Origin of the sequence: Rothia sp. HMSC064F07 (assembly GCF_001837265.1) — a bacterium.
Lineage (GTDB): Bacteria > Actinomycetota > Actinomycetes > Actinomycetales > Micrococcaceae > Rothia > Rothia mucilaginosa.
On sequence record NZ_KV831926.1, the window covers coordinates 858,266 to 915,936 of the forward strand.

The 57,671-nt window shown below is 61.5% G+C and carries 39 protein-coding genes and 5 tRNA genes; 34 read left to right on the plus strand and 10 right to left on the minus strand.

Annotation, left to right across the window (positions count from 1 at the left end; translation table 11 throughout):
• Positions 1-93 precede the first annotated feature (93 nt).
• From HMPREF2712_RS05960 to HMPREF2712_RS08940, 25 genes are all read left to right on the plus strand, one after another.
• The gene (locus HMPREF2712_RS05960) at positions 94-1,149 is read left to right on the plus strand and encodes a 3-isopropylmalate dehydrogenase (RefSeq protein WP_005507402.1); all 1,056 of its coding nucleotides are present in this window, start codon (positions 94-96) and stop codon (positions 1,147-1,149) included.
• 354 nt (positions 1,150-1,503) lie between these two features.
• Positions 1,504-2,601 carry a branched-chain amino acid aminotransferase gene (locus tag HMPREF2712_RS05965; RefSeq protein WP_070629414.1) on the plus strand — a complete coding sequence of 366 codons (1,098 nt, stop codon included), beginning with the start codon at positions 1,504-1,506 and terminating at the stop codon, positions 2,599-2,601.
• Positions 2,602-2,852: 251 nt separating this feature from the next.
• Positions 2,853-3,605 carry a fumarylacetoacetate hydrolase family protein gene (locus HMPREF2712_RS05970; protein ID WP_070819508.1) on the plus strand — a complete coding sequence of 251 codons (753 nt, stop codon included), beginning with the start codon at positions 2,853-2,855 and terminating at the stop codon, positions 3,603-3,605.
• Positions 3,606-3,662: 57 nt separating this feature from the next.
• A complete protein-coding gene (gene gltX, locus HMPREF2712_RS05975) occupies positions 3,663-5,174 on the plus strand; it encodes a glutamate--tRNA ligase (protein ID WP_070819509.1) in 1,512 nt (503 codons plus the stop codon).
• A 2-nt stretch (positions 5,175-5,176) separates the two neighbouring features.
• Positions 5,177-5,593 (plus strand): hypothetical protein, encoded by a 417-nt coding sequence (locus tag HMPREF2712_RS05980; protein WP_049354594.1) that lies wholly within the window; start codon positions 5,177-5,179, stop codon positions 5,591-5,593.
• Between the two features lie 263 nt (positions 5,594-5,856).
• Positions 5,857-5,932: transfer RNA gene (locus tag HMPREF2712_RS05985), tRNA-Gly, on the plus strand.
• 555 nt (positions 5,933-6,487) lie between these two features.
• Positions 6,488-6,559, plus strand: a tRNA-Gln gene (locus tag HMPREF2712_RS05990).
• A gap of 22 nt (positions 6,560-6,581) precedes the next feature.
• Positions 6,582-6,657 (plus strand) — tRNA-Glu (locus HMPREF2712_RS05995).
• A gap of 311 nt (positions 6,658-6,968) precedes the next feature.
• Positions 6,969-7,043: transfer RNA gene (locus tag HMPREF2712_RS06000), tRNA-Val, on the plus strand.
• Between the two features lie 108 nt (positions 7,044-7,151).
• On the plus strand, positions 7,152-8,000 hold the full coding sequence (locus HMPREF2712_RS06005; protein ID WP_070615061.1) for a PD-(D/E)XK nuclease family protein: 849 nt from the start codon (positions 7,152-7,154) through the stop codon (positions 7,998-8,000).
• 310 nt (positions 8,001-8,310) lie between these two features.
• Positions 8,311-8,916 carry a peptide deformylase gene (gene def / locus HMPREF2712_RS06010; RefSeq protein ID WP_070506019.1) on the plus strand — a complete coding sequence of 202 codons (606 nt, stop codon included), beginning with the start codon at positions 8,311-8,313 and terminating at the stop codon, positions 8,914-8,916.
• Between the two features lie 6 nt (positions 8,917-8,922).
• Positions 8,923-9,891, plus strand: a complete 969-nt coding sequence (gene fmt, locus HMPREF2712_RS06015; protein WP_070629416.1) for a methionyl-tRNA formyltransferase — start codon at positions 8,923-8,925, stop codon at positions 9,889-9,891.
• Positions 9,888-11,879 (plus strand): RsmB/NOP family class I SAM-dependent RNA methyltransferase, encoded by a 1,992-nt coding sequence (locus HMPREF2712_RS06020; RefSeq protein WP_070629417.1) that lies wholly within the window; start codon positions 9,888-9,890, stop codon positions 11,877-11,879. The genes fmt and HMPREF2712_RS06020 overlap by 4 nt, the downstream gene beginning before the upstream one ends.
• Before the next feature lie 54 nt (positions 11,880-11,933).
• Positions 11,934-12,635, plus strand: coding sequence for a ribulose-phosphate 3-epimerase (gene rpe / locus HMPREF2712_RS06025; RefSeq protein ID WP_070629418.1), 702 nt, complete (start codon positions 11,934-11,936; stop codon positions 12,633-12,635).
• A gap of 353 nt (positions 12,636-12,988) precedes the next feature.
• Positions 12,989-14,062 (plus strand): ABC transporter substrate-binding protein, encoded by a 1,074-nt coding sequence (locus HMPREF2712_RS06030; RefSeq protein WP_012903302.1) that lies wholly within the window; start codon positions 12,989-12,991, stop codon positions 14,060-14,062.
• A gap of 126 nt (positions 14,063-14,188) precedes the next feature.
• Positions 14,189-16,222, plus strand: a complete 2,034-nt coding sequence (locus HMPREF2712_RS06035; RefSeq protein ID WP_070614924.1) for a peptidase — start codon at positions 14,189-14,191, stop codon at positions 16,220-16,222.
• Between the two features lie 178 nt (positions 16,223-16,400).
• Complete coding sequence (locus tag HMPREF2712_RS06040) at positions 16,401-17,438, plus strand: plasmid partitioning protein (protein WP_070614922.1); 1,038 nt, start codon at positions 16,401-16,403, stop codon at positions 17,436-17,438.
• A 140-nt stretch (positions 17,439-17,578) separates the two neighbouring features.
• Positions 17,579-18,646 carry a FecCD family ABC transporter permease gene (locus tag HMPREF2712_RS06045; RefSeq protein ID WP_080974469.1) on the plus strand — a complete coding sequence of 356 codons (1,068 nt, stop codon included), beginning with the start codon at positions 17,579-17,581 and terminating at the stop codon, positions 18,644-18,646.
• Positions 18,646-19,752: a FecCD family ABC transporter permease gene (locus tag HMPREF2712_RS06050; protein ID WP_070614920.1), complete on the plus strand. Its 1,107-nt coding sequence runs from the start codon at positions 18,646-18,648 to the stop codon at positions 19,750-19,752. Before HMPREF2712_RS06045 ends, HMPREF2712_RS06050 begins: the two co-directional genes overlap by 1 nt.
• Positions 19,752-20,594 carry an ABC transporter ATP-binding protein gene (locus tag HMPREF2712_RS06055; protein ID WP_070614918.1) on the plus strand — a complete coding sequence of 281 codons (843 nt, stop codon included), beginning with the start codon at positions 19,752-19,754 and terminating at the stop codon, positions 20,592-20,594. The genes HMPREF2712_RS06050 and HMPREF2712_RS06055 overlap by 1 nt, the downstream gene beginning before the upstream one ends.
• Positions 20,595-21,098: 504 nt before the next feature.
• A complete protein-coding gene (locus tag HMPREF2712_RS06060; RefSeq protein ID WP_070614916.1) occupies positions 21,099-22,487 on the plus strand; it encodes an enterochelin esterase domain-containing protein in 1,389 nt (462 codons plus the stop codon).
• Between the two features lie 267 nt (positions 22,488-22,754).
• Positions 22,755-24,455 (plus strand): (2,3-dihydroxybenzoyl)adenylate synthase, encoded by a 1,701-nt coding sequence (locus tag HMPREF2712_RS06065; protein WP_070614914.1) that lies wholly within the window; start codon positions 22,755-22,757, stop codon positions 24,453-24,455.
• A gap of 38 nt (positions 24,456-24,493) precedes the next feature.
• Entirely contained in the window at positions 24,494-24,721 is a 228-nt protein-coding gene (locus HMPREF2712_RS06070; protein WP_005507422.1) for a phosphopantetheine-binding protein, read from the plus strand.
• Positions 24,722-24,977: 256 nt separating this feature from the next.
• The gene (locus HMPREF2712_RS06075) at positions 24,978-29,300 is read left to right on the plus strand and encodes a non-ribosomal peptide synthetase (RefSeq protein ID WP_210398929.1); all 4,323 of its coding nucleotides are present in this window, start codon (positions 24,978-24,980) and stop codon (positions 29,298-29,300) included.
• Between the two features lie 680 nt (positions 29,301-29,980).
• A complete protein-coding gene (locus tag HMPREF2712_RS08940) occupies positions 29,981-30,847 on the plus strand; it encodes a hypothetical protein (RefSeq protein WP_070615994.1) in 867 nt (288 codons plus the stop codon).
• An 83-nt stretch (positions 30,848-30,930) separates the two neighbouring features.
• On the opposite strand, the gene aceE is transcribed toward HMPREF2712_RS08940, so the two are convergent.
• Entirely contained in the window at positions 30,931-33,663 is a 2,733-nt protein-coding gene (aceE, locus tag HMPREF2712_RS06080) for a pyruvate dehydrogenase (acetyl-transferring), homodimeric type (protein ID WP_070615992.1), read from the minus strand.
• Positions 33,664-34,144: 481 nt separating this feature from the next.
• On the opposite strand from aceE, the gene HMPREF2712_RS06085 reads away from it, so the two are divergent.
• Together HMPREF2712_RS06085 and gndA are read left to right on the plus strand one after the other, a co-directional pair.
• Positions 34,145-34,220: transfer RNA gene (locus HMPREF2712_RS06085), tRNA-Val, on the plus strand.
• 153 nt (positions 34,221-34,373) lie between these two features.
• Positions 34,374-35,846 (plus strand): NADP-dependent phosphogluconate dehydrogenase, encoded by a 1,473-nt coding sequence (gndA, locus tag HMPREF2712_RS06090; RefSeq protein WP_049352776.1) that lies wholly within the window; start codon positions 34,374-34,376, stop codon positions 35,844-35,846.
• A 233-nt stretch (positions 35,847-36,079) separates the two neighbouring features.
• Here gndA and epsC read toward each other — a convergent pair whose 3' ends face one another.
• The 7 genes from epsC to HMPREF2712_RS06125 all read right to left on the minus strand — a co-directional run bounded on the left by epsC (position 36,080) and on the right by HMPREF2712_RS06125 (position 43,755).
• A complete protein-coding gene (gene epsC, locus HMPREF2712_RS06095; protein ID WP_070629419.1) occupies positions 36,080-36,664 on the minus strand; it encodes a serine O-acetyltransferase EpsC in 585 nt (194 codons plus the stop codon).
• A 357-nt stretch (positions 36,665-37,021) separates the two neighbouring features.
• Complete coding sequence (cysK, locus tag HMPREF2712_RS06100) at positions 37,022-37,957, minus strand: cysteine synthase A (protein WP_049327751.1); 936 nt, start codon at positions 37,955-37,957, stop codon at positions 37,022-37,024.
• Positions 37,958-38,358: 401 nt separating this feature from the next.
• Positions 38,359-39,135 carry a DUF6318 family protein gene (locus HMPREF2712_RS06105; RefSeq protein WP_070819510.1) on the minus strand — a complete coding sequence of 259 codons (777 nt, stop codon included), beginning with the start codon at positions 39,133-39,135 and terminating at the stop codon, positions 38,359-38,361.
• 113 nt (positions 39,136-39,248) lie between these two features.
• Positions 39,249-40,238 carry a DUF6318 family protein gene (locus HMPREF2712_RS06110; RefSeq protein ID WP_070819511.1) on the minus strand — a complete coding sequence of 330 codons (990 nt, stop codon included), beginning with the start codon at positions 40,236-40,238 and terminating at the stop codon, positions 39,249-39,251.
• Between the two features lie 106 nt (positions 40,239-40,344).
• A complete protein-coding gene (locus tag HMPREF2712_RS06115; RefSeq protein WP_070819512.1) occupies positions 40,345-41,187 on the minus strand; it encodes a DUF6318 family protein in 843 nt (280 codons plus the stop codon).
• Positions 41,188-41,471: 284 nt separating this feature from the next.
• Positions 41,472-42,665 (minus strand): DUF6318 family protein, encoded by a 1,194-nt coding sequence (locus HMPREF2712_RS06120; protein WP_049362992.1) that lies wholly within the window; start codon positions 42,663-42,665, stop codon positions 41,472-41,474.
• A 268-nt stretch (positions 42,666-42,933) separates the two neighbouring features.
• On the minus strand, positions 42,934-43,755 hold the full coding sequence (locus HMPREF2712_RS06125; protein ID WP_246828682.1) for a DUF6318 family protein: 822 nt from the start codon (positions 43,753-43,755) through the stop codon (positions 42,934-42,936).
• Positions 43,756-44,395: 640 nt separating this feature from the next.
• Here HMPREF2712_RS06125 and HMPREF2712_RS06130 point away from each other — a divergent pair.
• Both HMPREF2712_RS06130 and HMPREF2712_RS06135 read left to right on the plus strand, forming a co-directional pair.
• A complete protein-coding gene (locus HMPREF2712_RS06130; RefSeq protein WP_070819514.1) occupies positions 44,396-46,345 on the plus strand; it encodes a dynamin family protein in 1,950 nt (649 codons plus the stop codon).
• 47 nt (positions 46,346-46,392) lie between these two features.
• The gene (locus HMPREF2712_RS06135; protein WP_070819515.1) at positions 46,393-48,273 is read left to right on the plus strand and encodes a GTPase; all 1,881 of its coding nucleotides are present in this window, start codon (positions 46,393-46,395) and stop codon (positions 48,271-48,273) included.
• A 112-nt stretch (positions 48,274-48,385) separates the two neighbouring features.
• Here HMPREF2712_RS06135 and HMPREF2712_RS06140 read toward each other — a convergent pair whose 3' ends face one another.
• Positions 48,386-49,282, minus strand: a complete 897-nt coding sequence (locus HMPREF2712_RS06140) for an IclR family transcriptional regulator (RefSeq protein ID WP_005507443.1) — start codon at positions 49,280-49,282, stop codon at positions 48,386-48,388.
• 410 nt (positions 49,283-49,692) lie between these two features.
• On the opposite strand from HMPREF2712_RS06140, the gene leuC reads away from it, so the two are divergent.
• Together leuC and leuD are read left to right on the plus strand one after the other, a co-directional pair.
• Complete coding sequence (leuC, locus tag HMPREF2712_RS06145; protein ID WP_070629427.1) at positions 49,693-51,135, plus strand: 3-isopropylmalate dehydratase large subunit; 1,443 nt, start codon at positions 49,693-49,695, stop codon at positions 51,133-51,135.
• 26 nt (positions 51,136-51,161) lie between these two features.
• Positions 51,162-51,755, plus strand: a complete 594-nt coding sequence (gene leuD / locus HMPREF2712_RS06150) for a 3-isopropylmalate dehydratase small subunit (RefSeq protein ID WP_005505627.1) — start codon at positions 51,162-51,164, stop codon at positions 51,753-51,755.
• 146 nt (positions 51,756-51,901) lie between these two features.
• Here leuD and HMPREF2712_RS06155 read toward each other — a convergent pair whose 3' ends face one another.
• Positions 51,902-53,353 carry a transcriptional initiation protein Tat gene (locus HMPREF2712_RS06155; protein WP_070629428.1) on the minus strand — a complete coding sequence of 484 codons (1,452 nt, stop codon included), beginning with the start codon at positions 53,351-53,353 and terminating at the stop codon, positions 51,902-51,904.
• Positions 53,354-54,045: 692 nt separating this feature from the next.
• Here HMPREF2712_RS06155 and murA point away from each other — a divergent pair.
• The 3 genes from murA (at position 54,046) to HMPREF2712_RS06170 (ending at position 57,566) form a co-directional block, all read left to right on the plus strand.
• Positions 54,046-55,479, plus strand: coding sequence for a UDP-N-acetylglucosamine 1-carboxyvinyltransferase (gene murA, locus HMPREF2712_RS06160; RefSeq protein ID WP_005505632.1), 1,434 nt, complete (start codon positions 54,046-54,048; stop codon positions 55,477-55,479).
• On the plus strand, positions 55,479-56,336 hold the full coding sequence (locus tag HMPREF2712_RS06165) for a lysophospholipid acyltransferase family protein (protein ID WP_005507450.1): 858 nt from the start codon (positions 55,479-55,481) through the stop codon (positions 56,334-56,336). The genes murA and HMPREF2712_RS06165 overlap by 1 nt, the downstream gene beginning before the upstream one ends.
• Positions 56,337-56,447: 111 nt before the next feature.
• Positions 56,448-57,566, plus strand: a complete 1,119-nt coding sequence (locus HMPREF2712_RS06170; RefSeq protein ID WP_049359353.1) for an NAD(P)H-dependent glycerol-3-phosphate dehydrogenase — start codon at positions 56,448-56,450, stop codon at positions 57,564-57,566.
• Positions 57,567-57,671: the final 105 nt, after the last annotated feature.

Genomic DNA, 57,671 nt, shown 5'->3' on the forward strand with positions numbered 1-57,671 from the left:
GGGGGGGGGTAGCCCAGAGCCCGTCTAGCCCAGAGTCTGAGAACCCGTCCGCACACTCTACCGCCCACCCGCTGCGCGTATTACGGTAGAGGCATGACTGAAGCACGTAGCATCGACCTCGCCGTCATCCCCGGCGACGGCATCGGCCCCGAAATCATTACCGAAGCCCAGCGCATCCTCACCCGCGCCTGCGAGCTCGAAAACATCACCGTAACCCCCACCCACTACAAGCTCGGCGCCGAGCACTGGCTGGAAACCGGTGAAACCCTGCCCGACTCCACCATGGACGCCCTCAAGCAGCACGACGCGATCCTCTTCGGCGCCATCGGTGCAGACCCGCGCAGCGGCAAGATTCCCTCCGGCCTCATCGAACGCGAAATGCTCCTGAAGCTGCGCTTCGCCTTCGACCACTACATCAACCTGCGCCCCTCCCGCCTGTACCCCGGCGCAGTTTCCCCGCTTGCCAACCCCGGCAACATCGACTTCGTCGTCGTGCGTGAAGGCACCGAAGGCCCCTACATCGGCAACGGCGGCGTGATTCGCCAGGGCACCCCGCACGAAATCGCCACCGAAGTCTCCCTCAACACCGCGCACGGCGTGGAGCGCCTGGTACGCTACGCCTTCGAGCTGGCGTCCACCCGCCGCAAGAAGGTCACCCTCGTGCACAAGACCAACGTGCTCACCCACGCAGGTCGCCTCTACAATCGCTACTTCACCGAAATCGCGGCTGAATTCCCCGAGGTTGAGACCGACTACCTGCACATTGACGCGACCACCATCTTCATGGTCACCGACCCCGCCCGCTTCGACGTGATCGTCACCGACAACCTCTTCGGCGACATCATCACCGACCTCGCAGGTGCAGTGACCGGCGGTATCGGCTACGCGGCAAGCGGCAACATCAATGCCGTCGGCGAGTTCCCCTCCATGTTCGAGCCCGTTCACGGCTCCGCACCGGACATCGCCCGCCAGAACAAGGCAAACCCCACCGCCGCAATCCTCGCTGGTGCCATGCTGCTGCGCCACCTCGGCCACGATGCAGCCGCAGCCCGCATTGAGGACGCCGTCGAAGCAGATATGCGCGAAAACGGCGCCACCGTGCGCGGAACCGATCAGGTTGGCGCGGACGTGCTCGCACGCCTCGGTTAATACTTGCCCGGCTAAAACTGGCTCGGCTAAAACGTGAACTACGCTAGTGAAGCCCGGAAGGAACACACCTTCCGGGCTTCACCTGTTCACATCCTGAATGGGAGAAAAGGTGCGCATGCGGCAAACGCATCTTTCCGGTACTCTAAACAGGTCAGGCACACCCGCCCGGCACCTCGGCGGTGGACACCATCCACCACTAGCTTTGATGCATCCAACTAGCACAGACCGCTAGATGCACCATCTGCCCCGCACGACAACGCGCCCGGCGGCACACACCGGTCCCTCGCCCCGCCGCGAGAACCGCCACTCAAAGAACGCCCACAGAGGCAACTAGACGAAGAGGAACGCAGAACGATGGCAACCGAATTCAGCCACGAAGCAAACCAGTCACCCGCCACCGCCGAACGCCGCGCCGAAATCCTCGCAAACCCCGGCTTCGGTGACTACTTCAGTGACCACATGGTCACCATCGACTGGGAAGGCGACTACAAGACCGGCGGCACCTGGTACGACGCACGAGTTCACCCCTACGGCCCGCTCGTCCTCGACCCCGCAGCATCCGTGTTCCACTACGGCCAGGAAATCTTCGAAGGCATCAAGGGCTACCGCCACGCCGACGGTTCCGTATGGACCTTCCGCCCCGAAAAGAACGCGGCACGTTTCGCGAACTCCGCACGCCGCCTTTCCCTGCCCGAACTGCCCGCCGAGACCTTCATCGAATCCCTGCGCGAACTCGTGAAGATGGACGAGCAGTGGGTACCCACCGGCGACGGTGAGGCCTTCTACTTCCGCCCCTTCATGATCGCAACCGAGGCATTCCTCGGCGTTCGCCCCGCACGCCACGTGCAGTACCACGTGATCGGCTCGCCCGCAGGTAACTACTTCGGCACCCCCGAACCCGTGGACATTTGGCTCTCCACCACCTACGCCCGCGCAGGCGAAGGCGGCACCGGCGCGGCAAAGTGCGGCGGTAACTACGCAGCATCCATGATTGCCCAGACCGAGGGTGAAAAGCACGGTTGCAAGCAGGTCATCTTCAAGGACCCGCACCGCGGCGACGCCATCGAAGAGCTCGGCGGTATGAACGTGTTCTTCATCTTCGGCAAGGAAAACAAGATTGTCACCCCCGAACTGACCGGCACCATCCTGGAGGGCGTGACCCGCTCCTCGCTGATTCAGCTGGCTAAGGACCGCGGTATGACCGTCGAAGAGCGCGCAATCACCCTCAACGAGTGGCGTGAAGGCGTGGCAAACGGCGACATCACCGAAATCTTCGCCTGCGGCACCGCAGCAGTGGTCGCACCCATCGGCAAGCTCAAGGCAGAAGACTTCGAGATTCCGGCACCCACCGAGCACTTCGGCGAAATTTCCAAGAGCCTGCGCGAAGAGCTCGTCGGTATTCAGCTCGGCACCGTTGAGGACCGCCACGGCTGGATGACCCGCCTCATCTAAAACGTGAATCTAACGTGACCAGCGAAATCCCCGCAGGATGCGCCCGCACCCGGAACGCGCACCCGCGGGGATTCGCTGTGCCCGGTCAGTGCTGTGCTCAGCGAATATTGCGCGCGGCGTTGATAATACGAGGACAGGGGAGGGGAGGCGCACCCCGCCGAACCTAATAGTGTTGAACCCCGCCGGGCTAAAACCTGCCTTGCCAATTCCGCCCGCCGCCCCCGCCCTCGAAGGCTGGTACCCTAGAAAGTATGCGTATTGCACGATTTACCGTAAATAATGAGCTCCACTTCGGGCTGGTAGAAGGCGACGCAGGCGAAGAAACCCTGCGCGTACTCGCCGGCGACCCCTTCTACTCGGGCATCGAACCGACCGGCACCACCTACCCCATCGACCAGGTGCGCCTGCTCGCCCCGATTATTCCCCGCTCCAAGGTGATTGGAGCGATCGCAAACTGGGCTGGAACCGAGGCACCTGCCTCCCCGCAGTTCTTCCTCAAGCCCAACACCACCGTCATCGGCCCCGGCGACCCCGTGACCCTGCCCGAGTACTCCGAAGCCGTCAGCCCCGAGGGTGAGCTTGCCGTCATCGTCGGCCGTATCGCCAAGTCCGTGCCGCTCGAGCGCGTGCACGAGGTCATCTTCGGCTACACCGTAGCCAACGACCTCACCGCCCGCGACCTGCTCGAAGACCGCCAGTGGACCCGCGCCAAGGGCTTCGACGGCTCCACCCCGCTCGGCCCCTGGATCGAAACCGACCTGGACACCGACTCGCTGAACATCACCACCTGGGTCGACGGCGACGTCGTGCAGGAGGGCAACACCTCCGAAATGCACTACTCCGTAGCCGAACAGGTTGCCGCAGCCTCCGAAATCTTCACCCTGCTGCCCGGCGACGTACTGCTCACCGGCACCCCCGCCGGCATCAGCGTACTGCGCGACGGCAACGAAGTAGAGGTCGAAGTCGAAGGCATCGGCTCCCTCGTCACCCGCGTGCGCGACTAAACAGCCCGCACCCAAAAACGTAACGTACATCCTGAAACACACCGTCAAGGAGACATCATGACCGAATACCACGGTCCCGTACTCAACAGCCCCGCAGACACCCGCGTCCGCTTCTGCCCCTCGCCCACCGGCACCCCGCACGTGGGCATGGTCCGCACCGCCCTCTTCAACTGGGCGTACGCACGCCACACCGGCGGCAAGCTGATCTTCCGCATCGAAGACACCGACGCGGCACGCGACTCCGAAGAGTCGTTCAACCAGGTGCTCGAATCCCTGCACTGGCTCGGCATCAACTGGGACGAAGGCGTTGGCGTCGGTGGTCCCCACGAGCCCTACCGCCAGTCCGAGCGTAAGACCGCAGGCATCTACAACGAGATCTTCGAAAAGCTCGTTGAAGGCGGCTACGTGTACGAAGACTTCTCCACCCCCGACGAGGTGAAGGAACGCCGCAAGGCAGCCGGTCAGGACCCGCAGCTCGGCTACGACAACTACGACCGCAACCTCACCGAAGAGCAGAAGGAAGCCTACCGCGCCGAGGGCCGTAAGCCCGTGTGGCGTCTGCGTATGCCCGACGAGGACATCACCTTCAACGACCTCGTTCGCGGTGAAATCACCTTCAAGGCCGGTACCGTGCCCGACTACGTGGTCGTCCGCTCCAACGGCGACCCGCTGTACCCCTTCGTGAACCCCGTCGACGACGCACTCATGGGCGTCACCCACGTGCTGCGCGGTGAGGACCTGCTCTCCTCCACCCCGCGCCAGATTGCGCTCTACCGCGCGCTCATCGACACCGGCGTGACCAGCTTCATCCCCGAATTTGGTCACCTGCCCTACGTCATGGGCCAGGGCAACAAGAAGCTCTCCAAGCGCGACCCCGAGTCGAACCTCTTCCTGCTGCGCGACTCCGGCTTCATCAAGGAAGGCCTGCTGAACTACCTGTCCCTGCTGGGCTGGTCCCTCTCCGCAGATCAGGACGTCTTCACCATCGATGAGCTCGTCGAGCACTTCGACGTACACGACGTTGTCGCCAACCCCGCACGCTTCGACGTGAAGAAGGCAGAGTCCATTAACGGCGACCACATCCGTGCGCTCGACCCCAAGGACTTCCGCGACCGTCTCATCCCGTACCTGCAGGCTGCAGGCGTACTCGGCGAGACCCTCACCGAGCGTGAAGAGCAGGTCCTCACCGAAGCTGCACCCCTCGTCCAGGAGCGCATGCAGCTGCTCGGTGAAGCACCCGGCCTGCTCGCATTCCTCTTCAAGGCTGATGAAGAAATCAGCACCGCAGACGACGCACGCAAGCAGCTCAAGGAATCCGCACCGCAGGTCCTCGCCGCCGCAATCGAAGCTCTGGAGCCCCTCGAGGACTTCACCGCCGCCAACATTGAGGCAGCCCTGCGCGCCGCAATCGTCGACGGCCTGGAAATCAAGCCGCGCCTCGCATTCGGCCCCGTGCGCATCGCAGTGTCCGGTGAGCGCATCTCCCCGCCCTTGTTTGAATCCATGGAAATCCTGGGCAAGGAATCCTCCCTCGCACGCCTGCGCAAGCTTGCCGCTGAACTGAGCTAGCTATGAATCAATCGATTATGGGGAAGGCGCTGCTCAAGGGCACCCTCATGGCGCTCACCAACGCCTGCATTATCTGGCTGTTCGCCTACATTGCCGGCTTTGACCGCTCCGTATGGATGGTCGTCATCATTATTGCCGGCGCGGCGCTCGCCTACGTGACCGCATTCCTGGAGGCACGCGCCATGCAGAACGCGGCTCGTGGCGGCGACGTGAGCACCTCGTCGTCTGTTGTTGATTCTTCGGATTCTTCTGACTCTTCGGACGAAGAAGACGACTTCGTGGACCCGGGCCCCGACCCGGACGCGGGCGACTTCGACGCCGGAAGCTCCAGCAGTTCGGACTACAGTAGCTACAGCAGCTCCGACTACTCTGGTGGCGGCGATTCCGGTGGAGGCGACTCTGGCGGTAGCAGCGACTAAGCTCTAGAGAATCCCCTTATCCAACGGGAATCAGACGACCGAAAGGTCTGAAGGAACCCGGAGGATAAGGGGATTTTTCATAAATTTAAGAATATTTTTTGTGATGGATATTTCCTGTAAAACTACTAGTCAGTATGTTTTATGTGGGTGAATCTGGTTCCATTTTGGGGAGTGTGGCAAGAATTTGGTTTGCGCACCCCGGCAAAGGCTCGTATAGTAGTACTTGTTGTTGCGACGAACTGAAAAGTTCAAAGCGAAAACATGCGGTTGTAGCTCAGTTGGTAGAGCACCACCTTGCCAAGGTGGATGTCGCGAGTTCAAGTCTCGTCAACCGCTCCACTAAGGCCCCGAGGTTCGCCTCGGGGCTTTTTCGTTGTCTCTGGGTTTTATTGTCTCCGGGTTTTTGCTGTCTCCGGGGGTATCGTCTCCGGGTTTTTAGTTTTTGGAGGCGTGGGGTAGGGGGAGTCTTTTTCGAGGTGGTTGCTTGGGTGGGTTGGCCGTCAGGGCGCTTGGGTTATCTGGTTATCTGGCTGCCGGGCTATCTGACGACCTGACTGCCCGGTCACCTGACTGCTGGGAGGCAGCGCAGGAAAAAGTCTTCAAAAAATTTCGGACACAAAGCGTCAGGGGAGGAGGCAAAACTGTTCTCTGAGCCCCCTTGAAGACGCTTTGAAGGGTGAAAATCGGCCCCAGAACCCTCTTTTTGAAGAAATTTAAAAAACTTTTTAACCTCAAAAACCCCGGAAACACGCGGAAGTAGCGGGCATAAAACCGTGAATGTGAGGCGGCTCTCCAGATTTCGGCTTGCACGCCTCCAGAAAGACCCGTATAGTTATTACTCGTTCCGGTGAAAAGCCGAAAGGCGAAAAACGGAACGGTAACTCAATAGAGTAATGGGATATGGTGTAATTGGCAACACGAAGGTTTCTGGTTCCTTTGTTCTAGGTTCGAGTCCTGGTATCCCAGCTAACCTCCTCACGGAGGTTGCGGCCCCATCGTATAGCGGCCTAGTACTCCGCCCTCTCACGGCGGCAACACCGGTTCAAATCCGGTTGGGGTCACCACTAGGAAAAAGCCTGGTTTCTTCGGAAGCCAGGCTTTTTTGTTTATCCAGTGAAACCGGACTGAGATTCGGTAATGACTTAGCGACTTCAGCCATGGTTAAAAGCTATCCCTGAAGACGCTAACCTAGCCCCAAAGTCCGTAACTCATGACCAGAGTCCATAAGTCATTACTGAACCTGCAGTCACCTCTGGTGGGATGATCTTTTAGATTCCATGGTGCCGCCGTGAACTCACCGGGAAGGGGACGGGAAGAAAAAAGGGAGCGCAAAATTTGACCTTCACGCCAAGCCTCGGTATAGTCTTATCCGTAAGCGTGATTGGCGCAGTGGTAGCGCGCTTCGTTCACACCGAAGAGGTCACTGGTTCGAACCCAGTATCACGCACCAATAACCCCCGTTTCAAGGAACGGGGGTTTTATTATGCCCACCGGTATTTGTGCCCACAAGCAGTACAAACCCAGCCGCGGACACAACCACCCGAGAATGAGGTACCCCGTGACAACACCCGAACTCGCCGCAGCCACCGACTACGGACGCATGTACGCGCGCGTCCGCGGAGGAGAACTCCTCGTCCCCTCCATCACCACCGTCATCGGGCAGCACGCCAACGACCTCAGCGGCTGGCACGGGTACATGGCCGCCAAAGCCGCCCTCGAAGACCAGCGCGCCTACCGCGCCACCGGATCCCACGGCCTCAAATTCGCCATCATCCGCGACGCAGCCAGCGCCTCCGAACGATACCGCGACGCAGCCGCCGCCCGAGGCGACCGCGTCCACAACTACGCCGAAGCCGTCGCCCTACGCGCCATGGGCCGCGAACACAACCTCGACGAAAGCCGCGAACAGCTCATCATCAACGGCGAACAAGCCTACGCCGACCGCTTCGACGAATGGTGGGAAGCCTTCAAGCCCCGCCCCCTCGCCGCCGAAGTCACCATCTGGAACGACACCGTCGGCTACGCGGGAACCCTCGACCTCGTCGCAGAAATCGCAGGCCGAACCTGCATCATCGACTACAAAACCAAAGGCACCGACAAACGCGGCCGCGTCAAAGCACTCGACGAAAAAGTCGTCATGCAGCTCGTCGCCGGACTCAAAGCCGAAGAATCCATCGTCGACCCCGACGAAGGCACCTGGGAACCCTGGAAATACGGTGACGCGCCCGTCCTCATGGGCGTAGCCCTCGGCGAAACGCAGGTGCTGCCGCAGCAGGCAAACCCCGCCGTGCTCGAACGTAACTGGTACAAGTTCTGCGCCCTGCGCCGCGTCTGGGAATTCGACCGCCAGGTCCAAGAATTTGAAGACCCTGCGCTCATGCCCGTAGTACCCCCGCCCGCGGCATAGGGGAGTAGCGGGCATAGGGGAGAGGATCAAACCCCCGAGGAGATGAGCGCTGGGAGGTGAAGCTCAGCCCTCACCCTACCGCCTCCACCCCCAGCGCCTCGATTCGTTCTAGATTCGCGCTACTGAATCGGCGACAATAGAACAATAGGCAGAACGGCGCACCTGCTGTGAAGAATGCGCCCGCTGTGAAGAACCCGCTACTGAGAAAACCGCCAGCGCAGTTTCACCCGCGAGGTTCTACCAGCGCAGTTCTGCCGCCATATTGAAATCCGTAAGCACATTCCCGGCACACCGCCGGCAAAGGAGGACCATGACCATCCTGAGCATCCGCACCGTAGGCGACCCGGTGCTGCGCAGCGTCTGCGACCCCATCACCGTCTTCGACGACGACCTGGCACGACTCATCGACGACATGCTAGAAACCATGTACGACGTGGGCGGCGTGGGCCTTGCCGGCCCGCAGGTTGGTATCTCCAAACAGATCTTCACCTTCGGCGGCATTGACGACCGCGAAGGCTACATCATCAACCCCGTGCTCGAAGTCGGCGAAGAAGACCAGGAAGGCGGCGAAGGCTGCCTGTCCGTGCCCGGTCAGAAGTCCGCGACCCCGCGCAAGAACTGGGCGCGCGTGACCGGCGTGGACCGCCACGGCGAACCCCTCGTGCTGGAGGGTGAGGGCCTGTTCGCGCGCATGCTGCAGCACGAGACCGACCACCTGCACGGCAAGCTGTTCATCGACCGCCTCGTGGGTGAAGACCGCCAGCGTGTGATGCGTGCCCTGCGCGCCGCAGACTACAACACTGTCGCCGCGAAGACCGTGACCGAGCGTGCAACCCGCGTGGGCGGCGCCTTCGGCGGCGGTGGCGCGTTCGGTGCAGGTTCTGCTGGTTCCTCCTTCGGTAGCTTCGGAAAGTAGGCTCACATGCTCAACATTATTTACGCAGGCACCCCCGACGTTGCCGTGCCCCCGCTCGACTACCTGGCGAACTCCGATAAGGTGCGCGTGGTCGGCGTGCTCACCCGCGAAGACGCCCCCGTGGGCCGCAAGCGCGTGCTCACCCCCTCCCCGGTCGCGCAGCGCGCCGAAGAGCTCGGCCTGCCCATCGTGAAGGCAAACCGCTGGAACGACGAAGCCGCCGCAGCCATCGCTGAGCTGAACGCTGACGCAGCCGCCGTGGTCGCCTACGGTGCCCTGCTGCCGCTGCCCGCGCTGGAATCCTTGCGCTACGGCTGGGTCAACCTGCACTTCTCCAAGCTGCCCGCCTGGCGCGGTGCCGCCCCCGTGCAGCGCGCCCTCATGGCCGGTGAGCAGGAAATTTTCTCCACCACCTTCCTGCTCGAGGAAGGCCTGGACACCGGCCCCACCTTCGAACAGGAATCCACCCCCGTAGCCGCCGACGACACCGCAGGCACCGTGCTGATGCGCCTCGCAACCAGCGGCGGCGCACTGCTTGAACGCACCTTCGAACGCCTCGAAGCGGGCGAGAACGGCACCGTGCAGGTCGAGGACGAGTCGGTTAGCTACGCCTCCAAGATGAGCATTGCCGACGGCCGCCTCACCTGGACCGAACCCGCCGAACAGATTCTGGCACGCTTCCGCGGCGTCACCCCCGAGCCCGGCGCATGGTGCGAACTGGGCGAAAACCGCTTCAAGATCGGTGGTCTGGCGGTTGCCGATGAGCGCCTGGTGCAGTCCCTGACCGAGGCGAACGGTGGCCCCCTCGCACCCGGTGCGGTGCGTCTGCACGCGAAGAAGGTACTGGTCGGCACCGGTACCGAACCCCTGATGCTGCTGCAGGTTCAGCCTGCCGGTAAGAAAATGATGGATGCGCCCGCGTGGGCTCGCGGCGCTGGCAAGGACATGGCGGAAGGCCTGGTGGTACTCGCATGAGCAACGAAAAGCGCCCTTACAAGGGAGGACACGGCAAGCCCGGTCACTCCGGTAAGCCCGGCAACGGCAAGTTCAACCAGGGTAGCGGTCAGGGTAAGTTCAATCAGGGCAGCGGCCAGGGTGAGGGCGGTGCGAAGCGTAAGCGTCGCCGCCGCTCCGGCGCTGGCAACGGCTCTGGTGTGAGCGAGCAGAACCGCCAGCAGTCCCAGAGCTCCCAGCGTACTCAGAACCAGCGTTCGCAGAATCAAAGCTCGCAGGGCCGCCCGCAGAAGTGGGACGACAACTCCCGCAGCGAATCGCGCACCGGCCGCCGCTTTGACGGCCTGACCAGTGTCGAACGCGCCGCACGCCGCGCCAAGACCGAGCACGACGACACCAAACGCGGTGGCGGCGGTACCTCCCAGCGCAATAAGAGCGGCCACGAACGCAACCGCCGCTCCATGTCCGCCCGCGAATTCTCCGCGGCGGCACCCTCCGCACGCTCGCGCACCGCAGACACCGCACGCGCAACCGTCTTCGACGTACTGCGCTCCGTGGCGGAATCCGACGCCTACGCGAACCTCGTGCTGCCCAAGGCGATTCGTAGCCACCGCCTCGACCACCGCGACGCAGGCTTCGCAACCGAGCTGACCTACGGCACGCTGCGCCACCAGGGCACCTACGACGCAATCCTCAGCCGCTGCGTAGACCGCCCCATCGAGAAGGTCGGCACCACCACCCTGATCGTGCTGCGCATGGGCGTGCACCAGCTGCTGAACATGCGCGTTCCCGCCCACGCGGCGCTGAACCAGAGCGTGTCTCTGGCACGCGAAAAGATCGGTGCGGGCCCGGCAAGCTTCATCAACGCGGTGCTGCGCCGCGTCTCCGAGCGCACCCCCGAAGAGTGGTACGAACTCATCATCGAGAACGCGAAGGACGACACCGAGCGCATGGCGCTGCTCGCCTCGCACCCCGGCTGGATTGTGCGTTCCATGCGCCAGGCACTCGTCGCGCACGGCCGCCCCGCCTCCGAAATTGAGCAGCTGCTCGAAGCGGACAACCTCGCCCCCGTGGTGAACCTGGTTGCGCTGCCCGGCCTGGGTAGCCTCGACGAGGCACGCGAACAGGGCGCCGTCGACGGCGAGCTGGTTGAGGGTTCGGCACTGTACGCCTCCGGCGACTTGGCACGCCTGGAATCCGTACGTGAAGGCACCGTCCGCGCGCAGGATGCTGGCTCCCAGCTGGTGGCACGCGCGCTCGCCGCAGCACCCCTGGACGGCACCGACACCGCATGGCTCGACCTGTGCGCAGGCCCCGGCGGTAAGGCGGCGCTCCTCGGCGCGCTCGGTATTCAGCGCGGCGCATCCCTGGTCGCCAACGAGGCGGCACCGCACCGCGCGCAGCTCGTGGAATCCTCCATGCGCCCCCTGCCCGAGGACAGCTACACGGTACTCACCGGCGACGGCCGCCAGATCCGCGAGACCCTGCGCAAGAACGCCTCCGACCTGCCCGGATCCATTGAGCCCGGTCAGCTTTTCGACCGTGTGATGGTGGATGTGCCCTGCTCCGGTCTGGGCGCCCTGCGCCGCCGCCCCGAGGCGCGTTGGCGCAAGTCCCCGCGCGATATTGCCGAGCTGCTGCCCCTGCAGCGTCAGCTCCTGGATGCGGCCATTGAGGCGACCCGCCCCGGCGGCGTTATCGCCTACGTGACCTGCTCCCCGCACGCGGCAGAAACCCAGAACATTGTGGCTGAGGTGCTCGAAAGCGGCGCGGTCAGCCTGCTCGATTCCGCCGCAGTACTGCGCGAAGTCGCCCTGCACACCGAAGGCGCGAACGGCGAGCCCGTGAGCGTGCTGGCGGGGGAGAAGGACCCCGGCCACACCCCCGAGATCAAGGTCAAAAAGGGTGCGCCGGTCGTGAAGGCTTCGGAGAACCCGACCACCGCGCAGCTGTGGCCGCACGTGCACGGAACCGACGCAATGTTCCTCGCCTTGCTGCGTAAGAACTAGCCGCTTCACCGCCTAGCATCACCCGCCATACGGCACGGATTTGAAAGGAACCCCATGGGTATTGCCATTAACCCGTCGATTCTTTCGGCGGATTTCGCGAACCTGCAGCGCGAGCTGGAGCGCATTTCCACCGCAGACGCCGCGCATATTGACGTGATGGACAACCACTTCGTCCCCAACCTCACCTGGGGTCCGCCGGTGGTCAAGCGTCTGCGCGAAATCTCCCCGGTGCCGTTCGACGTGCACCTGATGATTGAGGACGCCGACCGTTGGGCACCCGAATACGCCAGCATGGGCTGCGAATCGGTGACCTTCCACGCGGAGGCGGCTATCGCCCCCATCAAGCTGGCGCGCACCCTGCGTGCTGAGGGTGCGAAGGCGGGTATGGCGCTGCGTCCGGCAACCGCCGTGGAACCCTACCTGGACATGCTCAGCGAACTGGACATGCTGCTGATCATGACCGTGGAACCCGGCTTCGGCGGTCAGGCGTTCCTGGAGGTGACCCTGCCGAAGATCGCCCGCGCCGCCAAGGCGATTGAGGGCGCGAACCTGCCGGTGACCGTGCAGGTGGACGGCGGCATCACCGAAGAGACCATCCTGCGTGCCGCGGAGGCGGGCGCAACCTGCTTCGTTGCCGGTAGCTCGGTCTACGGTGTGGATGAGGCGCTCGGCGGTCCGGAGGCGGCAATCGCCTCCCTGCGTGCGGCGGCCGCATCGGTCAAGCGTTCCGGCACCGGATGCGGTTGCGGCCACTAGCGGTGCACGCTGGTAACGGCGCCCCGCATCGATGACACCCCCGCGCCCATAAAACCTCATACGCCCCGTTGTGAAGACTGCATCCCGTCGCGGCTCTTCGTGGCGGGGCGTTTTGCGTGCCCGGCTTTCTCAACCGCCGCAGATTTATAGTGAGACGACAGCAGGGGAGAGATACCTGTTTAAGCGACATAGTGTCAGCAAGACTATGACAAAGGGTGATATATGTTACCCCGCGCAATTCCGCGGCAAAACCGGGTATCCTGGCGGTCAGAGAAGGCAAACAGAACACATCTTGATGTAACACTCAGATATCTGTAAGGTTAGGTATAGTTTAGTCAAATCTAGGGGGAACTATGTCTTTCAACCGAACCGAGCTGACCGACGCCGAAAACCACGGCGCATCGGGCGTTAACCGCCGCGCATTCTTCGGCCTGGCGCTCGCCTCCTCGGCTGCTCTCGCCCTCGCGGCATGCAGCAGCGAGACCACCACGACCACCACTTCCGGCGGTTCCACCTCCGGCGGCAACAGCGGTACCCGCACCATCAAGGACATTGATGAGGAGAACGTAGAAGTTCCCGCCAACCCGCAGAAGGTTATCGTCCTCTCTGAGCCCACCCTCGACGGCCTGCTCGCCCTCGGCGTGACCCCCGTCGGTTCTGTCTCCGGTCGCGGCCAGTCCGGCGTGCCCAACTACCTTGCCGACCGCGCCAAGGGCGTGCAGATTATCGGCACCGTCGCCCAGGTCAACTACGAGCAGATTGGCAACCTTGATCCCGACCTGATTCTGGTCGACTCCACCGGCGTGGACAAGCGCTCCGAGGCCTTCGAAACCCTCAAGAAGATCGCTCCCGTCGTCTACTGCGGCTACGCGGGCGGCGACTGGCGCATCAACTTCCGCAACGTCGCCAACGCTATGAACATGGTCGACAAGGGCGAAGAAGTCATCAAGGCATACGAGTCAAACGCCGCAACGTTGAAGGATCAGCTCGCCCCCAAGTACGGCGACAAGACCTTCTCCATCGTCCGCTGGGCAGGCAACGGCCCCGCCCTGATCCTCAAGGAACTGCCTGCCGGCCAGGTACTCAACGACCTGGGCCTCAAGCGCCCCGAGGCGCAGGACCGCAACGGCCAGGGCCACTCCGAACCGGTCTCTCTGGAGAACCTGGCAACCATCGACGCGGACTACATGTTCCTCGGTACCCTCGGCGGCGCAAGCCAGAAGAACCCGAACGCACAGGGTACCGCAGGTCTGCAGGGCGCCGAAGAAGCACTGAATAAGGCGAAGGAAACCTCCGGCTTCACCAACCTGAAGGCAGTCAAGGACGACCACGTGATTCTCGTGGACGGCTCCAAGTGGACCTCCACCGGCGGCCCGCTACTGCTCGAGGGCATTATCGAAGACGTCAAGAAGGCGCTTCCGCTCTAAACGCCCCGCTCTAAATACCCTGTGAAGCAATCACCCGCTGAAGCTTCCGCCACCCTTCCCGCCGCGACCTAAAAACCGCGGCGGGAAGGGGATGCACGACCCACCACACCATCCTCAAGGACCACCATGACCGAAACTCGACCCGTGCGCACCGCAGCCCGCTATGGTGCCGTCGTGGCTCTCGCCGGCGCGCTCATCACCCCCGGTGCAGCGCTGACCGGCTCCACTCTCGCATTCGCGGATACTCCCGCCGCCACCCAGCAGGAAGCTAAGGCTGCCGTGACCATCTCCACCGAGAAGTGGCGCGAAGGTAAGCTCGTGCTGCGCGGCACCGGCTTTACCAGCACCGCACCCGGTCGCGGCGCAGTGTTCGCAGTGAAGTTCCTCGACGCCCTGCCGGATGAAGCGCACCAGGCGATTAACCCGATCACCAAGAAGGGCGGCAACTCGCCCGCGAACTTCATGGCAACCGCCAAAGAGGACGGCACCTTCGAGGTTGAGGTGTCCCTGCCGACCCCCGAAAACACCGGTCTGACCGCTGAGCAGCTGAAGAACAAGGGCTGGACCGTGGAGGGTACCAGCCACCGTATTCAGGTGCTTTCCGGCTCCCTGGGTGGTACGGATGCGGACGGTAACACCTACGACCGTCGTGCATCTGTGTCGCAGAATATTACGCTGAGCGACCCGGCTCCGAGCCCGGCACCGACCGCAGAGCCCACCGCTGAGCCCAGTGCAACTGCAGAGCCTTCTGCAACTGCAGAGCCTTCTGTGACTGCCGAGCCTACCGCGGACCCCTCTGCTACCGCTGACCCTAGCGCAACTGCAGAACCCACCCCGGCACCTACCGCAGAACCCACCCCGGCACCTACCGCAGAGCCGACCCCCGCACCCAGCGAAGACTCGAAAACCTGCGCCCCCGCCGATGACTCCTTCACCCCGCGCCTGACCATCGAGAACCCCAAGGCGGTTCAGGGTGGCAAGCTGCACCTGACCGGTGACGGCTGGTGCAACCCCGAAGACAAGAAGGCATCCGTTATCGGTCTGAAGATTGACGACGGCAAGGTATCCCGTAACGACGCCACCGCGGTCAACGACAACCGCACCATCTGGGCTATCGTCACCCCCGACGAAAACGGCCACATCGACGCCTGGATTGACCTGCCCACCCGCGATAACGCAGCTTTCAAGAATGACGAAGACGCGGCAAAGTACGCCTCCGGTGAGCACACCCTGCGCCTGCTGACCGGTAGCCTGCGTGAGGGCGACCGATCCGGAACCTACGGCGGCGCCAACAGCCAGGGCGGCATCAACACCACCTTCACCATCGGTGAGTACGCCCCCGGTGACGCGCCCGAGCCGGTCAATGCCTCCGAACTGACCGCTGGTAATGGCGTGCAGGTGAGCCGTGACGGCTCCACCGTGACCGTGACCGTGCCGAACGCTGAACCGGGCACCTGGGTGTACGCCGCAACCTACCTCGGTAACTCCCCGCAGACTCTCTACGGCTCCGGCTGGAAGCGTCTGGATGGCAACCGCAGCTTCAGCTACGAAACCAGCGTGAGCATGCCCGCCGCAACCTACCGCGTGGTTGTGCACAACGGCAACCAGGGCGCTGAAAATGCGGTGCTCGGTTTTGCTGACATGACCGTGGAACGTGCTGTTACCCCTCGTCAGGACGTTTCCCGCGATGAGCAGGACGCTACCGACCAGCTGGTCGAAGAGCTGAACGAAAACCCCGCAACCGCAACCTCCACGGCACCTGTGCCCATGCGTAACGCGGGCGGCCGCATCAGCACCCGCGCCACCGACGTGGACGCATCCCTCGCCGCGCTCTCGCAGAGCACCGCTCCGGTCGTGAACCGCGTGCAGGCTAAGGCGAAGGTTCAGAGCGCGCAGAAGAACCTGGCAACCAACCTGCAGAAGACCGAAGCCAACGCGAAGAAGGCAGTGAAGGCTGCCGCCGGTTCGCAGAACTCGCAGAACACGCAGGGCTCGCAGAACTCCGCCGCAGGCACGAAGGCACAGGGCCCGACCATTGAGGGTACTGAGCTGACCGGTCTGACCAAGTGGCTGGTCAACAACGCCAATAACCTGCTGCTCTCGGCGGCTGGCCTGGTGGTTTTGGCTGCGGCTCTGCTGCTGCGCACCTCCAAGAAGTAAGCTCTCTGACCACACATTCACATCGGCACCGGTCCACGCTCCACACTTTTGACCCTGCACCCTTGAACAGGGGCGTGGATCGGGTGCCTCCAACCATTCGGGTCACGACCCGCTGAACTGCACCTCCACGAACCCGGTAGCGTTCAGCTTCGACCCCGGTAATTTTGAAAGGACCACCATGCGTGCACCTTTTTCGGGAGCCCCGAAGGCATCCCTGACCTCTAAGGCGCTGACCGCCTGCGCTGCCGCAACCCTGGCGCTGGGCTTGGGTGTTGGCACCGCATCCGCTCTGCCTCCGGGCGGTGCGAAGGCATCGACTCCCGGCACTTCCTCGACCGTTTCTTCGTCTGTGAGCGAGCACGGCGTGATTTCCTTTAGCGTGAGCGGCTTCCCCGCGAACACTGTGGTGTCCGTGAAGGTGGACGACGGTAACCTGTGCCCCTCCGATGCGGCACAGGGCGCTTGCGTGGTGCACCAGCAGAAGACCGATGGCAACGGTAAGGTCTCCGGTTCCTTCGTTCTGCCGGATGTTGGCGCTGGCACCCACACTCTGCGTTTCCTTGCAACTGGTGAGAAGCGTGACAAGGACGGCAAGTACCTGGGCACCGAGGCGTACAGCAACCGCAGCCCCGAGTTCACCGTGGTGGGTGAGGGCGGTTCGGATAATTCCTCCTCGAACTCTTCGGGTTCTTCCTCGAACCGCGGCTCTTCCAGCTCGAAGAGCAACGGTGGTTCCTCGAATGGCGGCTCGAACTCTAACAACTCAGACTCTGCAGACGAGGCTCAGGGCTCTAACGATTCCAACGAGTCCTCGTCCAATGGTGGCTCGAACGGCTCCTCGAATGGTTCTGCGGGTGGCGCGGCTGAGGCTGAGACCGTGTACACCGACGCTGACGGCAACACCATCACCAAGGAGGAGTACGACCGCCTGAACGCGGAAGCTGACTCTTCCGGTACCTCTGGCTCTTCCGCTGCGCCTGCTGCTTCGGCTTCTGCAAATGCCCAGAAGAAGGCGACCGCTTCGGCGAGCGCATCTTCTTCGGCTGCTGCGCGCGGTACCGCGTCGAACCCGAGCGCTTCGGCTTCGGGCGCGGCTAACACCGCATCCACCGTTCAGACCGTGACTTACGGTGCTGCGTTCCCGTGGATTGGCGTGGTGGTTCTGGGCGTAAGCATTGTGGGTGCCGCTGCGCTGCTGCTGACCCGTAAGCGCTAAGACTTAACGTCGGATGCGGGTGGGGGAATACCCGCCCGCTCCGGCGTTTCTCTCATTATCTACCGGTGTGCTGGGTGCCCCTTCTTGTGGGTGCGCCGGGCGCGCCTCCCCGTTTTCTTGTATCGAGCATAAGGAGCATAGTGGCCCGCACGAGCTCATTGTCCCGAGATGTTCAGCAGGAGAGTACGTCCCGTCAGGGTTCTGTGATTCAGGGGCAGAAGTTGGGTAAGCGCCTGGCTTTTCTGTTCTTGTTTGCGGTGCTTTTGGTGGGGGCTGTGGCTGCTTCTTTGCTGTTCGGGTCGAATAATCTTCCGCCGGATCAGGTTCTGGCTGTTTTCAATGGCACTGCTTCTGAGCAGGCGCAGACGATTGTGATGGAGCAGCGCATTCCGCGTACCCTGGTGGGTCTTGCTGCGGGTGCGGCGTTGGCTATTGCCGGTTCTCTGATGCAGTCGTTGACTCGTAACCCGTTGGCTGAGCCCGGCCTGATGGGTGTGAACGCCGGTGCTGCGGTGGCTGTGATTGGCTCCGTGGTGGTTTTTGGCGTGATGGGTATTTGGCAGTACATGGTTGCTGCAACGATTGGTGGCGCGTTGGCTGCGGTGCTGGTGTACACGCTGGGTCGTGGCCGTGACGGATCGATTGTGAAGCTCGCTCTGGCGGGTGTGGCGATTTCTGCGGCGCTGTCGGCGATTGCGCAGGGCCTGATTTTGGCTGATCAGGATGCGTATAACGAGTTCCGTGTGTGGGTTGCCGGTTCGCTGGAGGGCCGCGGTATGGATATCGCGTCCACGGTGGGTCCGGTGATTGTGCTGGGTATGCTGGTGGCGTTCTTTGTGGCTCCTGCGATTAATGCTCTGAGTATGGGCGAGGAGGCGGCGACTAGCCTCGGCGTGAGTGTGCGTACGACCCAGAATTTGACGTTGCTGGCGGTGACGGTGCTTGCCGGTGCGGCGACTGCTGCGGTGGGTCCGATTGGTTTTGTGGGTTTGGCGGTGCCGTTTGTGGTGCGTGCTTTGCTCGGTAATGATGTGCGCTGGGTGAATTATGGTTCGGCGCTGTTGGGTCCGGTGTGGCTGCTGTGTGCTGACGTGTTGGCGCGTGTGCTGGTGGCTCCGCAGGAGACTCAGGTGGGTATTGTGGCGACTCTTGCCGGTGCCCCGGTGTTCTTGTTCTTGATGACTCGTCGTAAGGTGGAGGCTCTCTGATGTCGAATTCTTCCGCTGTTTCGACGGCGACTGCCACCAGCTCCGCTAATCGTTCTGCGCGTCGTAGCGGCCGCGATTTGGGTGGCCGCCCGGTGTTGACTGTGCGCGGTCCGCTGAGTGCTCAGGTGCCGTGGCGTGTGCTGATCCTGAATGTGGCGTTGGTGGTGCTGATTGCGGCGCTGGCGTTTTGGGGCATGTTGCAGGGTGATTATAAGCTCGCCCCGGAGAAGGTCATTCCGGCGTTGATGGGTGAGGGTAAGCAGATTGCTGTGACTTTCGCTCAGCAGCGTGCGGCGCGTATTGTGGCGGCGCTTCTGGTGGGTGCGGCGCTTGGTCTGTCGGGTGCGATTTTCCAGGTGATTTCGGGTAATGCCCTGGGTTCGCCGGATATTATCGGCTTCACGAATGGTGCCGCGACCGGTGCGCTGTTGCAGATTATTGTCTTCAATTCCGGTCCCGTTGAGGTTGCTCTGGGCGCTGTGGTTGGTGGCTTGGCGACTTCGGTGCTGGTGTGGCTGTTGACGCGCCGCACGGGCCTGCATGGCTTCCGTCTGGTGCTGGTCGGTATTGGTGTGGGTTCGACCCTGGCGGCGTTCAATGCGTTGCTGGTGGTGCGTGCTTCGCTGACTCAGGCGCAGACCGCGGCGTCCTGGCTTGCCGGTTCGCTCAATGACATCACGTGGGAGCGCACCTACGCGCTGATGGGTCTGTTGCTCGTGGTGACTCCGCTGCTGCTGATGCTGGTCCGCCCGCTGGGCGCGATTCGTTTTGGTGACCAGGTGGCATCCGGTTTGGGTGTGAGCGTGAATGCGTACCGTGTGGCGGCTCTGTTTATCGGTGTGCTTCTGGTTTCGCTGGCGACCGCGACGACCGGCCCGATTGCCTTTGTCGCCCTGGCGGCACCGCACATCGCGAAGACCCTGTCTCGTAGTGGCGGGGTGGGCTTCACCTCCGCGGCACTTATGGGTGCGCTCATGGTGCTCGGCTCTGACCTGATTGGCCGATTCGCTGTTCCCGGACGCATCATTCAGGTGGGTGTGGTGACCGGCGCGATTGGCGGCCTGTACCTGATTTACCTGATTTACCTCGAAAGGAAGAAGAGCTAGTGAACACTAGTGTGACGACCCGCCTTGAAGGCGAGAACATGGTGGTTGCCTACGGTGAGCATACGGTGCTCAACGGGGTAGATTTTCAGGTGCCGGAGGGGGAGCTGACCGTTATCTTGGGCCCGAACGCCTGCGGTAAGTCGACCACCCTGAAGGCTCTTGCCCGCGTGAACCCGCTCAAGCAGGGTGAGGTTCGCCTGGACGGCACCCCGCTGCCGCAGATGAAGTCCCGCGCCATCGCCAAGATCCTGGCGATGCTGCCGCAGACCCCGGAGGCGCCTAGCGGCGTGACCGTGGCGGATGTGGTGGCGCGCGGCCGCTACCCGCACCAGTCGCTGCTGCGTTCCTGGTCCGATGAGGACGAGCGCGCCTGTGTGGATGCGATGCAGGCTGCGAACGTTCTGGAGCTTGCCGAACGCCCCATTGAGGCGCTGTCCGGTGGTCAGCGTCAGCGCGTGTGGATTGCCATGACCCTGGCGCAGCAGACCCCGCTGATCCTGCTCGATGAGCCGACCACCTACCTGGACATCACGCACCAGATTGAAGTGCTGAACCTGACGAAGAAGTTGCATTCCGAAGGTCGGACTGTAGCCGTGGTTTTGCATGACCTGAACCTTGCTTTCAGGTATGCTACTCATGTTGTGTTAATGAAGCAGGGACGGATTATCGCTCAGGGCGATCCGCGTGCGATAATTACACCGGAACTTATTCAGGAAGTTTTTGACCTGCAATCGGTCATTATTCCTGATCCATGCACTGGTACCCCTTTGGTTATTCCGAAGGAGAACCAAACAATTCATATTGCCGCTGACGCTATTTCGGCGGCCCGCGAAAGCGAATAGTTTTCGCCCCTAAGCCGCGTGGGAGTTAGCACCAACCGTCTCAGTACGGGTGGAAAAGCTCGGCATTGCGCCAAGCAGCGAACGCTAGGATCTGAGGGACCCAGGATCCCCTGCGCGTAGGGCGCCTACCCGGTGCTCGCCCGTCTTTGACGCATGAACGGATCCGAGCACTGGGTAGGTTCCATTTTGGGAACCCGCAGATGAGGCACCGAGACTGCCGTATGAGACCTTCACTGTTTGGAGGTTTGATGCACGGTCTCGGTGCCTCATCTCATTTAACTGCCCTGTTTGTGGTGGGCACTGTTTGCGACCTACAGTTGGGGCCTGCATTTGAACCCCGCGCTCGCTGTCATGAATGTCATGTTGTGGTTCTTTCGCTTTTCCCTTTGGCTGGAGTTTGGGTAAGGGATACCATAGAGTGAGGTAGTAGAGGCTAACTAATGATAATGCGCCTCCTCACCGATTCTCACCGATTGAGTGTTTCCACAGACCAAGGAGGAACCGTTGGGCGAGCACGAACCCACCGCGACCGTTCCCGCGCAGAGTATTTCTGCCCAGAACACTTCTGAACAGGCTACTTCGGCGCAGCCGCGTACCGTTGCGCCGACCGTGCGCCCGGCCCCTCCCAAGATCCCGCGTCCCGTACCGGCACCGCGCGTGGACAGCCCCCTCATCAGCGCCATTATCGCCGAGGCGGTCAGCCCCGAAGAGCTGAACGCCCGCATCGTTGAGGTCGTCTCCGAAGGCACCCCCATTATCGAGCCGGTGCACCGCGAAGACGGTAGCATCAGCGAGAACGAACGCATCGTCACCTTCCTGTACCACAACGAGCAGGCGGAGCAGGTGCTCATGTTCATCAACCGCCTGACCGATGAGAAGAACCTCGACCGTTCCCTCATGGCCCGCATCGAGGGCACTGGTTGGTGGCAGCTGAGCATGCAGATGGAAACCACCTGGCGTGCCTCCTACAACTTCTTGCCGGCGTTGCCCGGCGAGCGCCCCGCCTGGCTGGGCGATGACGACCAGGTGCGCCTGCGCGCCGCCCTGGACTCCGGAGAAGGCGACCCGCTGAACCCCGAGACCGCGTGCAACCGTATCGGTCGTTGCATGGGTATGGTGCAGCTTGAGCACGCGCCGGTGCAGGAGTTCATCCTGACTCAGGAAGAGATTGACGCGCTGCCCGCCCCCGAGTGGATGCAGACCTCTGACGGTCACCAGTACGTGCTCGGTCGTGTGGGGGATCCCGCCCCGGATGCGCCACTGTTCATCCAGTTTGACGGTGAGATGTGGTTCAGCCAGGGCATGGAGCAGACCCTCAACCGCGCCCATGAGGCGGGCCGTATTCCGGCGATGCACGTGTTCTTCCTGCACTCTGGCGGTCGCGAGAACCGCTGGAAGGAACTGAACGGTGACAACCCGATTGCCGACTACCTGGTGGAGATTGCGTTCCCGCACCTGGAGGCTGTGCACGGTATTAAGACCGACCCGCAGAACATTGTGATTAACGGTCAGTCGCTGGGTGGGCTGTCCTCCCTGCTGGCGGTGCTGAGCCGCCCGGAGGCGTTTGGCGGCGCGATCGCGCAGTCTTCGTCGCTGTGGCAGCCGCAGGTCATGGACCGCCTGGACGAGCTGGAAGCGGCGGGTGAGATCGACCGCCTGCGCCACCTTTACCTTGAGATTGAGGTGGGGGAGCAGGAGTGGGTTCTGGTACCGCCTCACCGCGAGCTGAAGGAGCGCCTGGAAAAGCTGGGCCTGAAGAATGCGCGTTGCACGACCTTCAACGGCGGTCACGATTATGCGTGCTGGCGCGGTGCGATTGTGCCGGCGTTGGAACGTATTATTGCTGCCCGCCGGGAGGCTGAGCGCGCCGAACGGAGCTTAGCTGAGGAGTAGCGAGAGGTCGCCTAGGGATCCTGCACGGGTAGAGCACACCCCGCATGGTGGGCGTGCGGGGGTCCTGTTAGGGTAAACACCGCCGCGCCCGTATCCTAGAGAAGTACAGCCTAAGAGAAGTGCAACACTACCGCGCCGCGAGGGGTGCCGAAGGGTACCCGACGTAGGTTGCGCACCCGCCCTCATTGACGAGATGGCATCACGCTGCGAACGCACGCAGCACGTGAGCGCTATAGAAACCGCAAACGACACAGAAATCGAGAGAAGATGACCGTAGAACGTAGCCCCCTGGCCCCCACGCCGCTCATCCCCGAGTCTTTTGCCGCGAAGTACCGCGAAGCCGGCTACTGGATTGACCAGACCATCCCCGAGTTCCTGCTAGATGCATGCCGCGCGAAGCCGCACTTCCCGGCGCTGGTGGCGCTCTCGCACGCGCAGCTCGATGAGGACGGCAAGCCTCAGCAGATTCGCCTCTCCTACGGTGAGCTGGAGGCGGCAGGTCGTGCCGCTGCGGCGCGCCTCGTTCAGGCTGGCGTGCAGCCCGGTGACCGTGTGCTGCTGCAGCTGGGTAACACCGCCGAGTACCTGGTGTACCTGCTGGGTATTTTCTGGGCGGCTGCGCTGCCGGTGTTCTGCCTGCCGCAGCACCGCACCACCGAGCTCGTGCACTTTGCGACCCGGACCGACGCTGCGGCGCACGTGTTCTCTTCGCTGACCCCGGGCGCAGATTTCGCCGCCCTGCACGAGGACGTTGCCGCCGAGCTGCGCAAGAACTCCCTGGAGCCGCCGGTCGCTATTGACGTTGCGGAGCCGCTGACCCCGCTGACCGAAGAGGAGCTCGCTGAAGAGTTCGTGCCCGGTGTCATTCAGAACACCGAGAACCTGCGCGCGAGCGAGCAGGTGGCGTTCCTGCAGCTCTCCGGCGGTACGACCGGCATTTCGAAGCTGATTCCTCGCACCCACGCCGCCTACCTGTACTCGGTGCGCGGCTCGGTCGACATCTGCAAGCTGAACAACAACACGACCATGCTCGTGGTGCTGCCCGCCGCGCACAACTTCACGATGAGCTCGCCCGGTATTCTGGGCGTCATGTGCGCCTCCGGCAAGCTGGTGTTCGCGGCGGATCCGTCCCCGCAGACTGCGTTCCACCTCATTGAGATGGAGGGTGTGACCACCTCCGCGCTGGTGCCGCCGCTGGCTCAGGCGTGGGTCGCCTCCGCGGAGAAGCGCGGCGTGTCCCTGCCGTCTCTGCAGACCCTGCAGGTGGGCGGTTCGAAGCTGGCTCCGGCGGTTGCGGGCAAGATTGAGTCGGTGCTCGGCTGCACCGTTCAGCAGGTGTTCGGCATGGCTGAGGGCCTGGTGAACTACACCCGCTCGACCGACATGATTGAGCTGCGCCTGAGGACCCAGGGCTACCCGATCAGCCCCGACGACGAAATTCTGATTGTTGATGATCAGGATCAGCCGGTGAAGCGCGGCGAGAGCGGTCACCTGCTCACCCGCGGTCCGTACACGATTCGCGGCTACTACCTGGAGGAGAACGCGAACCGTTACGGCTTCACCGAGGACGGCTTCTACCGCACCGGCGACATTGTGCGACTGGTTGCAGGCAAGTACCTTGAGGTGACCGGCCGCGCGAAGGACCAGATTAACCGCAACGGCGAGAAGATTGCCGTGGACGAAATCGAAGAGCTGGCGCTGACCCACCCCGACGTTTTTGACGCCGTGGTTCTGGGTATCCCGGATGAGACTGTGGGCGAGCGCGTGGGCCTGGTCATTGTGCCGAAGGAAGGCGCTGACCTGGGCGAAAACCCGCGCCGCACGATGCACGAGTTCTTCACCTCGAAGAAGCTCGCCGACTTCAAGATCCCGGAGCGCGTGCAGGTTCTGCAGGAGCTGCCCACCACGAACGTGGGTAAGATTTCCCGCCGCGAGCTGCGCGCCAAGCTTGCCGAAATTTTCGGCTAAACCGTACGCCCTTATTCCTACCCCTATTGAGGAGAAAAATGTCCGCATTTGAGACCCTGCGCCCCATCATGGAGAAGTACATCGTCGAGCCCGACTCCCTGCAGACCGCTTTTGACGAGCCGACCACCGACCTGTTCTCCCTAGGCATGGACTCTATGGGCGCATTCGCCCTGCTCGACGACCTTGCCGCTGAGGGCGCCGTGATTGAGTTTACCGAGCTGGTGGAGAACCCGACCGTGGAGTTCATCGCCTCCCGCCTGGGCTAAGCGTTACCGCACCCCGAGTGCCCGCCTGCCGCGAATGCAGGCGGGTGCCCGGGGTGTTTGCTACTCGCCTCGTTTTTCTGTGCGCCGGTTTTACGCCGTGTTGTGTAGCTGCGTTTACCCTTGTCAGTGCACTTCTGCCAGCGCACTTCTGTCAGCGTGAAGCGGCGGGGCAGTAGCCTACCTTTCACACCTACCTTTAACACACCGCATATCATCCCTAATCCAGACCCCTAATCCAGACCTTTGAGAGGCCATCATGGGCGTAGCTGATACTACCGCACCCGCTAGCTTCGGGACTGCTTCCGACCTTCGCACCGCCGCGAACCCCTCCGCACAGCACAGCGCTGACAGCCCCTGGCTGCCGCTGACCACTAACGCGCGCGGCATCTATTTTGCCGCCGCGATTGACCCGACAAACCCCTGCTACAACACCGCGGAGGTTCTGCAATGCCCCGCAGACACCGACCTCACTCTGCTGCGTGAGGCTTTTGAGCAGCTCTACCGTGAGAACGAGGGCTTCCGCGTGCGCACCCGCATTGCCGATGGTGCCGCCTCCCAGCAGATTCTTCCGCTTGAGGCGTTCCTCGCGGGCATTGACCTGCTCGTGGATGAGGACGAGCTGAGCGACACCGCCGAGGCGGGGGAGGAGAACGCCTCTGACCTGCCCGAATCAGCCCTGCCTGACTCTGATTTGCCCGCGCCGGTACGCGCCTGGGCGCAGCGCCTGCTCGCCCAGCCCCTTACCACCGATGAGGGCGTGACCGTGCGCAGCGCAGTGGCGCGTTATGGCGGGTTCCTCTGGGTGTACCATTCCTTCTCCCACGTGGTTGCCGACGGATTCGCCGCGTTCAACGGCCTCTCCCGCGTGGCGGCGATATACCGCGCCCTGTCCGCCGGTCAGTCGGTTCCGGCAACCCGCCGCATGAGCCTGCAGCAGCTGCTCGACGCCGACGATGCCGCCTCCACCGCCCGTGACGAAGACGTCGCCTTCTGGGAGTCGAGCGGCGCCCTGGAGCAGGAAGACACCTCCCTGGCGGGTCGTACCGCCTCCCCGTCGGCGCAGTCTGTGCGCGTGGCGTTCAGCATTGATACGCCCACCCAGCAGGCTCTACTGGATGCGGCAAAGCAGCACGCCGTCTCCTGGCCCGTGCTAGCGACTGCCGCCGTCGGCTCGTACCTGGCGCGTGTGGGCGGCTACCCGCAGGCTTCATTCGGCGTGCCGCAGATGAACCGCATGTTCGCCCGCACCCTGCCGGAGTCGACCCGCGCCCTGGGCACGGCGAGCGCGCAGACCGGCTGTACCGCGGTGAACGTGCTGCCGGTGCAGGTTGCGGCGACCGGCCCCATCGCGGAGTCCCTGCACTCGGTGAAGGAACAGTACGCCCGCAACGCGGAGCATCCGCTGGCTCGTCAGGAAGACCTCGAGCGTACCGCGCGTAACGCCCAGTCCAGGCTGTTTGGTGCGCAGATTAACGTGGTGCCCTTTGACGCGGTGCTGCCGCTGGCGGCTCCCTCCAAGGGCGGGTCCGGAGCCCCGGTACCGACCGCGCGCATCCACAATATCTCTGCCGGTCCCGTTGCCGACGCGACCTTCACCCTGCGCGGCATGCCCGGCCGCGGCAACAGCATCTCCTGCGAGATTGACATGAACCCGGCGCTCTACACCGCTGAGGAGCTGGAACATCACGTAGCGCGCCTGAGCGAGTGGCTACCCGCCTACGCGGCGGAGGCGCAGCGCGAGGGCGCTTCCCTGAACAATCTCGGCTTGGCGACCGAGGCTGAACTGGCGACCCTGCGCGAGCTGACCGCCCCGGCGCTTACCGAGCATCCGATGGAGTATAAGACCCTGCTGGGTCGCTTCCGTGACGCGGTGGCGGCGCATCCGCAGGCGCTCGCGGTGCTGGATTCTGCCCCCGCGCCCGGTGAGGTGCTCACCCCCGAGTCGGAGCGCGCCTACGCTTTTGACCGCGCCCTCACCTATGCCGAACTGGACGAGCGCGCCCGTGCGCTTGCCGCGCAGCTGCTGGATTGGGGCGTTCGCCCTTCCGATGCGGTGGGTCTGCGTGTGCACCGCGGCGCCGAGCAGTACGTGGCGCTGTACGCCCTGCTGTACGCTGGCGCCACCTACGTGCCGGTGCTTCCAGATCTGCCCGCCGAGCGTGTGGGCGTGATGATGGAGGACGCCGAATGTTCCTTGCTGCTGCACGGCCCCGGTCTGCATCCGTTGAGCGCGCAGGAGCTGAACCCGCAGGAGCCTGCGCGTCACGCGAACCTGCCGCAGCATACTCTGCCCCTACTGAGCGCAGAGGAACCCACCCGGGCTCCCTCCTCGGCACCCGCCGCAGAGGAGCTTCCGGGCATGAAAACCGGCCTGGACGAGGACGCTTACGTGCTCTTCACCTCCGGCTCCACGGGCAGGCCTAAGGGCGTTGCCATCAGCCACCGCGCGATTGATAACCGCCTGCGCTGGCAGCAGCACCAGATTCCGGTGGGGGAGGGCGACCGCGTTCTGCACAAGACCCCCATCTCCTTTGACGTGCATGTGTGGGAGCTGTACTGGCCTCTCGCCGAGGGCGCCGCCGTGGTCATTGCCGCCCCGGAGGGACACCGCGACCCCGCCTACCTGTCGCGCGTGATTGCCGAGCAGTCCGTCACGGCGGTGCACTTTGTGCCGACCATGCTGTCGGCGCTGACCTCTTCACCGGCGGCGCGCCGCATCCTGGCTGATGCCGGCTTCGGTCAGGGTCGAGAGCAACCCCTGCGCTATGTGGTCTGCTCGGGTGAGGCGCTGCAGAAGGACCAGGTGCAGGCTGCGGGCGAGGTTCTGGGCGTGTACCCGCTGAACCTGTACGGCCCGACCGAGGCGGCGGTGGACGTGACCTTCTGGGAGACCTCCACCGACCCGCAGCGCGAGAGCGTGCCCATTGGCGAGCCGGTCTGGAACACCGGAACCCTGATTCTTGACCCGACCGGCCACCCCGTGCCGGTGGGTGTGACGGGTGAGCTGCACCTGTCGGGCGTGCAGCTGGCGCGCGGCTACAAGAACAACCCGCAGGCGACCGCAGCGGCTTTCGTGGAGCAGGCTCCTGCCGGTGCGCTCGCGCTGCTGAACGGTGAGAGCCAGCGCCTGTACCGTACGGGCGACCTGGCGTGCTGGGAGATTCTTCCCGACGGCCGCGCCGTCATCGGTTACCGTGGCCGCACGGACTACCAGATTAAGGTGCGCGGTCAGCGCCTGGAGTTGGGCGATATTGAGATGGCTCTTGCCGCAGTTGAGGGCGTGAGCGCTTCGGTGGCTCTGCTGTACCGCGGCCTGCGTGAGCCTGCCCTGGCGGCGGTGCTGGAGGTCGGCGACGTGCCCGCTGAGCGTGCCGAGCAGCTGGTGGAGGCGGCGCGCGAGCATTGTGCGCAGGTTCTGCCGGACTACATGGTTCCGACCCTGTGGCACACCCTGCCTGCTCTGCCGGTGAGCCCCTCCGGTAAGGCGGATCGCAAGCTGTTGGCGTCCCTGGACCTGACCCCGCAGACTTCTGATGCTGAGGGCCCGCACGGTCTGCTGGAGCAGCAGCTGTGCTCGATTATTGCCGGTGTGCTGGGTCGTGAGCGTTTCGGCGTGGACGAGGATTTCTTCGCCTCGGGCGGTCATTCGCTGGCGGCTCTTGAGGTGATTGCCGCGGTTGAGGAACAGCTGGGTCTGAGCGTGAGCATCGGTGCGCTTTTTGCACATCCGACCGTGCAGGCTTTGGCGGCGTCCATTGCGGGCGAGCGCGGCGAGGGTGCGGAGTTCGCGCCGGTTCTGCCGCTGCGAGAACAACCTACCGCGCATGACGCTACCGATGCCCCCGCGCCGCTGTTTATTCTGCCGCCTGCGGGTGGTTTGGGCTGGTGTTATGCAGGGTACCTTTCGCATCTTCCGGCTCAGCAGGGTGTGTATGCTTTGCAGGCTGAGGTGTTCTCTGACCCGCATGCCGGGTTTGCGTCGAGCCTGCAGGAGCTGGCTGAGGGCTACCTGAAGCTGATTGAGAAGACCCTGTCGGAGCGTTCGTTGCCGCGTCGTTTTGCGTTGATGGGCTGGTCTGTGGGCGGTACTGCCGCGGTGCAGGTGGCGGCTTTGGCGCAGGCTGCGGGTGCGCAGGTTGAGCGCGTCATCCTGTTGGATGCGTATCCTTCGGAGCAGTGGCAGGGCGTGCCTGCGCCGGATGAGCAGGAGAGCTTCCGTGCGCTGCTGCGTATGGGCGGTTTGCCGGAGCCTGCCGCTGATGAGCGGCTTGATCTGCCGGGTACGTTGGAGCGTTTGCAGCGGGCGGGTTCGGCGATGGGTTACCTACCGGAGGAGAAGTTGGGCGTGTGCTTGGGTAGTATGCGTGCTTCGGCGGCGTTGATGCGTGGTGCTGAGCAGGCGTTCTTTGATGGTGATGTGTTGCTGGTGGGTGTGCCGCATGAGGATCAGCCGTATTTGGATGCGGCGGGTTGGTCGGCGCATGCCTCGTCGTTCCGTTCGGTGCTGCTGGAGGGTACGCACCCTGACCTGGTGAATCCGACGCGTCTGGCGGAGGTGACCGCCCACTTCGCCGGCTAACCCTCTATAACTGATGTAGCCCGGAGGTAATAGTCGTTACCTCCGGGCTACATCGGTTAAAACATGCATGCGTGTTCTTATCATAAAGAGTATCTTTTAGGTGATTTTAGTCATATAAAAGATTTGTGTAAAAAATTATCGGTACACAAATGGCGCAAAATGCCAAATTTTACAGACCTTATTATACACATACACTCTTAAATTTTGTGACACATGACTCATTTGTTGCTTGAAAAGACTCCTTAATGAGTGCTAGATTGAAGCCACCTCTTAAATATGATTCCGATTACATAGATTGGGATTGTATCTAAGAGAACGACTCGGCATACACCAGGTCTTGAAACGTATCTCACTCATGCAGAAGGATATCCTTCTCAAAACACTAGGAGTTTACGATGAAGCTCTAGAACATTCTCCTAGTAGTCATGACGCTGCAGACCCCCCTGTGTATTGTCTGCACATAGCGGCTTGATCCTTTCGTCATGGGTGCGCTCCCAAACTAGTAGGTATTCCCCCATGCCCGAAGTCCTGCTTGAACTTTGGTTCAGCATAGGGCTTAGCATAGACAACTGATTCCCTAAGCACCCGTATTACTGGGCACTACATGGTGATTATCGCCAGAGCATAACCCAGCTTTCTTTACTACCGCATATTCTTTATCCAATTAAGGAGGGAGAATTATGAACCTCAAGAAATTCTTTCAACCCGCAATGGCTATAACGTTTGCATTCACGTTAGCCTGCACATCCTGTTCTACAGGCCCGCAACTAGAACGTGATGAAACAGCCCAAGCAACTCTAGACTATAAAAACAACCAAATCATTACTCCACTCGAAGAATACAATGACCTTTTAGATGAAAATTCCCAGTATTACACTCGAGCCTTGGAAATTCTCAGGCAGCGCTGTTTCGCAAAACACGGCCAATCCTATGAAATATATATCCCGGATGTAGAAGATAGGAAATTCTTTTCGTCCGGTCGCGAGTTTGGCCTCTGGAACCCCGAATACGCCGCCAAATATGGAAACTACAAGCGAGGGAATGCACCATCATCCGGGGGCTATGACACAAAAATCATGGAACAGTGCATGCCTGAAATCTTAGCCACGTTGAAAGAGATCGCGGGCATCAGCCTCGAAGAGCAAAGTGGCCTCACAGAAGCCTATCGTCGAATCCACGGCGAATCCTATGCAGCTGCCATGAATCATCCTGAATGGAAAAAATACCGTGAAGCATGGTGGAAATGCCTATCGGATAAAGGTCTAACGCCACGAAAAGGCGACGAAGAATGGGGTACAAAAGAACTATCAAATGCAACCCGTGCTAGCGGTGATAATAATGCCCCGGCATCAGAAGAAGAAATTCGACTCAGCGTCATTGAAGCACAATGCAGTAAAGATACAGGAATGGCTCAAGGTCTTGCTAATCTTGTAGCTTCGTATCAAAAACCGCTCATCCGGGATAATGAAACAAAACTAGAAGAACAGCGAAAGCAGCTATCAGAAGTTAATCTCCGATATAAAGAGTGGGTTCTCAAAAACCAATAAATATAATGCCCCCGGTTGATGAATCATCAACCGGGGGCATCGTTTAGCGTCTAACGCAGAACCGAGGTTCTACCGCTAAATGCTTAGTGCTGCTCCAGCTCGGAGTTAGCGTTCACGTTGAGCAGGTCGTACTTAGCGAATGCCTTCGCGGGAACGTCTGCTGCAACCTCGCCGCGCTTTGCCAGCATCTGCAGGGTGCGGACAACAACCGACTCTGCATCGATGTGGAAGAAGCGACGTGCACCCGGGCGGGTGTCTGCGAAGCCGAAGCCGTCAGCACCCAGGGTTGCGAAGTCGTTCGGAACGAACTGGCGGATCTGGTCGGGAACATCCGAAGCGAAGTCGGTGGTCGCGACGATCGGGCCAGCAGCGCCTGCCAGCTTCTGGGTCACGTAAGGAACGCGAGCGGGCTGGTTCGGGTTCAGCAGAGCCTCTTCCTCAGCGGCAATGCCGTCGCGGCGCAGCTCGGTCCACGAGGTGACAGACCAGAGGTCTGCGGAGACGCCCCAGTCCTCAGCCAGCAGCTTCTGAGCCTTCTCAGCCCACGGAACAGCAACGCCGGATGCCAGCAGCTGTGCCTTGGGGCCGGAGGTCAGCGGGGACTCGCTAATCTTGTGGATACCCTTGATGATGCCCTCAACGTCAACGTTTGCCGGCTCAGCAGGCTGGTGAATCGGCTCGTTGTACACGGTCAGGTAGTACATGACGTTGTGGTCTTCGTCCTTGGTACCGTACATCTGCTCGATACCGCGCTCCACGATGTGAGCGATCTCGTAGCCGTAAGCCGGGTCGTAGATCTTGAACGCCGGGTTGGTGGACGCCAGAATCGGGGAGTGGCCATCGTTGTGCTGCAGACCCTCACCGGACAGGGTGGTACGACCTGCGGTTGCACCGATGACGAAGCCGCGGCACAGCTGGTCGGCAGCAGCCCAGAAGCCGTCGCCAGTGCGCTGGAAGCCGAACATCGAGTAGAAGATGTAAATCGGGATCATCGGCTCGCCGTGGGTGTCGTAGGAGGAGCCCAGTGCGATGAACGCAGCGGTTGCGCCTGCCTCGTTAATACCCACGTGAACGATCTGGCCCTCGGGGGACTCGGTGTAGGTGAGCATGAGCTGGTGGTCAACGGGCACGTAGTTCTGACCGTTGGGGTTGTACAGCTTAGCCGAGGGGAAGAAGGAGTCCATACCGAAGGTACGTGCCTCATCGGGGGTGATGGGAGCGATACGGTGACCGAAGCCCTTCACGCGCATGAGGTCCTTCATCAGGCGGACGAACGCCATGGTGGTAGCAGCGGTCTGCTTGCCGGAGCCCTTCTTGGTCTGTGCGTAGACCTTGGACTCGGGCAGGATAATCTCAGGCTGGGTGTTTGCACGGCCGGGGATGTAACCGCCGAGTTCCTTGCGGCGTGCCTGCATGTACTGCAGTGCCGGGTGGTTTGCCTCGGGCAGGTAGTACGGCGGGTTGTACAGATCCTTCTCCAGCTCCTCGTCGGAGATGGGGATGTTCAGGTGGTCACGGAAGCCCTTCAGTGCTTCCATGGTGAACTTCTTGATCTGGTGGGTGGAGTTACGTGCCTCGAAGTAGGGGCCGAGCTCCGCACCCTTAATGGACTGTGCCAGGATGACGGTGGGCTTGCCCTTGGTCTCCATAGCTTCCTTGTAGGCTGCGTAGAGCTTCTTGTCGTCGTGGCCACCCAGGCGCAGGTTGAAGATCTGCTCGTCGGTCAGGTCTGCAACGAGTTCCTTGGTTTCGGGGTACTTGCCGAAGAAGTGCTCGCGGATGTAGCCACCGTCTTCGCCACGGAAGGTCTGGTAGTCACCGTCGAGGGTCTCGTTCATCAGCTGGATGAGCTTGCCGCTCTTGTCCTTCTTGAGCAGCTCGTCGTAGTCGGAGCCCCACAGGACCTTGATGACGTGCCAGCCTGCGCCGCGGAAGAATGCCTCGAGCTCCTGAACGATCTTGCCGTTACCGCGAACGGGGCCGTCCAGACGCTGCAGGTTGCAGTTGACGACGAAGGTCAGGTTGTCCAGGTGCTCGTTTGCAGCCAGCTGCAGTGCACCACGCGACTCGGGCTCGTCCATCTCGCCGTCGCCCAGGAATGCCCAGACGTGCTGCTCGGAGGTGTCCTTGATCTTGTGGTTGTGCAGGTACTTGTTGAAGGATGCCTGGTGGATAGCGTTCAGGGGGCCCAGACCCATGGAAACGGTCGGGAACTGCCAGAACTCGGGCATGCAACGGGGGTGCGGGTACGAAGGAATACCGTTTGCGCCCTTGGTCTTCTCCTGGCGGAAGCCGTCCATCTGCTCTTCGGTCAGGACGCCCTCAACGAATGCGCGGGAGTAGACACCGGGGGAGGAGTGACCCTGGAAGAAGACCTGGTCACCGCCACCGGGGTGGTTACGGCCGCGGAAGAAGTGGTTCTGGCCCATTTCGTAGAGGTCAGCCACACCTGCGAAGGTGGAGATGTGACCGCCAACGCCGATGCCCTTCTTCTGGGCACGCTGAACCATGATTGCTGCGTTCCAACGAATCCATGCACGGTACTGGCGCTCGAGTTCCTCATCACCGGGGTACTCGGGCTGCTGGTCGACGGGGATGGTGTTGATGTAGTCGGTCTTGACCAGAGTCGGGACCTTAACGCCCTTTGCGCCAGCCTCCTTGAGCAGTGCGCGAAGGATGTACTCTGCACGCTCGGTGCCGTGAGTCTTGATAAGGTCCTCGAGGGACTCGGCCCACTCCTGGGTCTCTTCTACGTCGATGTCCTTGAAGCCATCGAGAAGGGTGCTCAGGGAGTGCTCGTTCGGTACGTTAGCCAAACTAATCCAACCTCTCTTCTGTGCGGTTGTGAGATCGCCCGCCCCGCGATGTTGCGTTGTCGAACAATCTTTGTGTTTAAGCGCTATAGGTCCGTAAGACCCACATCGCTTCTTATCTCTACTATCTTAGACCTAAAGCTGGGGCTCTTGGTCTCAAATGAGGGTTTTTGTGGTGTGGGTTTCGTATTGTGACTATCTGGGTGGGAAAAATACGCATCAAAAGTACTAGTTAGGGTCTTTTTGCACCTAAATGGCGCGGAATGGTGGGGTTGGCGGAATGGCGCGGAACGAGGGGGTGCGACCCATCTGAGGGGAGAGTGTCAACTATGGCTTGGTGTGGCTTGGTGTGGGGTGCAGTGGGAAAAGGAAAAAAATACTGAGACATAGAACACGCTCCGTGGATTTGCATGTCATATCGAAAGCCCGTATAGTTTTTTCTTGTGTTCGCCACTGGGTCGTCAAACGAAACAGTGAGAACTACGGGTCTTTAGCTCAGCTGGTAGAGCGCCACGTTTACACCGTGGATGTCATCGGTTCGATCCCGGTAGGACCCACCAATTACCCCGGTACCGCAAGGTACCGGGGTTTTTCCGTTCTAAGCACTTTCTCCACGCGCTATATTTCTCCAAGAGTGAGAAGGGCGACTCTTCAGAGCATAAAAGTGCACTCCACCTATATATAGCCTGCCCTCAGCGCGTATCCTTATATACATGACTGAAAACAAGAAGGCACAGATTGGTGTCACCGGCCTTGCTGTCATGGGCGCAAACCTCGCCCGCAACCTGGCACGTAACGGCTACACCGTGGCACTGCACAACCGTTCCGTAGAGAAGACCGACGCACTGCTGGCTGAGCACGGCGCAGACGGCGACTTCATCCGCACCGAGTCCCTGCAGGAACTCGTCGACTCCCTCGAGTCTCCCCGCCGCATCCTGATTATGGTCAAGGCGGGCGCACCCGTCGACGCTGTTATCGAGCAGCTCACCCCCATGCTCGATGAGGGCGACATCATTATTGACGGCGGTAACTCCCACTTCCCCGACACCATCCGTCGCGAGCACGCCCTGGCTGAAAAGGGCCTGCACTTCGTAGGCGTTGGCGTCTCCGGCGGCGAAGAGGGCGCTCTCTGGGGCCCCTCCATGATGCCCGGCGGTTCCGCAGAGTCCTACAAGCACCTCGGCCCCATGCTCGAGAAGATTGCAGCGAAGGCACCCCAGGACGGTGCACCCTGTTGCGCATGGATTTCCACCGACGGTGCGGGCCACTTCGTGAAGATGGTCCACAACGGTATCGAGTACGCCGATATGCAGGTTATCGGCGAAGCTTACGACATTCTGCGCTCCATCGCAGGCATTGAGCCGGCACAGCAGGCAGAAATCTTCAAGACCTGGAACGAAGGCGACCTGAGCTCCTACCTGATCGAAATCACCGCTGAGGTGCTCGCACAGGTAGACGCAAAGACCGGCAAGCCCCTGGTCGACGTTATCGTTGACGCAGCTGGCCAGAAGGGTACCGGCCTGTGGACCGCTAAGGCTGGCCTGGACCTCGGTTCCCCCGTCTCCGCTATCGCTGAGTCCGTGTTCGCACGCGCCCTCTCCTCCTCTGAGCGTGAGCAGCGCGAGCAGGCACAGCGCGAACTGCCCGCAGGCCTGATTGCAACCACCGGCATCGGTGCAGGCGACCCCGAGTTCGTTGAGGATGTGCGCCGTGCACTCTTCGCATCCAAGCTCGTTGCGTACGCACAGGGCATGGACCTGCTCACCCGCGCAGGCAAGGAATACGGTTGGGACCTGAAGCTGGACACCATCGCATCGCTGTGGCGTGCAGGCTGCATCATCCGCGCCGAGCTGCTGGGCGACATCATGGCTGCCTACGCAGGCGAAGCACCCGCAAACATGCTGCTGGCACCGGCCTTCAAGAACCTCATGGAGGAGCTCGTTCCTTCCTGGCGTCGCGTGGTGGCTAAGGCGACCGCACTGGGCATCCCCGTGCCGGTGTTCGCTTCCGCACTGTCCTACTACGACGGCCTGCGCCGCGACCGCCTGCCCGCATCCCTGATTCAGGGTCAGCGTGACTTCTTCGGTGCACACACCTACGGTCGTATTGACGAAGAGGGCGCCTTCCACACCATGTGGAGCGGTGACCGTTCCGAGGTGAACGCAGCGGACATTCACGTTCACTAAGCTTACGTAGCTGAATATGTAAAAGCCCGCCTTCGGTTGGATTCTCATCCAGCCGAAGGCGGGCTTTCGTTATGTCTTGTTCGTTATGTCTTGAAGGGGCACCCCCGAGATGCCTCAGAGGTATCTCAGGGGTATCTTGAGGGGGGCATAGCAGGGGAGAAGGCCAACAGAGCCTAGAGCCTAGTGAGGAGCCGCCAGGTGCGCCTCTACCGCCTCAAAACGCTTGCTAAGCGCTAAATCCACATGGCGGGGTCAATATACTCCACAGCGTCCACCAGCGGCTTCTTCTTCTCCGGGGTACGCGGGCGGTGCTTCGCCGGAATACCGGTAATAATCGAATCAGCCGGGTGATCGTTGACTACCACAGCGTTCGCGCCAATAGCGCTATCGGCACCAATAACCACCGGGCCCAGCACCTTTGCACCGGCACCAATGGTCACGCGGTCACCAATGGTGGGGTGACGCTTCACCTTCTCCAGAGAGCGACCGCCCAGGGTCACGCCGTGGTACAGCATCACGTCGTCACCAACCTCAGCGGTCTCACCAATGACAATGCCCATGCCGTGATCAATGAAGAAACGGCGGCCAATGGTCGCGCCGGGGTGAATCTCCACACCGGTCAGAAAACGAGCAAACTGCGAGAGAGTACGAGCCAGAGCCTTCGTCTCATCCTTCTGCCAGAGCTTATGGGTCAGACGGTGAACCCAAATGGCGTGCATACCCGAATAGTTCAGCGCAATCTCGATAGCACCGCGCGCAGCAGGGTCGTGCTGGCGGACGTTCTCAATATCTTCACGCAGACGCGCAATAAAACTCATGGGTTCCCTTTCCCTCATCGGTCGTGCTCTGTGTATGCGACCTTTCCAAAGGTACCAACAACGGGGCCCTTTCGGCTATTCCCACCGCAATCAGCAATATGATGGACGCACCCGCCCGTATCACTGCTCAACCGCGCGGATACATGGCACAGATACATAGGGAGCAGGCGGAAAAGAGCCGTAAGATGGAAGGCAACACGAGCCCGCCCCGGTGTCTCAGCTCGCAAAGTCTCCGATTGGCAGAGTCTCCATTTCGCAGAGGGCATAGAAACGCCCCGCCCGCCGTGTATGCAACCGGCAGACGGGGCGTAGCACTATAAACCTGACGCCTCCGATAGCGGGGGCTCAGAAGCTCAATTAGCCGCGGATATCCTCGTACAGAGCGGTAGAGATGTAACGCTCACCGAAGTCGGGAACGATAGCCACGATCAGCTTGTCCTTGTTCTCAGACTTCTTAGCTTCCTCCAGAGCAGCCCACACAGCCGCACCGGAAGAAATACCGCCCAGAATACCTTCCTGGGTAGCCAGCAGGCGGGAGGTGCGCATAGCATCCTCAGCGCTGACCGGGGTCACGGAATCGTAGATGCCGCGGTCCAGGGTGTCGGGAACGAAGTTAGCGCCCAGGCCCTGAATCTTGTGGGGGCCAACGCGACCCTCGGAGAGCAGCGGGGAGTCCTTCGGCTCAACCGCAACAACCTTCACGTCCGGGTTCTGCTCCTTCAGGTACTTACCGGTACCGGAGATGGTGCCGCCGGTGCCAATACCCGCCACGAAGATGTCGACCTTACCGTCGGTTGCTTCCCAAATCTCGGGGCCGGTGGTGTTGTAGTGAATGGTGGGGTTCGCCTCGTTGGAGAACTGGGACGCCAGGATAGCGTTCTCGGTGGTCGCAACGATTTCCTTAGCCTTCTCCACAGCGCCGCGCATACCCTCGGTACCGGGGGTCAGCACAATCTGAGCACCGTAAGCGCGCAGCAGCACGCGACGCTCAGCAGACATGGTCTCCGGCATGGTCAGGATCACGCGGTAACCGCGAGCAGCACCCACCATAGCAAGCGCAATACCGGTGTTACCGGAGGTGCCCTCAACAATGGTGCCGCCGGGCTTCAGCTCACCCGACTTCTCAGCAGCGTCAATGATGGCGCGGCCGATACGGTCCTTAACCGAACCAGCGGGATTGTAGAATTCAAGCTTGACCGCTACGTTACCGGGAAGACCCTCGTCCAGTCGGTTCAGCTTAACCAGGGGGGTCTGGCCGGTTGCTTCAACAATGCTGTTGAGAATCTTTGCCATGGGGTGCTCCTTCACGAGCTTGGGGGAGGCCAGCCGCGACGGGGTCTCCACGATGAATAATCGGTTACGTGGCAACTCTACTACTCACCGGCAGTAGGTTTAAACCTGCGGTCACAGTTCGTAATAATGCCAGAGAAAAACCTCAAGTGACGAGGTTCAGAAAGAGGGTACAGAAAAGCGCCGCACAAACCCTTTCTCGACAAAGGATGATGAATGTGCGGCGCTCTCTAGAAACATTATGTAGCCCAAAAGACAACCTCTGTATATAAGAGTAGTGATGAACTCTGTTCACCGCAAGCTGGAGCCACAAATTTTATTGCCATCAATGGAAAAAACAGTGAAAAACCGCATCCTGAGATGGCACAACGCTAAAAGCGGGGGAGAGAACCAGCCTCAGAGGACTAGTTGATGTCCATGTGAAGGTCCCACTTGTTGTTCAGGTAGCGGCCAACAGCCTCACCGAACATCTTCACGTGACGCTTATCAGCCGCCACGGTCTGCTCCTTGCCGTCCTTGAACAGCTTCTCACCTAGATCAACGTTCAGAGTCACGGTCCAGTTGTACGCGCCCTGAGCCAGAACCGGCTGCTTAGTACCAATAGTCAGGGTAGCGGTCGGGTTCACGTACCAGGTCTTCTTCTCATCAATACCGGCCTTGGTGGAGTCCGCGTACTTCTTCATCGCCGCCAGGGTCTCCTGGTCGGTGCTGACCTCGTTCATGTAGTGCATATCGCCGGTACGCAGCAGGTACTCAAATGCCGCACCGAAGTACGCCAGAGCCGCCGCAAAGCCAGCCACCGAATTCTGGTGCATAGCCTCCGGAACGATCGGGGAAGGAACATTCTGCGGCGGGTGCTCAGCGTTACCCGGCTGGTACTCGCCGTGATCCTCCATCTTCTCCAGCTTCGCTACGCCGCTGTAATCCTTATTGTCGTTGGGCAGCGGAGAGTTCGTCGCAGTAGCCGAAGCCGACGCAGAAGCGGACGGGGAAGCAGACGCCGATGCAGAAGCAGAGGGCGAAGCGGTAGCAGACTCAGCAGCAGCAGCAGAAGCGCTCTCAGAGCCAGAAGCGGAAGCAGACGCCTCAGAAGTAGCCTTAGAGCCACAAGCCGCCAGCAAAGCCATAGAGCTGACGCCCAGCACACCCAGCGCCGCGCGGCGGGTCAGGTTCTCGGACATAGTGATACCTTTCAGTCAGTCGGTGATTGCAACCAGTTTAGCCGCAAACCCAACAGGATACAGAGTCGAACGAAGCGTGAGAAGCGCCTCGCACACAAAAGCGTTATGACGAACTATGACGCCGCGGAGGTGGCGGACGCCTCAGCGGAAGCCTCCGCAGAAGCGGCGGCAGAAGCAGAAGCCGAACCGGATGCCGCGCCAGACGCCGCAGCACTCGCGGTGGACGCACCGCCCTGAGTAGCGCCTCCCTGGGTGGCGGCACCCTGAACAGTAGCACCGTACGCCACGCTCAGCTCCCACATCTTAGAATCAGCGTGGTAGCGGCCGCGGAAATCGCACTCCTGAACCGTCACCTGAGAAGCAGGACCCGCCGCAGTAGCAGTAGCACTCGGGGACGCCGCGTCAGACACCAGCGCATCCTCAGAAGGCTCAGTAGGCTCAGCAGAAGCCGAAGCGCTCGCCGAGGCAACCACTGGCTGAATCTTGCCCTCAGCCACCGCCTCTGCACCAAAGTCCAGAGTGTACCGGCCCTTAAACAGCAGGTTGCCATCACTCATAATCGACGGCTGAGCACTCGCCAAAGTATAAGAAGCCGACGGGTTCACATACCAGGAACCCTTCTCCACACCAGCCAGAATCGAAGCCGACAGAGCATCCACCTCAGAGCGAGTCTTCGACGACAGCTGAATACCGGTCGAGAACGCATCCGTGCTACCGGTCTTCACCAGATAATCCATAGCCGCCGCAAAATAAGCAATCGCCTCATGGAAACCCGTCACCGTATTCGCCGACAGAGCATCAGTCACCTTCGGCTTCGGAGCATTACGCGGCGGATGCTCTACCGTGCCCTGCTCATAATTCACCGCACCCTCATAGTGGGTGTACTCCACCAGACCCGAATAGTTCTTACCATCATCACTGTATCCGTTCGGGTTAGCGCTCGACTTCGAACCGTTCAGGCTACCACCCTGAGAACCAGACTGCTGGCTAGATCCACCCGAACCGCAAGCGCTCAACAGCGCCGCCGAACCGGCAACAGCAGAAGCCCTCACGCCCAGACGCAGCAGAGAGCGGCGAGAGAAAGACTGAGAAAAAGAAGACATAAGAGAAAAACCTTGAATCCAGGAAAGCTCGTTACTACCAGAGTAAAACAGATCATGCCCTAACCCGAGTGCGAGTTAGGGCATGATGCCTCATCCATCTGAGGGCTTAAAGGTTGTCACCATTAGAATTGCCGTCATTACCGGAGTTACCGGAATTGTCAGCATTACCATCGTTAGTGCCACCACCGTTAGCGCCACCATTCTTAGGCTGAGCCGAAGCCTGTGCCTCATACTCATCCTGAATAGTCAAAGTCCAATCATTATCGTGGCGCACACCGGTAACCACCAAGCCACGCTCAGTGCGGCGCACCTTCTCAGACATCTCCGCGGGAGCACCGTCAATCACCACGGTCGGCCCCAAATCAATCACCAAATCAAAAGTCCACTGCACACTCTTCTTCACCAGAGCAGGAACAGCAGTGAACGCAGACATGGTCACCTTCGGCGACACATACCAGTCACGATTCTGCGAGCTCTCATTCGACTCATCCATAAACGACGAGAACGACGCAACGAACTTCTCATCAGCCTTTGACTCACGCAGCGGAGCCGCATCACCGGTCAGCACCAGGTAGTTAATCGCCGCATACACGAACGCAATCGAATCGTACAGACCCTGCACCGAGTTCTCCGATGCGCTCGCCGGACGCTTAGGGAACGGCACGTTCTGCGCGGGAGCAGACTCGGTCGCCGGAACGAAAGTGCCCTTCTTCTCATAGTTATCGAAGGTGACCTCGCCGCTAAAATCAGTGCGCGAAGAAGCCGAAGGGGAAATCTGAGGGGTATCCGCATCAGCGTTCTCGCTAGAAGAAGAACCACCGCCGCACGCAACCAGCAGGGCGCTCAAAGACACGCCCGCAACGCCCGCACCCGCATAACGCAGAGCAGAACGGCGGCTGATGCCGGTAGTGGAACTGGGAAGCCCGGAGGTCATGGGGAAAAGCGCCACGGAATACCTTTCGAGTGAGAATCTCAGGTGAGAGACGAGTGAGAGAACGCCTCGACGAGCGGATATCACACGCGGACATCCCTCTAGAGACAGTCCTAAGTATAACGCGCCCCCGCCTTCACACCCGTGCGTACCAGCGCTCAAACGAGCGTGATATGCCGCCCATCAGCGAACTTACCGTGACTAGGAACTCAGTGGAACCAGCGGGAGTATCGCACCGGATGGGGTGAAAGAGGGGACGCGTTCATCGTCTATAGGGGGAGGGGCTACTCGGTCTCTAGGGGCTACTGGGCGCCCTCACCGGGAACACCGGCAGGTGCCTCAGCGCCGCCAGCAGCACCGCCCGCATCGGGGGCACCGGGCGCTACGGTCGGCTGAGCCGTCGCAGCTGCAGGCTGAGTCGCCACGGGCTGCGCGGGAGCGGTAGCCACAGGCGCCTGGGTAGCGGCAGGCTGAGGAGCCTGAGCCGCGCCACCCTGACCAGCAGAACCCTGATCGGCACCACCATTCTGAGAACCAGTGTACTGACGGGAACCGCCCTGACCTGCACCATTCTGGGCGGCAGGAGCCTGCGCACCACCGTTCTGCGCGGCACCATTCTGAGCAGTGCCCTGAGGCGCGCCGTTACCCGAAGTATTCGCGCCGGCATTCGCACCAGCATTAGCCGCCACGGTGCTGTCATCAGTCACCGTCGGGGTATAGGTCGAGGAAGGATGCGCGCGCGGAGTCTGAGTCGGCTTCGGAGCCAACGCAGGATCGTACTGCTGAGGCGAAATCACGACCCAGCGCTTCGCCTCCTCATCGTACTCAGCGTACAGAGCCTTAATCTCCGGGGCCTCAGTGTCCTCCAGAGGCTTGGTCGTATTGGTTGCCTTCTCAACCCGCATGCCGTGTGCCTGAGTCACGGTGCACGCCCACGAATACTTCGTGCCGCGGGTCGTCGGCTGCTTATCGGTCAGACGGAACGTCCACTCGCCGCCCACCAGCCAGTTCGTACCGGTCGCGTAGAACACGCGCAGCTTCTCCAGCGCCGCACGGTCGGTAGAGTTCTGCGCCTGAACCACCTGCAGAGCAGGACCCGGGTCACCGGTCATGCGGGCATAGTTCACCGCCGCCGCAAAATACGCGAAAGTGGCGCGCAGACCGCGGGCGTTCTTGTCGTACATGCTCTCATCCTCAATCGGGATGGGCACGGCACTCGCCTTAGAATCAACGCTTGCCGGGCCGGCAGTCGGCTCAATCGTGTACACCTGACCGGTTTCCGGGTCGGTGCTGCTCATCGGGGCCGCACCGTTGCCCGCAATGTACTTAGTCCACTTCAGCTCGCCCGACAGATTGTCGTAGGCACCCGCAATCGAAGCGGAAGCAGTGGGGGAGGCAGTCGCCTCCTCAGTCTTTTTGGAACCGCAAGCGGCAAGCATCGCACCCAGGGCGGCGGTGCCCGTAAGCGCAATAAAGTGGCGGCGGCTGTGAATCATAGTGATCCCCTTGAATGTGCTGTGATGCGGAAGTATCGGTGATAAGTGAAGAGCTCACGCTCTAATTCTCAGCCTAACATCACGCCCCTACAGGAGGGCGCGAAACAGTCACCCGCAGGGCGGGTAGACGCGTATTGAGGCGAAAATGGGCGGACCTCATCTAGCCCTAGCCTATAGATTTCACGCGTGGCACACAAATAAAAGCTCTCATCCGTGCCTCATATCACCCAATATGACGGGTTCTTTGAGGCACGGATGTAAAGAAGCTTTAGGCTGAGCCTCGAATATAACGAGTCGCCTTAGAAGAGGTGCTCTCATTCGGGGTCGGGTGCGCACTCGGAATATTCGCGGACGGTTCAGCGGTAGCCGCAGGGGTAGCGGTAGCACTTGGGGAAGAGTTCGGATCCTCCAGCATCTGCCAGCCCTCTTCACCAAAGTAGACGTACGCATCCGCCTTCTGATTGCTGCCGTAGATACCGGTGAGCTGCTCACGCTGACGGGTCTCATGGTTGAACAGGAACGCGTTCTCGTCCACCTTCAGAGTCGCCTTCCAACAGTAGACGTCCTGCTCGGTAGCGGGCACCGGCTGAGGGGAGCTCAGGTTAATGCACATGGGGTGGTTGTTCTTAGAGACCAGCCAGCCAATGTTGTAGCGGTAGATATCGCGGTACATCTGCGCCATCTGACTAAAGTGCTCCTGGCCGGGCAAATCCATGAAGGGATCGGTGTCACCAGTGAGGAGCATATAGTTCTGCGCCGCACCCCAGTACTGCAGGAAGGCGTGCAGGCCCTCGACAGTGCGCTCTTTAGCTTCCGGGGGCATGGTGGGGCGGGGGACATTGACGGCTCGATGGCTCAGGGTGCCGTTTGAGAAATTTCCGGAACGCTCAAAGAACTGATCCGGCAGAAGAGCCGGGCCGCGACCATCCAGAGCCGATGTGGGCAGAGGCTCGGCGTAGGTGATGCTGCGCGTGGTGGTCGCAGATTTGGTCTGGGGGCTCTGAGGAGCAGCCTTAGTAGGGGAAGGGTTAGCGAGTGGTTGAGGGCGAGAAACTGCGCTGGGGCTGCAAGCGCTTGCGAGTGCACTCAATGCTGCTCCGGAAGAAAGAGCAAGAAGATGGCGACGTGACAGCGAACCGAACATACGCAACCTTTCGCAAGAGTAAAGACGGGCAGGCAGTAATGGGTAGCTCGGATGCAGTGAACCTCAACGGCAGTTGATTGCAGTTGTGTGAGGGGTCGGTGAGCGTTCCCGAGGGGTGTGGCATACCGCAGTGAGTACGGATGCGATAGAAAGGGCAGGCCAGAAGCCGCCTGAAGGAATCGGTGTGGGTTATGACCTGCCTGGTTGTCGTGCTCAATGATTCTAAGCGTACTTTCAGATTCAAAATAACCATATCTGCGCTTAAAGGTAAAAAGTTATCAAATCTTAATATTTGCCCGCTTTATGCAGGTTATAAAACGTACCAATGTGTTCCGGATAACCGCATTGAAATGTGCTAATTTCCTGCGGAAAATCAAGGATTTTCTAACCTATTCTTCTTGTGAGTAAATCATAAATTGGAGTTGTTGCACCCAGTGTGCAAGTAGTATCTCAACCTCTTCAGGTTGTCCAAACACCTATCAAAAACACCTCAATATGGGCCCCCAAACAACCCGTAGCCGTAACGCGCCCACCGCAACGCCCACACATGGCATGAAGCAGGTGCACCCTATGGGACAATAGCGCTGTGACTACCACCGACTATGCGCAGCTCAAAGCAGCTCGCGAACTGCTCACTCGAATCCCCCTCCCGCTCGACGTAGAAGCCGGCGAAACCCCTGGCACCCCCTACACCGTCACCCACGACGGCACCGCCGAGCACGGCACCGCCACCGCGCGCACCCTGCTCGCCGCCATGGCACGCCAACTTGACGACTACATCCTGCCGCGCAGTGCCAGCGTCGACAACCCCCTCACCATCGTGGTCGGAGGCTCCACCGGCGCCGGCAAATCCACCCTCGTCAACACTCTGCTCGGCGAACCGCTCACCCAGTCCGGCGCGATTCGACCCACCACCCGCCACCCCGTACTCCTGCACCGCGCAGAAGACGAAGCGGCGCTGTCACCCGAACGCTTCCTGCCCACCCTGCCGCGCACCCGTACCTCCGGCATGAACGCCGGATCGCAGGCACTACCCGGCCTCGACCCGAAGATTGCGCGCGCCCTCATTCCTATTACTACCTCGGCGCTACCGCAGGGCATCGCGCTCATTGACGCACCCGATATCGACTCCGTCTCCGAGGAAAACCGCACCCTCGCCAAGGAACTGCTCTCCGCCGCAGACCTGTGGCTCTTCGTCACCACCGCCAACCGCTACGCCGACGCCGTGCCCTGGGAACTGCTCCACGAAGCAGCCGCACGCTCCATCGCCATCGCCGTGGTGCTCAACCGTGTGCCCGAAGGTGACGAAGAAGCCATCGAAAACGACCTGCGACGCATGCTCGACGAAGCTGGAATCCACGCCGTACTGATTCACACCGTCACCGAACAGCCGCGCGACGAAAGCGGCATGCTCGCACCTGTCAGCCTCGCCCCGCTGACCCTGTGGATCCGCGAACTCGGCGCCGACGCACCTGCCCGCGCCGCCATCGCCCGGCAGACCCTCGCCGGTGCCGTCGAAACCCTCGCCGGTAACCTGCAGGTGCTCGCCGCCGAACAGGCACGCCAGCAGGCGGCGCACCAGTCGCTTGCCACCATCGCCGCCGAAGAATACGAGGACGCGCTGACCACCATTGACGGGGCGCTCTCCGACGGCTCGCTGCTACGCGGTGAAGTGCTCTCGCGCTGGCACGACTTCGTGGGAACCGGCGACTTCTTCCGCTCCCTCGACAGCACCATCGGTCGCCTGCGCGACCGCGTCAGCTCCGCCCTGCGAGGTCAGCCCGCCGCCGCCCAGAAGGTAGAAGACGCCCTCGAAAGCGGCATCCACGCCGTCGTGCTGGATGCGGCCGCCCGCGCCTCCGAAAACACCCGCACCCGCTGGCGTGCCAGCCGCGCCGGACGCTCCCTGCTGGCGCGCCTTGATGCGCCGCAGGCTGTTTCTGTTGCGCCGCAGACGGCCTCCGCCGCGGCGCCCGAACAGAACGCAGGCGCAAACGGCGAGGCGAAGGGCAACGAAGCGAAGGGCGAAGTGCAGTCCGCCGAAGACATCTTCTCCGCAGCCGTTGCCGAACAGATTCGCCTCTGGCAGGGCTCCGTGCTCGAAATGATTCGCGAAGAAGGCGCCGACAAGCGCAAACGCGCCCGCTTCCTCTCCCTGGGTGTGAACGCCACCGCCGTGATGCTCATGGTCGCCGCGTTCAGCCTCACCGGCGGCATTACCGGTATTGAGGCAGGTATTGCCGGCGGTAGCGGCGTGGTCGGCACCAAACTGCTCGAGTCCATCTTCGGTGAAGACGCGGTGCGCCGCATGGCAACCCGCGCCCGCACCGACCTGCTCGAACGCATGGCGGATCTGCTCACCGAGCACGCTCAGCCCTTCACCGTGGTACTCGAAGAAACCGACCCGCAGGCTGATGCCGAGGACATTCACCGTGCCGCCGAACAGGTGCAGAACATCGCCGCAGAAATGAGCGCCCAGAGTCAAACCACACAGCGCCAAGCCGCAGCCCACACCAACGGCACGGTTGCCCGCTAAACCACTCCGGACAGGCACCCCGCACCACAGACGAAGAAAAACGCACTATGACTACCCCCGAGAAGAAACTCGAGAACACTGAGCGCCATACCGAGCGAGGCGCCACCCCCGCCGTGGCGACCTCGCCCTTCGCGCGCTCCGTCACATCCCTGAAGGACGCCATCAGCTACGGCGAAGGACGAGTCCCCGAAACCGTGCTGCTCGACGCCGCCGAAACCCTCGAACGCCTCAGCCAGCGCCGCGAACTCTCCACCGAACACACCGTCATCGGCTTCTTCGGCGCGACCGGCAGCGGCAAATCCACGCTCTTCAACGCCATCGCCGGGCAGAACATTGCCCTCTCTGCTCCCACACGCCCGACCACCTCCACCGTGCAGGCGGCAATCTGGGAGGCCGAAGGCAGCGAAGAGCTACTTGACTGGCTCGGCATCGACAAGCGCGTCTACCCGCAAACCCAGGCGCTCGCCGCCGAAGGAGATGCAACCGAGGGTAACGAAGCAGGCGGAAACAATAAATCTGCCGGGGGAGTAGCGGCACCCAATGCCGTCACCGAACCGGCACCCGGACTCTTCAACCGCATCCGCCGAGCCGTCGGTGGACGCGGCGAAATGCGCACCCGCACCGGCGGCCTCATCCTGCTGGACATGCCCGACTTCGACTCGGTCACCACCACCAACCGCGACCTCGCCGCCCGCATGATGCGCTACGTGGACGTACTCGTCTGGGTCGTCGACCCCCAAAAATACGCCGACGCCGTCATCCACCGCGACTTCATGGTGCCGCTTGCCGCATCCGGTGCGCAGGCGCTCTGCGTGCTCAACCAGGCGGATAAACTCGCACCCGCCGAGGTGCCCGCCGTGCTCGCCTCCCTCACCCGCCTGCTGCAGGCTGAGGGCACCGAAGCGCACCTGCTCGCCGCACCCATCGCCGTCTCCGCGCGAACCGGCGAAGGCGTGGACGTGCTCCGCGACCTGCTCGCCCAGGTAGCCGCCGCCAAGAGCCTATCCCTGCAACGAACCGACGCGCAGCTGCACGCCACCGCCTCCCAGCTGCGCACCTACGCCGGAGGAGAGGGGACCGTGCTCGCCGGAGCCTACGCCCTCGAAGCGGAGCAGAAGCTCGTGAAAGCATGCTACTCATCCAGCCAGGCAGAACAGGTTTTGCAGGCTGCAACCGCCTCCTACCGCCGCGCCGCGGGTCAGCGCACCGGCTGGATCCTCACCCGCTGGATGAGCCGCCTGAAGGCTGACCCCCTGCGCCGTCTGCACCTGGGGCAGCAAGACGAAACGAAGAGCACATCTAAGGCTGAGAAGTCCGCGGGTATGCTCGGTTCCGATAGCGAGAACGCACCCGAGCTAGTGGCATCCTCGCTACCCCCGCTGAGCGCCGCGCAGAAGGCGGGCATGGCAAACGCTGTTCGCCAATACAGCAAGCAGATGGCGGCCCGCGTCGACGAACCGTGGAAGCGCAGCATGAAGGAAGCCGCCCTCTCCCGCGAGGCGGAGCTTCCCGAACTGCTCGAACGCGACATGGTGCGCATCGACTACGGTCTGGGCCGCACCCGCGCCCCCTGGGTCATCTTCAATGCCCTGCAGTGGATCGCGCTACTGAGCGCCCTGGTAGGTGTTGGCTGGCTGACCCTGATTTCCGGCATGGCGTACCTGCAGATTCAGCTGCCGCCCGCCCCGACCCCCGAAGGCTCCCCGGTGCCCCTACCGACCCTGCTTCTGCTGCTGGGTATCCTGCTTGGTATTGCCTCGGCGGGTGTGGGCAGGCTACTTACCGCCATGGGCTCACGCTACTACGCACGTAAGCTGCGGGGTCGCCTGCAGACCGGCGTGGAGAAGGCAGTGCAGTCCTGCGTGGTCGCCCCGGTACAGCAGGAAGCAAAGCGCCTCAACGCCTACCGCAAGGCGCTGGACATTTAGCGGCGTATCATCCAAGAAACCGTATCAGGCTGAGAGGGCACAAAAGAATCCCTCCCCACCTCAATCGAGGCGGGGAGGGATCCTTTTCGTTAAATCTATACGCTACTGAAGCTTAGTCCTCTTCAGTACTCTCAGCGCAGGGAGCCTGCTGAGACGCCGCAAGCTCACGCAGACCGTCCGTAATCGCCTGAGCAGCCTTAACGACCAGCTCGGGGTAGTTGCGGTTCGGCTGGCGGGTCATGCGGTCAATCGGGCCTGAGATAGACACCGCCGCAATCACCTTGCCGCCGGGCGCACGCACCGGAGCAGAGACCGAGGCGGTACCGCGCTCGCGCTCACCCACGGACTGCGCCCAACCGATGCGGCGCACAGCCGCGAGCATGGCGGCGCTGAAGTGGGCGTCGCGCAGGCCTTCAACAATGCGGTTCTGGTCTTCCCAGGCCAGCAGAACCTGGGCAGCGGAACCAGCCTGCATGGACAGCTGGGTACCGACCGGGATGGATTCGTGCATGCCGGAGGGGCGTGCCGCGGTTGCCGCGCATACACGCCAGTCACCCTGGCGGCGGTACAGCTGGGTGGACTCGTCAGCTTCGAGGCTGAGCTTCTGCAGAATCGGGTCTGCTACGGTGATGAGCTCATCGGAAATGGTGGCGGATGCGAGTTCGGTCAGGCGAGGGCCGAGCATGAAGCGTCCCTGCACGTCGCGGGCTACGAGGCGGTGGTGAGCCAGCGCCACGGCGAGGCGGTGTGCGGTGGGGCGTGCCAGACCGGTTGCCTTGACGAGGTCACCCAGAGATACGGGTCCTGCCTCGAGGCAATCAAGAATGAGGGTCGCCTTGTCAAGCACGCCAACGCCGGAGGAGCCGTGGGAGTGTACCTCTACCATCTGCTCGTCGGCGGCCATGTGTTCGGGCGGCTTGACGGGGTCAACGATCGGTGCGTTGTGGTGTGTGGATGCGTTGGGGTGACGCATTCCGTGTGCGTTAAAACGTGATGCGGAAGGAGTCATTCTTATATTCTATCTCAGAATATGAAAGATACCCCGGACTTCATGGACTCTTTGGGGTGCAGAGCTGAAGATGGAATCACCCCCTACGGGATAAATTATGAATTTTTCATAATAAGTGTTTGTGTGGGTTTATGGGTGAAAATATGCGAAAAGACGCAGAAAAATGCGAATAATCCCGCAAAATTACCCTGGAGTCATAGAGTAAACCCACATAAAAACACTCGCTAGTTCGGGGTGTTTCTGAGCCGTCTCACAGGCTAAGAATCCGTGAAAAAATATGCGACACGCCGCGGGGAAATACCGATTTGAGGGTCCCATCGGGTACATAATCCGCCCCTCAACTCCGCAAACTTGCGGCACGCACCACACCGAACGCATCCACCGTAGGAACGCATCAAGCAGGAGAAAGCATGACTAGCGAACAGAACGCAACCACCGCGGGCACCCGTCCGCGCACCCTGGCAGAAAAAGTCTGGGACGCACACGTCGTCGTCCCCGGTGAAAACGGCAAGCCCGACCTGCTCTACATCGACCTGCAGCTACTGCACGAAGTGACCTCCCCCCAGGCATTCGAAGGCCTGCGCATTGAGAACCGCCCCCTGCGCCGCCTCGACCTGACCATCGCCACCGAGGATCACAACACCCCCACCGACAACATCTTCGGCACCATCGCCGACCTGACCAGCCGCACCCAGATCGAGACCCTGCGCCGCAACGCCAAGGAATTCGGCGTGCGCATCCACTCCCTCGGTGACGAGGAACAGGGCATCGTGCACGTGGTCGGCCCGCAGCTGGGTCTGACCATGCCCGGTATGACCATCGTCTGCGGTGATTCCCACACCTCCACCCACGGTGCGTTCGGCGCTCTCGCGTTCGGCATCGGCACCTCCGAGGTGGAACACGTCATGGCGACCCAGACCCTGCCCCTGGCACGCTTCAAGACCATGGCAATCAACGTTGAAGGCACCCTCAAGCCCGGCGTGACCGCAAAGGACATCATCCTCGCTGTCATCGCGCAGATTGGTACCGGCGGCGGTCAGGGCTACGTGCTCGAATACCGCGGCTCCGCAATCCGCTCCCTCTCTATGGAGGGCCGTATGACCATGTGCAACATGTCCATTGAGGCGGGCGCACGCGCCGGCATGGTCGCCCCCGACGAGATCACCTTCGAGTACATCAAGGGTCGCCAGCACGCACCCAAGGGTGAAGAGTGGGACAAGGCAGTCGAGTACTGGAAGAGCCTGCCCACCGACGAAGGCGCCGTCTTCGACAAGGAAATCTTCATCAACGCTGACGAGCTCGAACCCTTCGTCACCTGGGGTACCAACCCCGGTCAGGGTATTCCGCTGAGCCACGCCGTTCCCTCCCCGGACGACTTCGAGGACGAGAACGACAAGGTCGCAGCAGAACGCGCCCTCGAATACATGGATCTGAAGGCCGGCACCCCCATGAAGGAAATCCCCGTGGATGTCGTCTTCCTGGGTTCCTGCACCAACTCCCGCATTGAGGACCTGCGCGCCGCCGCAGACATCGTGCGTGGCCGCACCATCGCCGAGAACGTGCGCATGATGGTTGTGCCCGGCTCCCAGAAGGTCCGCGCGCAGGCAGAAGCAGAAGGCCTGGACAAGGTCTTCAAGGAGTTCGGTGCCGACTGGCGCTTCGCCGGCTGCTCCATGTGCCTGGGCATGAACCCCGACCAGCTGGCACCCGGTGAGCGTTGCGCCTCCACCTCGAACCGTAACTTTGAGGGCCGCCAGGGCAAGGGTGGCCGCACCCACCTGGTCTCCCCGGTGGTTGCCGCCGCAACCGCTGTGCGCGGTACCCTGTCCGCCCCGTCCGACGTCGTGGCCTAGCACGCCGCTATAGCTAAGGAGCCATTATGGAACCCATTATTAAGCACACCGGCATTGGCGTGCCGCTGCGTTCTTCGAATGTTGACACCGACCAGATCATCCCCGCCGTCTACCTCAAGCGAGTGACCAAAACCGGCTTTGATGATGCCCTCTTCGCTAACTGGCGTAAGGACCCCGAGTTCATCCTGAACCAGGAGCCCTACAAGCACGGTAGCGTGCTGGTTGCGGGCCCGGACTTCGGTACCGGTTCTTCCCGTGAGCACGCCGTGTGGGCGCTGCGCGACTACGGTTTCAAGGTCGTTATTTCTGCTCGTTTTGCCGATATTTTCCGCGGCAACTCGGGCAAGCAGGGTCTGGTTACCGCGCAGGTTGCACAGGACGATATCGAGCTGATTTGGAAGGCGCTGGAGCACGAGCCCGGCACCGAAATCACCGTTGACCTGGAGTCCAAGACCGTAACCGTGGGCGCGCTGGTTGTTCCCTTCGAGATTGACGACTACGTGCGCTGGCGCCTCATGGAGGGCCTGGACGACATTGGCCTGACCCTGCAGAATCTCGAGGCTATTGAGGCGTACGAGGCGAAGCGCCCCTCCTGGATGCCCCGTACTCAGGAACTCTAAGCCGAGAGCTCTAACACCTAGAGATATAAAGCTCGAAGGCGGCGACTGAAACAGTTGCCGCCTTCGAGCTTTTCTGTACCCAAAAACCTGGCATACATATGAATGTGCTTCCCCGGAACTTCCAGGGAGGCGCATTCATTGACTATCTAGAGCGCGCCCTCAGTGATGGGGGTGTTCAGGGTTGCGTTCTCGGTGCAGCTGTACAGCGCCGCAGAACCGGGGGAGCGCACGCCCGCGGTCGGGTTCGCGTTCTTCGCGGTGGCAAGTGCGAAGTCAGAAACCACTTCGTGGTTAATGTAGCTGCCGCCTGCGCCACCGCCACTGCTCAGGGCGCTGAGCGAGTAGATGTTGCCCTCGTTCTCGAACTGCACCTGGCGGCCGAAAACGCTCTCGCGGTACGCACCGATGGTCCAGATGTTCAGGCCTGCGCCGCCGCCGCCGTAGCCAGCGCCTCCGCCGGATGCTACAGAGGTGAGGGAGAGCTTGCCGTGGGTGCGGGAGAGCAGTGCGCCGGAGCCACCCTTGCCGCGGTAGGAGCCGGTTGCGTCCGCGCCGCCGGTGCCCTTCTCGCCCTCGACCACGGAGTCACCCTCGTACATGTAGTAGCGAGGGAAGTCGTAGGTTTCGAACCAAGGGTCGGACATGGGCATGAGCTTCAGCTCGTTATTCTCGTCGAGAACGCCGACCAGCGCCTCACCGAGGGTACCCGCCACGCCGGAGCGGCCAGCGGTACCGCCGGTGACCATGAAGCGCATGTCGAGGGTCTTGTCATCCTCGTCGAGGGGCTTGAACTCCTGGTAGGGGCTTGCCATGAGCATGCCACCCTGACCGGTGTTGTCGGTGCCCAGGTCGCCGCCTGCGCTACCGCCTGCGGTGGTGGATGCGTCACGGCCGTCCAGCGCTACGCGCAGTGCCGGGTTCAGCTGGTCCTTGGGCTGAGTATCGAAGACGCCCTGGTGGGTGGTGAGGGTGCCGAGCTGTGCGCCGCCACCACCGGCACCTGCGACAGCAACAATGGTGACTGCGCCGTCGCGAACGAGTTCGACCGCGGAGGAACCGCCGCCGGATGCGCCGTACACGTAGCCGCTATCAGTGCCCACTACCTGCGCGCTACCGGTTGCTTTGCTAGAACCGGTGGAGTCGCCGCCTGCCGCGTAGCCTTCGCCGCCGAGTGCGGGCTGTGCGCCGGCTGCGGAGCCGACGCCACCGTTACCCGCCCAGACGCGCAGGATGTCGCCGGACTTAACCGCCAGAACGCCGCTGAGCTGTGCACCGGCACCGCCGCCAGCCAGGGCCGCGTTCGTGACGTCGGTCAGGTATTGGGGAGTGAAGGAGGTTGCGGCACCGCCGGCGCCTCCCACGAGGTCGAATCGTACTCGTCCAACGCCTTCAGGGACGAGCCATTCGGTGTATGCGCCAGCCTTGTCGTCGTAGCCGGTTACAGTCGGCTTGAGGGTGAGGGCGGGGGAGCAGGTGGGCTCGCCGCTTGCCGCCCATGCGGGGACGGTTGCGCTGGCGAGGATAACGGGGGCGCTCCATGCCGCGCCCTGTACGAGGCGACGGCGTGAAAAGCGTGATGCAGTGTTGTGATGTGTCATATTTGGGGTCCTCCGGTAGTTCGCGGATGCAGCCGCGAAGTGACCTGTGGCTGGTTGCGATACGCCGTGGTTTTCGGTTGACTTTCGAATATTTACGGTGATGTTGAAGTGAATTTTTGAAGTTGAAGTGAAGCAGGAAGCCGAACCGTTTTAGTTGGGCGATATCGCAAGGTTGTATGCAGTGAATGTACGCCCGTTCCCTGCCGTGAGGCTCCGTACTGCATGGAGTGACGGCAATGCCGGCGCCGATGCCGCAGTTGAGAGCTGGTTGGTTTCTCCTTGAGAGTGGAGGCACCGCTCAGCGGGCACGAGTGTGCACGCTATTGTAGGGGCGAGGTTGCTCTCAAGTTCAAATTTGTGCGTCAAAAAGAAGAAACTAACGTCAAATTTTGGCGAAGAACCAGAAAATATTTGCATTAGTGTGAATATTTGTGTATCTTTTTGTCTTTTCCAGCTCTGATTCTGAGGAGGGGTCAGAGCGGTTTTTCACATACACAACAGAGCAAAATCTCAGTCACGAGTTCCAAAGGTTCTTCAGTGTTTGGAGCACCTTTACGCAGGGCTTAGAATAATGATGAATATATGCGCCCGTTTCGCCCTGCTACCGGCAGGGGCGCGGCACGACAGAACGCGGCGCATCGGCACACTGTTAAAGTTCGGCCTAAACCAGCCGACTCCACAAAGGATTTTTAATGACTGAGAACATCAGCAAGCTTCGCATTGAAGGTGGCACTCCGCTCGTTGGTGAGGTTCACGTTCGAGGCGCCAAGAACCTGGTGCCCAAGGCGATGGTCGCAGCACTGCACGGTTCGACCCCCTCGACCCTGCGTAACGTTCCCGACCTGAGTGATGTTGAAATCGTTACCACCCTCGTGGAGCTGCACGGTGCAAAGGTCGACTACGACCGCGAAGCTGGTGTTCTGACACTCAACCCCGCACAGGATGCAACCACCGCCGCAAAGAACGCAGAGGAGATTCAGCTCTTCGGTGGTAATTCCCGCATCCCGATTCTGATGGTGGGCCCGCTGCTACACACCCTCGGTACCGCACGCATCCCCAACCTGGGTGGTTGCAAGATCGGTGACCGCCCCATCGACTACCACATGTCTGCACTGCGCAAGTTCGGCGCAGTCGTTGAGAAGGACGACGAAACCGGCACCACCCTGATCGTTCCCGAAGAGGGTCTGAAGGGTGCAGAGATTGTGCTGAACTACCCCTCCGTGGGTGCTACCGAGCAGGTTCTGCTCACCGGTGTGCGCGCTAAGGGTAAGACCATCCTGCGCAACGCAGCGATTGAGCCTGAGATTATTGACCTAATCGCTGTTCTGCAGAAGATGGGCGCAATCATCTTCATTAACGAGGACCGCACCATCGTCATTGAGGGCGTGGACGAGCTGACCGGCTACGATCACGCGTCCCTGCCCGACCGTAACGAGTCCGCTTCGTGGGCTTCTGCAGCGCTGGCTACCGGCGGCGACATTTTCGTGCGCGGCGCAGCTCAGAAGGATATGACTGCGTTCCTGAACCAGTTCCGTAAGATGGGCGGCCTGTACGAGGTGACCGCTGATGGTATTCGCTTCACCCACCCGGCTCAGCGCACCCCCGGTGCAGAGCTGAAGCCCATCGTTTTTGAGACCAACGTGCACCCCGGCTTCATGACCGACTGGCAGCAGCCCCTCGTGGTGGCGCTGACCCAGGCTAAGGGCGCGTCCATCGTGCACGAGACCGTGTACGAGGAGCGTTTCGGCTTCACCAACGCCCTGAAGCAGATGGGCGCAGATATCGTTGTTATGCGCGATTGCGTGGGCGGCGCACCCTGCCGTTTTGAGGGTAAGGGTTACGGCCACTCCGCTATTATTTCTGGCCCCACCCCGCTGACCGGCGCTGATATTGAGGTTCCGGATCTGCGCGGCGGCTTCTCCCACATCATTGCTGCTCTGGCCGCTAAGGGCACCTCTCACGTGAGCGGTGTTGAGCTGATTGCTCGCGGCTACGAGAACTTCGAGGAGAAGCTCAAGGGCCTGGGTGCCAACTTTGAGGTGCTGGCACGCAAGGCGTCGAAGGCTCCCAAGCCCGATGCAGCAATCGTCGTTGTTGAGCCCGAGGAAGTTGAGGTTCAGGGTTAATGAGCGGACAGCAGGGAAAGCAAGCGCTGCCGGAGATTGAGCCCACCGCTTACGGTGACGCTCTGTACAAGGTGCTCGGTAACGCCGCACGCGGGCTGTACAAGCTCATCGCGCGCGTTGAGATTACCGGCCGCGAGAATCTGCCTTCCAGCGGCGGGTACATTATCGTGGCTAACCACACCACCGAGCTTGACCCGGTGACCGTGGCTTTCCCTGCTTTCGTTGAGGGCGCCCTGCCGCGCTTCTTGGCGAAGGATTCGCTGTTCCGTGCTCCCGTGCTCGGCTACATTATGCGCAAGCTCGCGCATATTCCTGTGGTTCGTGGTTCGGTGGATGCGCGTAAGTCCCTGATTACTGCCCGCAAGATTGTTGAGGCTGGCGGTGCCGTCGTGATTTTCCCGGAGGGCACCACCACCCACGATCCGCAGCTGTGGCCCATGCAGGCGCGTACCGGTGCGGCTCGTCTGGCTCTTGCGACTGGTGCACCCGTCTACCCGGTGGCGCACTGGGGTGACGAGCAGATTCTCGGTTATGTGGATGAGGCTGGCGAGGACGGCCGCATCAAGGAGAAGCGTAAGATTTCGCTGTTCCCGCGCAAGACCGTTCGCGTGAAGGTTGGCAAAGCGCTGGATATCGCCTCCCTCGTTGAGGATGCCAGCCCCGAGGCTAAGCACACCCGCACCGAACTGGGCGTGGTCACCGACGCCATGCTGGACGCTATTACCGCCGAGCTGGAGAAGATCCGCGGCGAGAAGGCTCCTGAGGGTCGTTGGAACCCCCGCACGAAGCGTCGTGAAGCACCCGGTACCCCTTCGGGTCCGGTTGGTGGCGCGCTCGGCGAACCGGACGAAAAGTAGCATCCCAGCTGGGAAAATCGTAGAGGCCCTGACAGGAGCCGCGGCTATTTGCTGAGGCGCCTGTCAGGGACTCGCACAATAACTTCGCAAGGAAGAGAAGCAGGTGTTTTCGTGACCTTCTTTGGACGCACCCCCGCAGCAAGCCCTGAATTTACCCCTCCGGCAACCGTACAGTCTATTGCGGTGCTCGGCGCCGGTAGCTGGGGCACCGCTTTCGCTAAGATCGCGGCGGACGCTGCCCGCGAGCGCGGCGATGACACCCGCGTGACCCTCATCGGTCGTGATGAGCAGGTGATGGCTGAGTGCGAGCGCACCCGCGAGAATGCCCGCTATTTTCCGGGAATGAAGCTGCCGGATAACATGCACTTCACGGCGGATGCCCCCGCGGCGCTTGCCGGTGCGGATATTGTGGTTCTTGCCCTGCCCGCGCAGGTTCTGCGTTCGCAGTTGCAGAGCTTCGCCCGCTATATTGAGCCGAACGCCATGCTGGTGTCTTTGGCGAAGGGTTTGGAGACCGGTACGGGTCTGCGCATGTCGCAGGTCATTACCGAGGAACTGGAAGAATCCATGGCTCTGCGCGGTGCTGATCTGCGCGCGATTGGCCATATTCCGCACCGCGTGTGCGTGCTGTCGGGCCCGAACCTGGCGAAGGAAATCATGGGGGAGGAGCCTACCGCCTCCGTGGTTGCGGCTCGTACCCTGCCGGTGGCTGAGGCTGTTGCTCACGCGATTGCGTGCGGTTACTTCCGCCCGTACACCAACACGGATGTGGTGGGTACTGAAATTGGTGGCCTGGTGAAGAACGTGATTGCCCTTTGCGTGGGTATTTGCGAAGGCCGCAATTATGGCGATAACTCGAAGGCGTCCATTATGACGCGCGGTCTGGCGGAGATTACCCGCCTGGCGGTGGCGTTGGGCGGCGAGGCTGCGACGATGAGCGGTCTTGCCGGTATGGGCGACTTGATTGCGACCTGCTCTTCGCCGCTGTCTCGTAACCACACGGCGGGCCGCCTGCTGGCTCAGGGTGTTACCCCTGACCGCCTGCACGAGCATATGAGCCAGACCGCTGAGTCGATTAAATCGGCGCCGGTGGTGGCTGAGCTGGCTCGCCGTCACGGCGTGGAGATGCCCATTGTTGAGGCTGTGGTGGCTGTGCTTTCGGGCCGTATTGGCATTGAGGAGTTGGCGCCTCAGTTGCTGGGTCGCCGCCTCAAGCATGAGGGCCACTAGATTTTGAAGCTTTCTGGTGTGCTGGCACCCCTTGATTCGGGTTATGTGCCAGGACATACTAGAAGATTGAATGTAAACATCCAAGGACGGATACCGTTGCGGAAA

Bases quoted from the DNA above. Each gene is read 5' to 3' on its own strand.
- HMPREF2712_RS05960 (WP_005507402.1), top strand. From the start codon at position 94: ATGACTGAAGCACGTAGCATCGACCTCGCCGTCATCCCCGGCGACGGC.
- HMPREF2712_RS05965 (WP_070629414.1), top strand. From the start codon at position 1,504: ATGGCAACCGAATTCAGCCACGAAGCAAACCAGTCACCCGCCACCGCC.
- HMPREF2712_RS05970 (WP_070819508.1), top strand. From the start codon at position 2,853: ATGCGTATTGCACGATTTACCGTAAATAATGAGCTCCACTTCGGGCTG.
- gltX (WP_070819509.1), top strand. From the start codon at position 3,663: ATGACCGAATACCACGGTCCCGTACTCAACAGCCCCGCAGACACCCGC.
- HMPREF2712_RS05980 (WP_049354594.1), top strand. From the start codon at position 5,177: ATGAATCAATCGATTATGGGGAAGGCGCTGCTCAAGGGCACCCTCATG.
- def (WP_070506019.1), top strand. From the start codon at position 8,311: ATGACCATCCTGAGCATCCGCACCGTAGGCGACCCGGTGCTGCGCAGC.
- fmt (WP_070629416.1), top strand. From the start codon at position 8,923: ATGCTCAACATTATTTACGCAGGCACCCCCGACGTTGCCGTGCCCCCG.
- HMPREF2712_RS06020 (WP_070629417.1), top strand. From the start codon at position 9,888: ATGAGCAACGAAAAGCGCCCTTACAAGGGAGGACACGGCAAGCCCGGT.
- rpe (WP_070629418.1), top strand. From the start codon at position 11,934: ATGGGTATTGCCATTAACCCGTCGATTCTTTCGGCGGATTTCGCGAAC.
- HMPREF2712_RS06030 (WP_012903302.1), top strand. From the start codon at position 12,989: ATGTCTTTCAACCGAACCGAGCTGACCGACGCCGAAAACCACGGCGCA.
- HMPREF2712_RS06035 (WP_070614924.1), top strand. From the start codon at position 14,189: ATGACCGAAACTCGACCCGTGCGCACCGCAGCCCGCTATGGTGCCGTC.
- HMPREF2712_RS06040 (WP_070614922.1), top strand. From the start codon at position 16,401: ATGCGTGCACCTTTTTCGGGAGCCCCGAAGGCATCCCTGACCTCTAAG.
- HMPREF2712_RS06050 (WP_070614920.1), top strand. From the start codon at position 18,646: ATGTCGAATTCTTCCGCTGTTTCGACGGCGACTGCCACCAGCTCCGCT.
- HMPREF2712_RS06065 (WP_070614914.1), top strand. From the start codon at position 22,755: ATGACCGTAGAACGTAGCCCCCTGGCCCCCACGCCGCTCATCCCCGAG.
- HMPREF2712_RS06070 (WP_005507422.1), top strand. From the start codon at position 24,494: ATGTCCGCATTTGAGACCCTGCGCCCCATCATGGAGAAGTACATCGTC.
- HMPREF2712_RS06075 (WP_210398929.1), top strand. From the start codon at position 24,978: ATGGGCGTAGCTGATACTACCGCACCCGCTAGCTTCGGGACTGCTTCC.
- HMPREF2712_RS08940 (WP_070615994.1), top strand. From the start codon at position 29,981: ATGAACCTCAAGAAATTCTTTCAACCCGCAATGGCTATAACGTTTGCA.
- gndA (WP_049352776.1), top strand. From the start codon at position 34,374: ATGACTGAAAACAAGAAGGCACAGATTGGTGTCACCGGCCTTGCTGTC.
- epsC (WP_070629419.1), bottom strand. From the start codon at position 36,664: ATGAGTTTTATTGCGCGTCTGCGTGAAGATATTGAGAACGTCCGCCAG.
- cysK (WP_049327751.1), bottom strand. From the start codon at position 37,957: ATGGCAAAGATTCTCAACAGCATTGTTGAAGCAACCGGCCAGACCCCC.
- HMPREF2712_RS06105 (WP_070819510.1), bottom strand. From the start codon at position 39,135: ATGTCCGAGAACCTGACCCGCCGCGCGGCGCTGGGTGTGCTGGGCGTC.
- HMPREF2712_RS06110 (WP_070819511.1), bottom strand. From the start codon at position 40,238: ATGTCTTCTTTTTCTCAGTCTTTCTCTCGCCGCTCTCTGCTGCGTCTG.
- HMPREF2712_RS06120 (WP_049362992.1), bottom strand. From the start codon at position 42,665: ATGATTCACAGCCGCCGCCACTTTATTGCGCTTACGGGCACCGCCGCC.
- HMPREF2712_RS06135 (WP_070819515.1), top strand. From the start codon at position 46,393: ATGACTACCCCCGAGAAGAAACTCGAGAACACTGAGCGCCATACCGAG.
- HMPREF2712_RS06140 (WP_005507443.1), bottom strand. From the start codon at position 49,282: ATGACTCCTTCCGCATCACGTTTTAACGCACACGGAATGCGTCACCCC.
- leuC (WP_070629427.1), top strand. From the start codon at position 49,693: ATGACTAGCGAACAGAACGCAACCACCGCGGGCACCCGTCCGCGCACC.
- leuD (WP_005505627.1), top strand. From the start codon at position 51,162: ATGGAACCCATTATTAAGCACACCGGCATTGGCGTGCCGCTGCGTTCT.
- HMPREF2712_RS06155 (WP_070629428.1), bottom strand. From the start codon at position 53,353: ATGACACATCACAACACTGCATCACGCTTTTCACGCCGTCGCCTCGTA.
- murA (WP_005505632.1), top strand. From the start codon at position 54,046: ATGACTGAGAACATCAGCAAGCTTCGCATTGAAGGTGGCACTCCGCTC.
- HMPREF2712_RS06165 (WP_005507450.1), top strand. From the start codon at position 55,479: ATGAGCGGACAGCAGGGAAAGCAAGCGCTGCCGGAGATTGAGCCCACC.